Here is a 56,729-nt window from a genome sequence, read left to right on the forward strand (position 1 = left end):
ATCCTGCCCCGACCTCTTTGACGTAGAGGCCGGTGGGCCTGACCGGGTCGATCTCGACGGCGGAGACGTCGACGCCGTGCTCGGCGGCTTCGGCCACGAGGTGGCGCCCGAACCCGTCGTCGCCGACGCGCGTGAGCAGCGCGGCCGGAACGCCCCGCGAGGCCAGCCCGACCGCGACGTTGAGCTCTGCGCCGCCGACGCTGCGGACGAAGGTCTCGGAGGACTCGAGGGCGCCTGGCACCCGGGGGACGAGCACGGTCAGGGCTTCGCCGACACTGGCGACCTTTGCGGAGTTCACGATCAGGAGGGTAACCTGCTCGAACACCTTATGCAATGCGCGTTGCTTCCTGCGCAACCTGATCGGAAGAACGAGAACGAGACGATGACGCCTACTCCCCGAGCCCCGCCGAGACGCCCGCAGGCCCTCTCGATGCCATCGGTCAGGATCGCGCCGTCGTGGTCGTCCGCGCCGACAGCATCCCCGACACGGAGGCGCTCGTGCGCGCGCTCGTCGACGGCGGCATCCGCGGCATCGAGTTCACGTTCACCACGCCCGACGTCGAGCGTCACGTGCGTGCCGCCGTGGCTTCGTCTCCCGACGCCGAGATCGGGGTCGGCACCGTGCTGACCGCGGCGCAGGCCGACTCCGCGATCGCCGCCGGCGCCCGCTTCCTCGTGACCCCGGGCATCGTGCCCGCCGTCGGAGCAGCCGCCCGCGACGCCGGCATCCCGCTGGCCATGGGCGCCTTCACGCCGTCAGAAGTGCTCTCCGCCCTCGAGCACGGCGCCGCCGCCGTCAAGATCTTCCCCGCCGAGACCTGCGGGCCCAGGTACTTCTCACACCTGCGCGGCCCTCTTCCCGGCGTCCGGCTGATCGCGTCCGGCGGCATCGACGAGGGCAACGCGCGCGCCTTCCTCGAGGCGGGCGCCTACGCGGTGACGGCAGGATCGAGCGTGGTCACCCCCGCGCTCATCGCCGCGCGCGACTGGGCCGGAATCACCCGTCGGGCTCGTTCGTTCATCGCCTCCTCGGCTGAGCCGCCACCGACGATCGACACGGTCGACGTCGATCCGCGGACGCCAGGCGATCGTCTGTGAGCGGGCGGAGCGGGCGCCTACCGGGCGAGCCGAGCGAGTTCGGAGGGCGTGGGCGGGTTGGCGCCCGCTCGCGACACGGTGACGCGAGCGCTCGCCAGAGCGGTGGCAGCGACCGCCTCGAGGTCGGGGCGCGACAGGGCGCCGGATTGTACGACGCCGGCCAGCCCGCGCGACAGCAGCGCGAAGAGGAGCCCCGACATGAAGGCGTCTCCGGCGCCGATCGTGTCGACGACCTCGACCGGAAGCGACGCCAGCGACAGGCGGTCGTCGCTCGTGGCGACGAGCGCGCCGTCGGCACCGCGCGTGATGGCCACGAGCGCGGCGCCCGCGGCGAGGTAACGATCGACGACCGCGCCGAGCGACAGGTCGGGGTGCAGCCACGCGGCGTCCTCGTCGCTCATCTTCACGACGTGCGCGACGGCCGCGAGTGCGTCGACCGCCGCGAGCACCTCGTCGCGCGCGGGCGTCACCCCGGGCCGCACGTTCGGGTCGAAGCTCAACAACACGCTCTCCTGCGAGGCGATGAACAAGCGCAGGACGTCGTCGCTTCCCGGTCGCAGCACCGATGCGATCGATCCCGTGTGCACGAGCGCGACGCCGGCCGGCGGAACGATCGGACCGGGCGCCCACGACAGGTCGAACTCGTACTCGGCGTGCCGGTCGGGCTGGATCGTGGCGACGGCGGTCGAGGTGCGATCGGCGCTGCGAGACGCGGGATCGAGGACGACCCCGCCGGCGGCCAGGTGCTCTTCGAGGGCTCGACCCCGCGGATCCTGCCCGATCTCGGCACGGAGCGTCGTCGAGACGCCGAGCCGCGACAGGCCGTAGGCGACGTTGAGAGGGCTGCCGCCGGGGTGCTCGACCGTGCTGTCACCGTCGACGACGATGTCGATGAGCGCTTCGCCGACGACGAAGGCCGATCCGAACGCAGGATCGACGGGGGTCGCGGGGGTCGGCATCGGTAGCGCTCCTCGGGTGGTTCGGGTGGTGATGCGAGCCTAGGGCGTGTCTTCACCCTGCCCGAAATCGCCGTTCGGCCGAGCGTGGCCACACGGGGACCGGTGGAACTGCGATCGCAACCGCGGTCTCGGCGGAGGTGCCTACGCGGCGACCTCGCGCGCAGCGGCACGGGCGGCGACACGGAATCGACCCGGCGACTGCCCGCGAGCGCGGCTGAACGCCCGGCTGAAGGCGTAGACCGACGTGTAGCCGACCGTGGCGGCCACGGATTCGAGCGTCTCGTCGCTGTCGCGCAACCGCAGGGCCGCCAGATCCATCCGCCAGCGGGTGAGGTAGGCACCGGGGCCCTCCCCCACCACCGAGACGAAGCGGCGGGAGAGCGTGGCCCGAGAGACGTTGAGCTCGCCGGCGAGCATCGACGTGGTCCAGGCGCGCGCGGGATCCTGATGGATCAGCGTGAGGGCGTCGGTCATCAGCGGGTCGCCCAGCACGCCGAGCCACGATGGCTCTGTCGGCGCGGGTCGCGTGACCAGCCACACGCGAAGCAGCTGGACGAGCAGGATGTTCACCAGGCTGTTCATGACGACGGCAGCGGCGACCTGGGGATGGGCGAGCTCTCTGGCGAGCAGACGAACGGTGTCGTCGAGGCAGCCGCCGCCGTTGTCGGCGCGGAGGTGGACGACGTCGGGCAGCAGAGCGAGCACCTGCGTCGACACGGCGGGGTCGTGCTCGTAGGCGGCGCCGAGGATGTGCGTCTGCACCTCGCCGTCTCCGAAGCGCAGCACTGTTCCGGTGCGTCGTGCCTCGGCGGCCAGCGTGGCGTCGCAGGAGTGCGCGACGGCGTCCGGCGCGCTGGTCAGGCTGTGCCCCGCGCCCCGAGGCAGCAGCACCACGTCGCCGGGCATCAACTGTCGCGGCTCGTCGCCCGGGATGCCGAGCCAGGCGGTCCCGGCCGTGACCGCGTAGAACGCGGCGCCGGGGATGTCGGTCCACCAGACGCCCCAGGACTCGGTCGCCTCGATGCGGGCCCCGAGGGTGCCGCGGACACCGGACACGCTGAGAACGTCGGCCAAGAGATCCATGCCTCGACAATAGCCCGCAGGATCGTGCCCGACCCCTCTCTGCAACAAACGGCTATGGAAGTGATCCGGGAGAGCATCGACTGTTCCTCGAAAGGATTCGTACGCTGAACGTCGTCAACCCCAGAAGGAGAACACCATGAAGCTCGAAGGCCAGACCGCCCTCGTCACCGGATCCAACCGCGGCATCGGCCGCCACTTCGTCGAGGTGCTGCTCGAACGCGGCGCCGCGAAGGTCTACGCGACGGCCCGCCGCCCCGAGCTCGTCGACCTGCCCGGCGTCAGCGTCCTGCCGCTCGACATCACCGACCAGGCGTCGATCGACGCGGCCGCCGCCGCCGCGCAGGACGTCACCCTGCTGATCAACAACGCGGGCATCGCGACCGGCAGCGACCTGCTCACCGGCGACCTGGCCGCGATCAAGCTCGAAATGGACACGCACTACTTCGGCACGCTCTCCATGGTCCGCGCGTTCGCGCCGATCCTGGAGCGGAACGGCGGCGGCGCGATCCTGAACGTGCTCTCGGCCCTGTCCTGGTTCTCGACCCCGGGAGCCAACGCCTACAGCGCGGCGAAGGCCGCCGAGTGGAGCCTCACGAACGGCATCCGCCTCGAGCTCGCCGCGCGCGGAACGCTCGTGACCGGTGTGCACCTGGGAGCCGCCGACACGGACATCATGGCCGGTTACGACGGCCCGATGGTCGACCCGCGCGATGTCGCCGGGATCGCTCTCGACGGTCTCGAGAACGGGCTGTCCGAGGTGCTCGTCGACCAGTGGAGCACCGACGTGAAAGCCGCGCTCGCCGTGGCACCGGCCGACAGTCCGATCTACGCGGGCGTGCTCGCCGGCTGACGGCGGAACCCCGCTAACGACACTTCGCTCTCGTCCGTGGACGAGAGCGAAGTGTCGTTAGCGGGGTTCAGCGCGAGGTCGACCCGGGGAGCGTCTCTCTAGGAGACGAGCACCGGGGCTTGCACGACCGCCGACATCCGACCGTCGACGACGTCGAGCAGGATCCCCTCACCCGAGGCGAGGGAACCCTCGACCATCAGGCTCGCGATGCGGTCATCCACCTCGCGCTGGATCAGACGACGCAGCGGGCGAGCGCCGTACTCGGGCTCGTAGCCGTTCTCCGCCAGCCAGTCGATGGCCTCGGACGTGGCCGTGAAGCCGATTCCGTGCAGGTCGAGCCTGGCGCTGGTCTCGTGCAGCATGAGCGACACGATCGAAGCGAGCTGAGACCGGTCGAGCTTGCGGAACAGCACGATCTCGTCGATGCGGTTGAGGAACTCGGGCCGCATCGCCTCGCGCAGCTTGCCCATGACGCGGTCGCGCAGCGCCTTCTCCGAGCCGAAGCCGTTGCCCGCGTCGCCGGAACCGTCCGAGCCCATCGGCGCGCCGCCGACGAACCCGAGAGCGCCGCTGCGAGAGGCGAGGAACTCCGACCCCAGGTTCGAGGTCATGATGACCACCGTGTTGCGGAAGTCGACCGTGCGGCCCTGTCCGTCGGTGAGACGCCCGTCGTCGAGCACCTGCAGCAGCAAGTTGAACACGTCGGGGTGGGCCTTCTCGATCTCGTCGAGCAGGATCACCGAGTACGGGTTCCGGCGGACGCGCTCGGTCAGCTGACCGGCCTCGTCGTAACCGACATATCCGGGAGGGGCGCCGACGAGGCGCGAGACGGTGTGACGCTCGCCGAACTCCGACATGTCGAAGCGCAGCATCGCCGACTCGTCTCCGAACAGCGACCCGGCGAGCGCCTTGGCCAGCTCGGTCTTGCCGACGCCGGTGGGGCCGAGGAACAGGAAGCTGCCGGTCGGACGACGCTGGTCGCCCAGGCCGGTCCGCGAGCGGCGCACCGCCTTGGCGATCGCCGTGACGGCATCGTCCTGCCCGATCACGCGCTCGTGCAGCTCACCCTCGAGAGCTGCGAGCCGCGAGCGGTCGCCCTCGGTGAGCCGCGCGGCCGGGATTCCGGTGGCGCGAGAGATCATCTCGGCGATGTCGTTCTCGGAGATGACGGCGTCGTCGCTCGTGGCGAGGGGCGCAGGATGCGACGTGGCCGCTTCCAGACGCTGCTCCACCTCGACCATGCGGTCGCGGAGTTCGGAGGCCTCCTCGTACCGTTCGCTTCCGACGGCCAGATTCTTCTGCGACTCGAGATCGGCCAGCTCGCTCTGGAGAGCGGCGAGGTCGATCGTCGAGCCGAGGCGGAGCCGGCGACGTGCTCCGGCCTGGTCGATCAGGTCGATGGCCTTGTCGGGAAGGAACCGGTCGGTCAGGTAGCGGTGCGAGAGTTCGACCGCGGCGTGAAGCGCCTCGGGCGAGTACGTGACCGAGTGGTGCTCCTCGTAGCGGGGAGCGAGGCCGGTCAGGATCTGCACGGCGTCGGGGACGGAAGGCTCCGGCACCTGGACGGGCTGGAAGCGCCGTTCGAGGGCGGCGTCCTTCTCGACGCGACGGTACTCGGACAGGGTCGTCGCGCCGATGAGGTGCAGGTCGCCTCGGGCCAGGCGGGGCTTCAGGATGTTGCCGGCGTCCATGCCGCCGTCGCCGCCCGATCCGGCGCCCACCACCGAGTGGAGCTCGTCGACGAAGACGATCAGCTCGTCTTTGTGGGCCGAGATCTCGTCCATGGTCTTGGTGAGGCGCTCCTCGAAGTCGCCGCGGAAGCGGGTGCCGGCGACCATGCCGGGCAGGTCGAGCGAGACCACTCGCTTGCCGCGCAGCGACTCGGGCACGTCGCCCGAAGCGATGCGCTGGGCGAGGCCCTCGACGATGGCGGTCTTGCCGACACCGGGCTCGCCGATCAGCACCGGGTTGTTCTTGGTGCGGCGGAGCAGGATCTCGACGGCCTGCTCGATCTCGTCGGCGCGGCCGATCACGGGGTCGATGCCGCCGTCGCGGGCGAGGGCCGTGAGGTCGGTGCTGTAGCTGTCGAGGGTCGGGGTCTCGGACTGGGGCTCGCCCGCCTGGCCCGGGGCACCCGCAGCGCCGGCCGTCGCGGGGCGACCACCCTGCGCGAACGACTGCATCGCCTCGGGCGTGATGCCGTGGGCGGCGAGGAGCTGGCCGAGAAGGCTGTCCTGGTTGACGACGAGGGCGAACATGACGTGCTCGGGATCGACGTAGGTCGACCCGAACGCGCGGGCGGCCTGAGCCGCCTCGAGCAGAACGCGCTGTGCCGCCGGGGTCAGCCCGGGGCGCGCGGGAGCGTCTGCCGAGGCGCCGGGCAGACGTCCCTCGATGGCGGCCACGAGGGCGTCGCGATCGGCACCCGAGAAGGCGACCAGGTCGCTTGCGGGCGACCGGTCGATGAGCACGCGTAGCAGGTGCAGCGCGTCGACCTCGGAGTGGCCGTGGGAGACGGCGAACTCGGCCGCCGCAGCCACGAGTTCGTGGGTGCGACGGCTGAGCAGCCGCCCGATGTCGACGGGGCGACCGAACGATGCCGCCCCCTGGTTGTTCAGCAGACGCGCGAGGATCTCGTCGAAGGACGAGTCACCGGAATCTGCGGGGGTGAAGTTGTCAGGCAAAGGAACCTCCTGGGGAAACTTGAGTGCCTATGACTCAAGTTAACGCTGGCGGTTCCGATCCATTCCCGGCGTTCCGAAAAAGATGAGCGGAGTCGACTCAACCTTTATTTGTAGACGCTCTCGTTCAGCAGCTGGGTGGCCTTGGTGGCGAATTCTCCGCGGACGAGCACCTCGTAGCGCCCGGCCTCCATCGTCTTGACCGACGCGAAGTCTCGCTGGCCGCGAGTGGCCGCGTGGCCGAGGAAGCCGAACAGGGCGCCCCAGATGGCTCCGAAAACGATGCCGCCGATGACGACGCCGATCCAGTTCACTCCCGGCACGAAGAAACCGAGCAGGAGACCGATCGCCAGCCCGAACCAGATGCCGCTGATCAGCCCTCGACTGGCGGCGCGGCCGTTGGTGAGCCGCCCGGAGACGTTCTCGACGGTGCGGATGTCGTGCCCGACGATCGAGACGTTCTCGACGGGGAAGCCCTCGTCGCTCAGGTGGTCGACGGCCTTCTGGGCGTCTTCGTACTTGGTGAAGGTCGCGACGACCTGCGGATAGCTGCCGCCGACGAAGGCACCGACGCCGCCGAGCGACTCGGCTGCGGAGCCGGTGCTCTCGGCGGGTTGAGCGGCGGGCGCCGTGGGCTGCTGAGAGCCGGCGGGGGCGTATTCGCCGTAGGCGGGGCGGTCAGGGCGCTTGGTGGGCTCGGGCTCGCCGTTCGGCGTCTCGTTCGACATGCTGTCCTCTTTCCAGAAGGGGTACGTGCTGCCAGTATGTCCGCTCTAGCAGGGAAAACTCCTCACCGCGAGGGATTCCGAACCGATCAGATCGCGTGCGAGAATGCCCCCGATGAGCACGACGCACGACGAGAACACCACCCCTGATGGCAGCGAAGCCGGCCTCTCCGTCGACTTCCACAGCCAGGGGGTGACATGGACGAGGCGATCGAGCTCTACACCACCGGCTACAACGGAGCAGGGCTCCACCTCACCAAGACCGAGTCGTCGTTCTCCTATCGCTACACGGCGAAGGGCGACCAGGACGTCACCCTCCGCACGTCGCAGCTGAACGCCTCGATCCGAGGGACCGTGCAGCCCGAGGGCGAATACGTCGTGGCGTGGCTCACGTCCGGCCGAGGAGTCATGGACATCGGCCGCGACGAGCTGAGCGTCGGCGTCGGGCAGCCGTCGATGTTCCCGACCGGCCGCCGGTACGCGTTCCGATTCGACGACGCCACGCAGAACCTCGTGCAGTTCAGCGGCCCCTACCTCGAGCGTCTCGCGGCCGAGCGAATCGGTGCCGAGACGGCCAGGCTGCACTTCAACCACGCGGAGCTCCCCGATCCGACCGCCCTGCGACGCTGGCGCGACACGATCGCGGGCGTCGCAGGGTCGATCCTCGGCAACACGACCGGCAGTCTCCTGCGCGCCGAGGCGAACGCCCTCGCGGCCAACGCGCTCCTCGACACCTTCTCGTTCGACGGCCCGCGACGCGGTGTGCTCCTCCTCCCGCCGAGCAGTGGCCGGCTCGCCACGGCGATCGACTACATCCACGCGAACCCCGAGCAACCGCTGACGACGACCGGGATCGCCGAGGTGGCGGGGCTGAGCCTGCGCGGCCTGCAGCACGCGTTCAGTCGGCAGCTCGGGATGACGCCCACGGAGTACCTGCGCGGAGTGCGCCTCGACCAGGTGCGCGACGAGCTGCTGGAGGCGGCTCCGACCGAGACGACGGTCGCAGCCGTGGCTCGTCGCTGGGGCTTCTCCCACTCGGGCAGGTTCTCATCCGCCTACGTCGCCCGCTTCGCGGAGTACCCGGCCGAGACCCTGCGGCGCTGACGCTCGACCGCACCCTAGAGATCTCCGCGGATGCGATCCTTCGGCGAGCGATCCGGCACGCGGCGATAACCGTCGCGCAGCACGGCGGCGACGACGCCGATCCCGCAGACCACGACGATGCCGCCGACGAGGAGAATGGTCACGAGCCAGAGATCCAATGGGTGCATGTTCTGATCCAATCTCTCCCGAGCAGCCCGAAAAAGCTCCAATCTGCCTAAAGTGGTCGCATGACTGCCACCGTCCAGGCTCCGTTCGCTCTCGGGACGCACGCGCTCACGGCGCTGCTCGGCGAATGGCGCCACGGAGGCCGGGCCCACGCAGAACTGGCCGAGAAGCTTCGGCTGCTCCTGATCGACGGCCGCATCCGGTCGGGCACCCGCCTGCCGGCCGAACGTGAGATCGCAGCGGCCCTCGGGGTGAGCCGCACGACGATCGTCTCGGCCTACCGCCGATTGCGCGAGCGAGGAATCCTGTACAGCGTCCAGGGCTCCGGCAGCGTGCTGGCGCTGCCCCCGACGAGCGCGCACGACGACACGGCGCTTCCCCTCGAGATCGACTTCAGCAAGGGCACCCCGCCCGCCTGGACCGAGCTGCCGACGTTCGCGGCCCGCGCCCTTCAGCACCTCCCCGAGCGGATGGCGACCGGTGGCATCGACCTCTTCGGCCTGCCGGAACTCCGCGAGAGGATCGCGGCGCGCTTCACCGAGCGCGGCGCGCCGACCAGCCCGGAGAACATCCTGATCACGCTGGGGGCGCAGCACGCGATCGCGCTCGTCGCGAGAACCCTGCTCGGCCGAGCCGACCGCGTCGTCGTCGAGACCCCCGGCTACCCCCACGCCCTCGACGCCTTCCTCTCAGCGGGAGCGCGACTCGTCGCGAGCCCGCTCACCCCGCGGGGTACCGACGCCCGGCACCTCGAAGACACCATGCGCGACGCGCGGCCGTCGCTGGTCTATCTGATGCCCGACTTCCACAATCCGACCGGGTCGAGCCTCGCCGACGCCGACCGCGAGCGCCTCCTCCGGGCCTCGTCCCGAACCGGGACTCCCCTGCTGGTCGACGAGACGACGGCGGAGCTCGACATCGATCGACCGGGCACCACGACGCCGTTCGCGGCGTTTCCGAGTCACGGTGCCTCGCTGATCACGGTCGGATCGGTCAGCAAGACGGTCTGGAGCGGGCTGCGCATCGGCTGGATCCGGGCGGACCGTCACCTGATCGAGCGGTTCGCATTGGCCAGACCGGCCGCCGACATGGGCAACTCCGTCGTCGATCAGCTCATGGCGACCGAGATCCTGCCCGAGATGCCCCGCCTGCTGCGTCAGCGCGCCGCTCAGCTCGGCGTCGGGCGCGACCACGCGGTCTCGCTCCTGCGCGAGCTGCTGCCGGCCTGGGAGGTCCCCGACGTCCACGGGGGCCTGGCTCTCTGGGTCGGCCTGGGAGCACCGCTCAGCTCCGCCCTCGTGCTGTCGGCGCGAGGGCGCGGCGTGACGATCACGTCGGGTTCCCGGTTCGGCATCGACGGGGCCTTCGAGCGGAACATCAGGATTCCGTTCACCGCGCCGATCCCGACCCTCACCGAGGGCATCGGTCGCCTCGCCGCCGCCTGGGCGGCGGTGGGCACCGCAGACGCCGGTCCCGGGCGCCGCGGTGCCGCGGCGGAGGCGGCCTTCGTCGTCTGACCCGGTCCCGTCGAGCGAGACCTGCGATGATCGCAGGATGAACCGGGGGCAGGATCACGCCGACACGAGCCCTGAGCTCGGCGTCTGGCCCGCGACGAACCGGCGCTTCCGTCGCTCGGAGGTGTCGGCCGTCATCGGCTCCGGCGACGAGGCGTGGCGACGGGCGACCGACGGCGTGCTGCGCTGGGAGGTCAAGACGCGGAGCGGCTTCACCGTCGACGACGACGCCCGGGTCGAGGCCGGCCGCCGGCTGCGCATCACGGCCGCCGTCGCCGGCATCACCGTCGTCGAGCCCGTCGAGGTGGTCGGCGTCGTCGAGCGCCCGGACCGCGTGGGCTTCGCCTATCGCACCCTGCCGGGGCATCCCGTCGACGGCGAAGAGGCCTTCGTCGTCCACCGCACGGGCGCGGTCGTGCGGCTCACGGTCCGCTCCCTCACGCGTCCGGCCGAGCAGCAACCCTGGCGCACCCTGTACCCACTCCTGCGCATCGCCCAGCTCGTCGCTCGACGTCGGTACCTGCGGGCCCTCCGCCGCCCCTGACGGCTGCCGAAGCCGCTCCGCGACGAGCGGACCTCGGGGCTACTGCTTGCCCGGCGTGCCGTTCTTGGGGCCGCCCGAGATGCCGCCCGAATTGGTGCCGCTGGTCTTGCCCGATTTCGAGTCGGAGTCTTTGGAGCCCGACGAGTGGCCCTTGATGACCGGACGCTGCACGTAGCCGATCTCGGACTGCGGAGGTGCCGGGAACGCGTCGCCACCGTGATAGGCCGCGTTGAGGGCGGCGATGATGATCTTGTCCATGCCGAACTTCAGCTGGTAGCCGTTGACGCCGTTCACGTAGGCGTTGTAGAAGCCGACCTTGCCCGAGATGTTCCCGACCCAGGTCGCCTGGGCGATGCGAGTGGTCGACGTGACCAGCCAGTTCTGGACGGCCGCGTCGGTGGTGCCCGTCTTCGCGATGATCGGCACGCCGTCGTTGGGGTTGGCGTTGGCACCGGTGCCACCGGGCTTCAGGACGTTCTGCAGCGCGTAGTCGACACCGGCCGCGATGTCTTGCGGCATGCCCTGCGTGCACTTGGTCTTGCTGACCGGAAGCGACTTGCCGGTCGCGTCGGTGATGCTGTCGATCGCGATCGGCGTGCAGACCACGCCGTGGTTGGCCATTCCGGCATAGGCGGTGGCCATGGTCAGCGGGGCGATGTAGTTCGTGCCCAGGATCATCGGCGGCACGATGGTGAACCCGTTGGCCGCGGGGTCGGCCGGGTGGATGCCCATCCCGTAGGCGACGTCTTTGATGTTGCAGAGGTCGAGCTGCTTGCCCATCTGGGCGAAAGCCGTGTTGACCGAGTCGGCCGTCGCAGCGAGCACCGTCATCGACGCGGGCGCCGGGTCGGCGTTGGAGACCGGCCACGGGTCGTTGGCCATTCCCACGCAGGAGTTGGTGAACTCGGCGTCCATGAAGTGGTGCTCGGTGGTGCTCACCGTCTGGTTGAGCGTGTGCCCCGCCTCGAGCCAGGCGGCCAGCGTGAAGGCCTTGAACGACGACCCCGTCTGGAAGCCCTGAGACCCTCCGAGACTGTAGTCGGAGTTGTAGTTGACGCTGGTCGAACCCGGGTCGGAGGTCTTGACCTCGTTGAACGTCGTGTTCTGCACCATCGTGATGATCCGGCCGCTCCCGGGCTCGACGGCGGTACTGGAGGCGCCGACGTTCATCCCGGGGACCGACGTGGGCATGTACGCGCTGACGGCCTGCTGCGAGGTCTTCTGGAGGTCGAGGTTCAGCGTCGTGTGGATCGACAGACCGCCCTCGGTCAGGGTCGCGATGCGGTCGGCCGCGGTCTTGCCGAAGCTGGGATCGGAGGCGATCGACAGCTCGACGTACTTGCAGAAGTAGCCGGCGTCGTACTTCGCGGCCGACGCGCAGCCGTTGGACTGCTGCGTGATCCTGGGCTGGATCGGGGTGCGCTGACCTTCGTTCAGCTGGGCGGCGGTGATGTCACCGGCCTTGTGCATGCTGCGCAGGACGTAGTCGCGTCGGGCCTTGGTCAGCGCGTAGCCATTGGCCTTGCCGTTCTTCGCGTCGCTGGGGTGGTCGATCCTGAGGTTCGCCGGGTTGTTGATGATCGCCGTCAGCGTCGCCGCCTGGACGAGGCTGAGGCTCTTGGCGGGGACGCCGAAGTAGTACTCGGAGGCGGCCTGGATGCCGTAGATGGTGCCGCCGAAGCCGACCAGGTTGAGGTAGCTGCGCAGGATGTCGTCTTTGGAGTACTTCTTCTGCACGCCGATCGCGTAGCGCATCTCGCGCAGCTTGCGAGCGGGCGTCGTCGCCGTCACCTGGTCGTAGCACTTGTTCGCATCGACCTTGCCTGCGGGCGTGTTGAGGTCGTACTCCTGGGCGCAGCGCTGCACCAGCACGTTCTTGACGTACTGCTGCGTGATCGACGACCCGCCCTGCACGTCGTGGCCGAGAGTCGTCGCGAGGGCGCCACGGACGGTGCCCTGCACGTCGATCGCCCCCTCCTTGTAGAAACGCGGGTCTTCGGTGTCGACCGCGGCCTGCGTCATGACCTTCGAGATCTGGTCGAGAGCGACGTCGGTGCGGTTCTGCACGTAGAACGTGGCGATCTTGACGTCTTGCTTGCCCTGCTTGGCGTAGATCGCCGACGCCTGGGCGGGCTGGGTGATCTTGAGGTAGCTGGGCAGGGCGTTGAAGGTGTCGGCGGCCGTCACCAGACCTTCCCCGGCGACCGAGAGCGAGGGCACGACGAGCATCGCAGCGAGGAGACCGGCCACGACGGACAGTCCGACGAAACCGATCAGGGCGCCGATGATTCGGGGTGCGGTGCGACTGGTCACGTGCTTACGGTAGACGGGCTCGTCGCGATCCGGAAACGAGACGCGAGCTAATCGAGAGAAATCGTCCTGAAGGACGACACCCTTGCCGACAGCTACCGCTCGGGGTACATTCAGACAAGAACGGCCCGCCCGACTGAGCTCTATGCCAGTCCCGGGCCGTTCTCCCGTTCGGTCGGGTCGACGTCGAGGGCCCGCACCTGCTGTTCGAACAGCGCCGCTCCGCCCTGGGCGGGGTGACGGACCGCTTCGGCGGCCACGCCCGCGGCAGCGAGGGCTCCCTGCGCCTTCCGTCCGACGGCGACGACGCGCGGATCGCCGAGCGCGCGAATGAGTTCCAGGACCACGGGTGCGCCGGCGCGGACCTCGGCCGGCCGAGGCGTCCGGTTGGTGTGGCGATCACCGGCGACGAAGGGGTGGTGGGGGTACACCGGCCACGAGACAGGGACGGGGCCGCTCCATCCCGAGAGCGTCTTCCAGACCACCCGCGACGAGGCTTCCCAGAGAGCCGCAGGATCCGGCGGCACCTCGAACCCCTCGCCCTCGGGGGCGCCGGTGAGGAGCCCCGGCCGCGCCTCCAGCTCGCGAACGCTCATGAACGGGATGCCCGTGATCGTCGCACCGCGCCAGCCGGGGGCTTCCCCGACGAGCAGGAGGCGGGATCCTGCGCGCTGGAGGGTTTCGAAGCAGCTCAGGAGGTTGCGCCGCCGCAGGGCTCCGCCCGGCGTCGACTCGTCGTAGAGGAACTCGGCGTCGTCGGGGACGGGCACGGCGTCGAGCAGCTCGAGGAAGCGGTCGAACACGGCCTCAGCCGATGTACGACATCACGTGCTTGACGCGCGTGTAGTCCTCGAAACCGTACGACGAGAGGTCCTTGCCGTAGCCGGAGTGCTTGAAGCCGCCGTGCGGCATCTCGGCGACGATGGGGATGTGCGTGTTGATCCAGACGCAGCCGAAGTCGAGCCGTTTCGACAGGCGCATCGCGCGGCCGTGGTCCGTGGTCCAGACGCTGGAGGCCAGGCCGTACTGGACGCCGTTCGCCCAGCGCAGGGCCTCGGCCTCGTCGCGGAACTTCTGCACCGTGATGACCGGGCCGAAGATCTCGTTCTGCACGGCGTCGTCGTCCTGCTGGAGCCCGGAGACGATGGTCGCCTCGTGGAAGTAGCCGGACGTGCCCTGGCGGTGGCCGCCGAGATCGACGCGCGCGCGATCCGGGAGCCGGTCGAGGAAGCCCTGCACCTGGGCGAGCTGGTCGGCGTTGTTCACGGGACCGAAGAACGCGGCAGGATCGTTCGGCGCACCCGTGCGGGCGTTCTCGCGGGCGTACGCGGCGAGAGCCTGCACGAACTCGTCGTGGATCCCCTCCTGGACGAGCAGCCGGGTCGCGGCGGTGCAGTCCTGACCGGCGTTGAAGAATCCCGCGGCCACGATGCCGGCGACGGCCGACGGGATGTCGGCGTCGTCGAACACGATCACCGGCGCCTTGCCGCCCAGCTCGAGATGCACGCGCTTGAGGTCGTCCGCGGCCGCTTTCGCGACGGCCATGCCGGCGCGCACGGAGCCCGTGATCGACACGAGCTGCGGAATCGGGTGAGCGATCATCGCCGCGCCGGTCGTGCGGTCGCCGGTGACGACGTTGAGCACGCCGGCGGGAAGGAACTCGGCAGCGATCTCGGCGAGCAGGAGCGTCGACGAGGGCGTGGTGTCGCTGGGCTTCAGCACGGTCGTGTTGCCGGCGGCGAGCGCGGGGGCGAACTTCCAGACGGCCATGTTGAGCGGGTAGTTCCACGGGGTGACCTGACCGACGACACCGATCGGCTCGCGACGGATGAACGACGTGTGATCCTTCAGGTACTCACCGGCGCTCATCCCCTGCAGATGGCGGGCCTCTCCGGCGAAGAAGCGGATCTGGTCGACGCTCAGCAGGATCTCGTCCGCGACGAGCGATGCGCGCGGCTTGCCCGTGTCGAGCGACTCGAGGTCGGCGAACTCGTCGGCTCGCGCCTCCATCGCGTCGGCGATCCGGAACAGAGCCAGCTGCCGTTCGCCGGGCGTCGTCTCGCCCCAGGTCTCGAACGCTTTCGAAGCCGCCTGGAACGCGCGGTCGACCGTGGCCGCGTCGGACACCGGGGACGTGCCGTAGACCTCCTCGGTGGCCGGGTCGATGAGGTCGAAGGTGTCGTCGCCGGTCGCTTCGCGGTAGTCGCCGTCGATGAAGTTGCCGAGGGTGTCTGCGCCATGTGCCGACAGTAGCGCTCCGCCTCGCGCGGGACACAGGCGTTTTTCTGCGGAACGGGCGAACTCGTTCACCTGTTCCGCGTAAAAGCGCCTGTTCTGCGAGGGCCTACGCGAGCTGCGCGCAGAGGGTGCCGAAGGGCAGGCCGAGCGAGCTCTCCAGAGTGCTGGCGACGAGGCGCAGCCGAGCGGCGTCGTCGAGGTAGTCGACCAGGGCGTAGGCGGTCGTGCTGTCGATCATCGCGAAGAACTGCTGGGCTGCGAGCTCGGGGTCGAGAACCGTGTAGGCCCCCGAGCCGGAGCCGTTCGTGAGCCGGCTGACCAGAAAATCTTGCCAGAGGACCATGCTGTCGCGAGCGGCCTTGGCGACGAACTGGTTGTGCCGCCCGACGCTCCAGGCATCGGCCCAGATCGTCTTCGAGAGGCTGTGCTGCGTCGTCATCATGGCGTCGATGAGGAGCGACAGGAACCGGAGGTCGTCGTCGACGGCGCCGAGTTCGGCGGAGATCCGCTCGTACTCGGCCCGCGCCAGCTCGGCGAACGTGCGACCTGCCAGCGCCCCCATCGACGGCTCACGCGTGGCGATGTCGGCCGGGGCAAGGCCCGAGATCGACGCGACGCGACGGAGGGTGATGGCCGTGAGCCCGGTGGACGTCGCGATGGAGCGAGCCGCGGCGTCGATGGCGGACTTCGTGTCGGCCAGCACCGGCCCGGGTGCCGTATCCAAGGTCATCCCTCCAGGCTAAGCGACAGAAGCCCTTTCGCCCAGTTTCCCGATCGGGGCGCTTCTCACCACGCGATCCGCTCGAACTCGGCCCGCAGCCCCGCGCCGCGCTCGGGGTGGACCTGCTCGAACCAGGCGATCCGGCCGAGCAGGTGCAGACGGAACTCAGGATGATCCTCGCGGTTCTGCGAGGCCGGCCCCCGAGCGACGCAGTTGTGGAGGATCGCCTTGAGGCGGTCGTACTCGGCGCGGCCGGGGCTGGTCGTGCCGTTCACGACGATGCCGGTGACCGTCTGCCGGACCCCCTGCCGACGGACCCGGGTCTTGGCCGTGTTGAGACGGTGGCCCTCGTCGACCACGATGGCCTCGACGCCGCGCAGGACGGCCCGCACGCGCGAAGCCAACGGAGCGTCGCCACTGAAGGCGAGATCGTCGGCGTACCGGGTGTAGGTCGCGTCGACGCTCCCGGCGAGCCCGGCGAGACGCCGGTCGAGGCGGTTCAGGCTGAGGTTGGCGAGAGCGGGCGAGGTCGGGGCTCCCTGAGGCAGATGGGGGATGCTCAGGCTCGTGCGCAGCCGGAACCGCTCGTCGATCGTTCCGCCGTCGGGCATGCGCGCGAGCACCGCGGACGGGACCGCGTGCGTGCAGACTCCGGTGAGCAGATGCGCCACCGCCTCGGGAAGGCCGGCCGCGCGGAAGATCCCGTAGATCCGCCCTGCGGGGACGGCCGCGAAGAACGAGACGAGGTCGAGGGCCAGCACGACGTCGCGACCCGTGTGGAGTGCCGCACCGCTGACGGCAGTCCTGCCGCGCACGAAACCGTGGGCGGCGTCGTGCACGGGCAGCTGCACGAGCAGCTCGTCCAGCACGGTCCGCTGGATCGTCCGCAGCCGGTCGAGCGGCACCTCCAGGAGGCGCGGTGTCCGGCCCGGCCGCCGGCGCCACTCGTACCGGTAGTGCTGCAGCGGGCCCTCCGGTGCACGGCGATTCCAGCCCTTGGTGTCGGCGAACCACTCCAGGCGTCCGATCGTGACCCCGAGCAGCTGCGCCAGGTCGGCGACCGTGTCGACTCGGATGTCGCGCCCCACCGAGGCGGTCGGCACGACGCGACGACTGACGATCCTGATCGGCTCACGGGCTCCGCTGCGCTCCACGGCCCGAGCGAATCCGGGCAGGGCGGCGATCGAGGCGGCGAGGAGCCGCGGGGAGTCGACCGTCGGCCGAGGCAGGGCGAGCAGGATCCCGGACACCGCCAGCGTCACGAACCGGCGCCCCGGGCCCACGGCGTCGAACCCGGCGTCGGTCAGGCCGCGGACGTCCCACGCCGGTGCGGCGAGGAACGCGTCGGCCAGCGCAGCCGCGACGACCGGAGCCGGAGCGCTCCCGCGAGTGCCGACGAGAGCGTGGCGGCTTCCGGACGACTCGTCGGTCTGTGCGGGAGGGCGGGCGCGCGCAGCGCGCTGGGCCTCCTGCGGTGTCTGGTTCTGCTCGATCTTCGTCCCCCGGGGTACCCCCGGAGAGGACGGCACAGCTCGCGTGCCACCCACCTCGTCCGAAAGCCGCCTTCTCATGCCGCGCCACGGAGCGGCATCGCTTCTCGTTCCGCACCGAGACTAGGACGAGCCTCGCACGGCTGCAAGGGTGAGGGCGCGCCGACGCGGGCCGGGGCGGGCGGGCCGAACCGGCCCGCCCACACCCGCCTCAGACGGCGGAGAGGCTGAAGCGCAGGGTGCGCGCCTCCGGGCGCAACGCGAACTCCGGCCAGACGTCGACCCCGCAGGCCCGGGATCCGAGACCGTTCTGGGCCGCGTCGAGGTAGAGGTACGTCGCGTCGCTTGCGGGGAGCTCGTAGGGGTGCCCCGCGCCGGCGATCTGCTCGGCCGTGTGACGCGAGAGGGTGAAGCCGGGCAGTCGGCCCTGCTCGTCCGCAATGGCGTCGATCCGCAGCCAGGCTGCGCCCGCGTCGGACAGCGCCAGACTGCGGAGGTCGGACCGGTGCCCGGTCTCCTGCGGGCGGGCGTAGTCCGCCGAGAGGTCGTCGATCGCCGAGTCGAAGCGTCCGACGCGGGCGGCGCGACGGCTGTCGGGATACGACTCGAGCGGGCCCGTCCCGAACCACGATGCTCGGTCGACCGAACCGGGCAGGTCCAGCCGGACGCCGAGGCGCGGCCAGACGAGGTCCCAGCCGCGCGACGGCGTCAGAGTGATCGTGAGGAGCACGTCGTCACCCGACCGCTGCCAGGTCGTCTCGGAGGTCACGGTGTCGCGCGAGGCGGCAGCGCCGTGCCGGGTGAGCGTGACGAGTGCATCGTCGCCCGCACGGACGCTGATCACGCGCGCGGTCAGACGATCGAGCCCGGCGGCGCGCCACAGGTCGGCCAGCGGCGGGGCCTCGACGCCGTTGCCCCGATCGACAGCGGTGCCCTCGAGGTCGTACGAGCCGCGGGACGCGAGCGAGTCGTTGTCGGTCGGCGCACGGAAGAGGGCGAGCGACGGCCCCTCCACACTGCGGCCGGCGAGCGCCACGAGACGACCCGCCTGGAAGCGCGCCGGGCCGACGTCGAAAGTCGCCGGCACGTCGTCGGTCACCGGGCCGCGGCGCCGCGTCGTGCGCGTCGTCGCAGCACCCACGCGGGTCTGACCGAAGGCCAGCACGTGGCCGGCCTCTGCCCACGGTGCCGCCTCGCGGAGGCGGGCCTCGAGGGTCAGCCAGGTCTCGGATCCTGTGCCTCGCTCGTGTCCCTGCTCCGGTAGCGGCACGAGACGACTTGCTCCGGCGGCGACGGGAGCGACCTCGAGCACGCCCTCCGACACGACGACGCCGTCGCGCTCGCGCCGCCAGACGAACTCGACATCGGCCGAGTCGCTCGAGTGGCGGTGGTTCGACACGGTCACCGAACCGTCCGCGAAGGCGAAGCGGAACGGCGCCACGACGGCGGCGTACTCGTGCAGGCCGGGTGTCGGGGTGTCGTCGCTGAGGATCATGCCGTCCATGACGAAGTTGCCATCGTGCACGACCTCGTCGAAGTCGCCGCCGTACCCGAAGAACTCGTCGCCGGAGGGAGCATGGGTGCGGATGCCGTGGTCTCTCCACTCCCAGACGAATCCGCCGTGCAGCCGCGGGTAGCGGTCGACGAGGTCCTCGTACTGGTCGATGGCGCCTGGGCCGTTGCCCATGGCGTGCACGTACTCGCAGAGCAGGAACGGCTTGGTGCGCAGTCGCGCGGACTCCGCGGCGGTCGCGGCCATCAGGAGTGCTCCGGACTCCTGACCGATGGACTCGGTCTCGGGAACGCTCGAGTACATCCGCGAGTAGACGTCGGTGTAGCGTCCGGCGTAGTCGCCCTCGTAGTGCACGGGACGGGACGGGTCGCGGTCGTGGACCCACGCGGCCATCGCCGCCAGGTTCTCGCCGGTGCCCGACTCGTTGCCGAGCGACCACAGCACGATCGAAGCGTGGTTCTTGTCGCGTTCGACGGTGCGCTCGATCCGATCGAGGTAGACGTCGCGGAACCGCGGATCGTCGCTGGGGTTGCCCACCCAGTCGCCGACCTCGAAGCCGTGCGTCTCGAGGTCGCACTCGAGGACCACCCAGAGCCCGAGTTCGTCGGCGAGGTCGAGCAGGCGCGGGTGCGGCGGGTAGTGGCTCGTGCGGATCGCGTTCACGTTGAATCGCTTCATCCGCGCGAGGTCTTCACGGGCGTGCACCTCGTCGAAGACGCGACCGCGATCGGGGTGCGCCTCGTGGCGGTTCATGCCGTGGAACACGAGTCGGCGGTCGTTCGCCAGCAGGAGGTCGCCCTCGATCCGGACGGTCCTGAAGCCGATGCGCTGCGTGACCGCCTCGCCGCTGGACGTGACGACCGCCTCGTAGAGCCGCGGCGACTCCGCTGACCACGGCTCGGCACCCGGAACGACGAGGGGCAGGATCGCGGACGCGTCGTTCCAGGTGACGTCGATGCCGAGCTCGTCGATGCGCAGGCGCACCGGGAACGCCGCATCGCTCGCCGTGATCTCGGGGTCGAGGGTCGCCGCCCCGCTCGCCCAGCCCGTCCGCAGCCAGACGTCGTCGAGGCCGCCGGCCGGCCTGGCCTGCACGGTGACCTCGCGGAAGATCCCGGGCAGCCACCACTGGTCCTGATCTTCGAGATAGCTGGCAGCCGACCACTGGTGCACGCGCACGGCGACGGTGTTGGTGCCCTCGCGCAGGATCCCGGTCACGTCGAATTCCTGCGCCAGCCGGCTCGGCGCCCACGCCGACCTCGACGCCGTTGAGCCAGACGCGGTAGGTCGACTCGACGCCGTCGAACTGGAGCAGTTGACGCTCGGACTCGACGAACGACGCGGGCACCTCGAACTCGCGGCGGTGGTCACCGGTCGGGTTGGCGTCGGGGACGAACGGCGGGTCGACCGGGAACGGATACTGCACGTTGGTGTAGATCGGCGAGCCGTAGCGCCCGTCGTGGCCCAGCACCCAGTGCGACGGCACGGCGAGGGTGTCCCAGCCGTCGACGCCGGTGGCAGGGTCGACGAACTCGAGATCGCCCGCGGCGTGCGGCAGCAGGCGGAACGCCCAGTCGCCCGAGAGGTCGAGCCGCGCCGCATCGGAGTGCAGCCACGACCGCGCCGACGATCGTCGACCGGTGCCGGGGACGATGTCGGTGACGTAGGCGGGGGTGCTGCTCATACGGAGGATCTCCTTCGATCGGTGCTCTGCTCCGAGGGGCCGGGGCGTCGCCGACGCTACCACGAAAGGAGAGTGACTACACTGCTTTCATGTCCCCCGAGCGACCGGCGCGCGCGGCCCCTACGCGAAGACGGCCGAGCGGCGCGCAGCCATCATCGCCGCCGCCCGCGACGTCTTCGCGTCGCACGGGTACCGGTCGGGCAGCCTGCAGGAGGTCGCCGACCGCTGCGGCATCAGCCAGTCCGCGGTGCTCCACCACTTCCCAGCGAAGGAGGACCTGCTTCTCGCCGTGCTCGCCGACCGCGACCTGCGGGGCGACGACATCAAAGACGGGCTGGCGCTCGACGAGGGGCTGAGCGCCCAGGCGAGTCACAACGCCGGCACCCCGGGGATCATCGAGCTCTACACGACGCTGTGCGCCGAGTCGACGTCGCCCGAGCATCCTGCGCACGCGTATTTCTCCGGGCGGTTCCGGCGAACGCGCGCGTCGTTCGGCGAGCAGTTCCGTGCCCTGCAGCAAGCGGGCCGACTGCGGTCCGGCGTCGACCCCGACCTCGCCGGCGCCGGCCTCGTCGCCCTCTGGGACGGTGTGCAGCTGCAGTGGCTGATGGAGCCGGGCGAGGTCGATGTGGCTGCGGCGCTCCGTCACTACCTGAGCCTGGTGATCCTGCCGGATCGGCACTAGCAGAGCCACGCGGCTCCACTTCGTCATTTACCTCCTGGCGCATCGGGGGCAGCATTTGTTCATGACGACCACTGCGAACGTGACGACAGAGACTTCACCCGGGTTCTCCCCGCTGCAGGCCGCGAGTCGCGACCACCTGTGGATGCACTTCTCCCGGATGGCGCCACTGCAGGAGCGACCCGCACGAGTCATCGACCATGCCGAAGGCGTCTACCTCTACGACGACAAGGGGCAGAAGATCCTCGACGGGCTCTCCGGCCTGTTCGTCGTCCAGGCGGGCCACGGCCGCGAGGAACTCGCCGCGGCCGCGGCGGAGCAGGCCAAGAAGCTCGCCTTCTTCCCGAACTGGGGCATGACGACCGAGCCGGTCATCCGGCTCGCCGAGCGCCTCGCCCACGAAGCCCCGGGCACCCTCAACCGCGTGTTCTTCACCTCCGGCGGCGGAGAAGCCGTCGAGAGCGCCTGGAAGGTCGCCAAGCAGTACTTCAAGCTCACCGGCAAACCGATGAAGCACAAGGTCATCTCGCGCATGTCCGCGTACCACGGCACCACGCAGGGCGCCCTCGCCATCACCGGCCTCCCGGCGATGAAGCAGGCGTTCGAGCCCCTGACGCCCGGCGGGTTCCGCGCCGCCAACACCGACTTCTATCGCGCGCCGGAGCACGGCGACGACCCGGTGGCGTTCGGGCTCTGGGCCGCCAACCGCATCGAGGAGGCGATTCTCCAGGAGGGGCCGGACACCGTCGCGGCGGTGGTCCTCGAGCCCGTGCAGAACTCGGGTGGCTGCTTCACTCCCCCGCCCGGTTACTTTCAGCGGGTCCGAGAGATCTGCGACACGTATGACGTGCTGCTCGTCTCCGACGAGGTCATCTGCGCCTTCGGCCGGCACGGCACCACCTTCGCCTGCGAGAAGTTCGGGTACGAGCCCGACATCATCACCTGCGCCAAGGGCATGTCGAGCGGCTACGGCCCGATCGGCGCGATGATCGCGAACGAGCGCGTGATGGCGCCCTTCCTCGAGGGCAAGAACTTCTTCCCGCACGGCTACACGTTCGGTGGCCACCCCGTGTCGGCGGCCATCTCGCTGGTCAACCTCGACATCTTCGAGCGCGAGGGCCTCAACCAGCGCGTGCTCGACAACGAGGGTGCGCTCGGCTCCACGCTCGGCAAGCTGCTCGACCTGCCGATCGTGGGCGACGTGCGCGGCGACGGCTACTTCTGGGGCATCGAGCTCGTGAAGGACAAGGCGTCGAAGCAGACCTTCGACGCGGCCGAGCGGGAGTTCTTGATCAAGCAGTACCTGCCCGACGCCCTGATGGACAACGGCCTCTACTGCCGGCCCGACGACCGCGTGAACCCCGTCATCCAGGTGGCGCCCCCGCTCATCTCCGGTCAGGCCGAATTCGACGAGATGGAGCAGATCCTGCGCAAGACTCTCGAGGACGTCTCCGCATTGCTGTGAGTACCGGCTCCTGGCGTCAGGCGGGTTCGCCCAGGTGGATGGCACTCCCGAGGCGTCGGAGCAGCTCGATGAGCTGGGCGCGCTCCTGCTGCGTGAGGGGCGCGAGCTGTTCCTCTTCGTAGGCGACGAGCGCGAGCATGGCCCGGTCGACCAGTTCACGACCGACGTCGGTCATGCAGACGAGGACCCCGCGACCGTCGACCGGGTTCTTGCGGCGCTCGACGAGCACGCGCTCTTCGAGCAGGTCGAGCCGGTTCGTGAGCGTGCCGCTGGTCACCATCGTCACTCGCACGAGCTGTGCGGGACTCATCTGGAACGGCTCGCCCGCGCGGCGCAGTGCCGCGAGCACGTCGAACTCCCAGATCGCCAGGTCGGCGCTGCGGAAGGCGGTGGCGCGGATCGCATTGAGCTGCAGCGAGATCCGGCGCAGCCTCGACATCACGTCGAGCGGTGAGAAGTCGGTCTCGGGTAATTGCCCGGCCCACGCGTCGATGAGGAGATCGACCTCGTCACTGCGTGGATCCTGCATGCCTCCGAGATTACTGCTCGGGAGCCCTGGTCTGGCTGTGCGCGCCGCTCCCGGGTGTCCGGTGCCGGTGCGACGGCGCCCGGCTCGGACGAAACCACGCCGTAACAGCCATCGGCGATACTTCTGGGATGTCTCCAGAAGAGACGCGGAACGCCCCCGAGAGGCCACAAGCATCCGGAGCCCTTCCCGTCACCGTGTCCATCACCCGCATCGTGCAGCCCGAGCGCATCCCGGAGGTCACCCGCTGGGTGCAGGCCGGGGTCAACCTGGCCAACCGCTACCCCGGATTCCTCGGCTCGGGGTGGGTTCGCTCGCACGGCGCCAGCGAGGAGTGGCACATGCTCTACCGCTTCGCCGACCGCGAACTGCTCGACGAGTGGGAGCAGTCGAGCGAGCGACAGACCTGGCTCGCCGAGGGCCGAGACCTCGTGGTCGAGTCGCGCGTCGTGAAGCGCACAGGGATCGAGGGGTGGTTCGACTCGGCCGAGAACGGCGCAGGATCCGCCATCCAGGCGCCACCGCCGCGCTGGAAGCAGGCGACGAGCATCTGGGTCGGCTTCTTCCCCGTCAACCTCGCCTTCACCTACGCGACGACGCTGCTGATCCCCGGCTGGACCGGCCTCGCGATCCTGCCCCGCGTTCTCATCACGACGTTGACCCTGACGCCGATCATGGCCTACTGGGTGCTCCCCTTGGCCACGCGCGTGCTGCGCCCCTGGCTCAACGCGCCGCGGCGCTGACCTTCTCCTCCGTCGCGCGCTTCGGCGCCTGCTCGCCCGCTGTCACGCTCTCGGCGGCCCGTCGGCCCGGCCTCACGGGGACGCGACCGAACGCCATCCTGTCGTCGAGACGGGACACCCGCAGCGACACGAAGTCGCGGAGGTAGTTCTGCTTCATGCGCCAGGGATCCCGCGCGGCCCGGTGCGGAAGCAGGTGCGCCGAGCGCGTGACGTAGCCCGCTTTCAGATCGATCAGCGGCAGAGGCTCGACACCGTCCGGTGGAGCGGCGGGGACGCAGGTCGTGAAGCCGCTCCGATCGAGATGAGCGAGCAGGCGGCAGAGATAGCGCGTCGACAGATCGGAGCGAAGGTTCCAGCTGGCGTTGGTGTACCCGATGCAGAGCGCGAAGTTGGGCACGCCCGACACCAGCAGACCCTTGTAGAACCAGCGTTCGCCGAGATCGACCGACTCGCCGTCGACGTCGATCCGAATCCCTCCGGCGGTCAGGATCTGCAGGCCCGTCGCGGTCACGACGAGGTCGGCCTCGAGAGTGCGGCCCGAGCTGAGCCGGATCCCCTCCGGCACGAAACGCTCGATGGTGTCCGTCACGATCTCGGCGCGCTGGTCGGCGAGAACATGGAAGAGGTCGTTGTCCGGAACGATGCAGACCCGCTGGTCCCACGGCTGGTACGGCGGAGCGAAGTGCGTCGCGGGATCGACGCTCGCAGGGAGGTTCGCCTTCGCCCCGTGCCGGAACAGCAGCCTCGCCGCCCACGGCACTCGGCGGCAGAGCTGGAACAGGACGATCTGCAGGAGGGCGTTCTTCCAGCGCACCGCGGTGTGGGCGGCCTGCGCCGGCAGGTGGTCGCGCAGGGCGTCCGCGAGCCCGTCGAACTGCGGCTGCGAGAACACGTACGACGGAGTGCGCTGGAGGAGCGTCACGGCGCCCGCCCGGTCGGCGAGCGCAGGGATGAGGCTCATGGCCGTCGCTCCGCTGCCGACGACGACGACCTTCCGGCCCGAGAGATCGAGGTCGTCCGGCCAGTGCTGCGGGTGCACGACCGAGCCGGCGAAGTCGCCGACACCGGGCAGCTCGGGGTCGTAGGGCGCGTCGTAGTCGTAGTAGCCGCTGCACACGTAAAGGAAAGCCGACTCGAGCACGCGCTCACCGTCGGCTGTCGCGACCCGGACCCGCCACACGGAGTCGGTGCTCGACCAGGAGGCACCGAGCACCCGGTGCCCGAAGCGGATCCTGTCGTCGATGCCGAACTCCTCGGCGGTGTCGCGGATGTACGACAGGATCTCGTCCCCCTGCGCCATCGACGCCTCGGCCCGCCACGGCCGGAACGGATAGCTGAGCGTGAAGGCGTCCGAGTCGCTGCGGACACCGGGGTAGCGAAAGAGGTCCCAGGTGCCACCGCTGCGCTCGCGCGCCTCCAGGATGGCGTACGTCTTGTGGGGCAACTCGGTCTGGAGCCGGTAGCCGGCACCGATCCCCGAGATGCCCGCCCCCACGATCAGGACGTCGACGTAGTCGCTGTCGGTCGGATTCTGCACAGGGTCTCCTGCCTCGATGCGCCTCGTTGCGCTGAACCTGGCTCGCAGTATCCTCCGGGTGGGGGCATCCCGGAAGACCTGCCGCGAGGAGCACACGATGACCGACGTGACGAAGGTGGTCGCCGATCTCCGCGCGACCTACGACCGGGGCGCCACCAAGCCGCTCGCCTTTCGGCTCGGGCAGCTGAAGGCCCTGCGGCGGATGCTGATCGACAACTCGGCCGAGATCGAGCGCGCCCTGTTCGACGACCTCCGCAAGCACCCCGACGAGGCCCTGCTCACCGAGATCAACGTGGTGCTCTCGGAGATCGACGTCGCCCTCAGACACCTGCGCTCGTGGCTGAGGCCGAAGAAGCAGCCCGTGCCGCTCCTGATCGCTCCGGCGACGGCGAGGATCGTGCGGGAGCCGCTCGGAGTCGTCCTGATCATCGCCCCGTGGAACTATCCCGTCCAGCTCCTGCTCAACCCGCTCGTGGCGGCCCTCGCCGCCGGAAACGCCGTCGTTCTCAAACCGAGCGAGCTGGCCCCGGCCACGTCCGCGACGCTCGCCAGGCTGGTACGCGGTGCCCTCGATCCTGCGGCCGTGTCGGTCGTCGAGGGGGAGCGACCGAGACGACGTCGCTGCTCGAGGAGCACTTCGACCACATCTTCTTCACCGGCGGCGAGCGCGTCGGCCGGATCGTCGCCGCAGCGGCGGCCGCGCAGCTCACCCCGGCGACCCTCGAGCTCGGCGGCAAGTCGCCGGTCTGGGTCGACGACACCGTCGACCTCGAGATCGCGGCGCGCAGGATCGCGTGGGGCAAGTTCATGAACGCGGGCCAGACCTGCGTCGCCCCCGACTACCTGCTCACGACCCCTGCCGTCGCCCGGCGTCTGGAGCCGCTGCTGGCCACGGCCATCCGCGAGTTCTACGGCGCCGACCCCGCCGCGAGCGACTCGTACGGGCGCATCGTCAACGACGCGGCGTTCTTTCGCCTCGTCGGGTTGGTCCCCGCGGGCATCGGATCCGACGCCGCCACGAGGTACATCGCGCCGACCGTCCTCACCGGCGTCTCGCTCGACGATCCCGTCATGCAGGGCGAGATCTTCGGGCCGATCCTGCCGATCGTCGAGGTGTCGGGTCTCGACGAGGCCCTGCGGGTGATCAGGTCGGGGCCGGCGCCGCTCGCGCTCTACGCGTTCACCTCCTCCGCCCGGGCGAGGCGCAGGATCATCACCGGGACGACATCGGGAGCGGTCGCGTTCGGCGTCCCCTCCGCGCACCTCTCGGTCGCCGGTCTGCCGTTCGGAGGCGTCGGCCGCAGCGGCATGGGCGCGTATCACGGCGAACGCGGGCTCCTGACCTTCAGCCACGAGAAGGCGGTCCTCGCCAAGCCGCTGCGCCCGGACACCCTGCGGATCGCCTACCCGCCGTTCACGCCGCGGAAGGACGCCATCGTGCGGAAGGTGCTGGGGCGCCTGCGCTAGCCCTCTGCCCCCTGCCCTCCCTCCGCGTCCCCCTCCCCCTCCCCCTCCCGAAATCGAAGGGGATTCTCGCCGGCCAGACTGTTTCATCGCGATCGCAGGGCGTCCGTCGAGAGCCCCTTCGATTTCCGCCAGGTAACGCGAATAGGTCGGCGCGGTCTTCTCGTGGTAGCTATTGAGGGTGAACTCTCGCCTGCTCCGGAAGAAGCTGTCATGACCACGTTCGACGGGGCCCGGTGGGCGGAGGGCTCGACACGCAGCGACATCCGCGAGGCCGTCGACGCCGATCTCCGCGAAGACGTCAGCTATCTCGGCAACCTGCTCGGTCGCGTCCTCACCGAGTCCGGCGGCGAAGAGCTGTTCCGCGACGTCGAACGGGTGCGCCTCGCCGTGATCGGCGCCTACGAGGGCGAGGGCGACGCCTCCGTCGAGCAGGCGCAGGCCCAGGTCGACTCCCTCGACCAGGCGAGGGCCGAAGAGGTCGCGCGCGCGTTCACGTGCTACTTCCACCTGTCGAACCTCGCCGAGGAACACCACCGGGTTCGCGTGCTCAAGCGCCGCGGCTCCGACGCCTCGGACGCCTCCGACTCGCTGCCCGCCACCCTGGCCGTGCTCACCGACGAGGTCGGCGCCGACGCGGCGGCCGAGCGTCTGCAGAACCTCCGCTTCCACCCCGTCCTCACCGCCCACCCGACCGAGGCTCGACGCCGTGCCGTCGCCTCGGGCATCCGCAGGATCAGCGATCTCCTCGAAGAGCGCGACGCCGCCGTCAACGACGTGGCCCGGGACGACACCGAGCGCCGACTCCTCGAAGAGATCGACACGCTCTGGCGCACCTCCCCGATCCGCACCACCCGGCCGACCCCGCTCGACGAGGTCCGCACCGCGATGAACGTGTTCGACCAGACTCTGTTCGAGGTCGTCCCGCGCGTCTACCGCCTGCTCGACGACCGCCTCCAGGGCGGCCAGGCCGGTGTCAATCCGGCCGTCGCCCCGGCGTTCCTGCGCCTGTCGAGCTGGATCGGCGGTGACCGGGACGGCAACCCGCACGTGACCGCCGAGGTGACCAGGGCCGCGGCCGAAATCGCCGCCGAGCACGTCCTGCTGGGTCTCTCCCGCGCCACGTCGCGCGTCGGCGGAACGCTGACCCTCGACGAAGACGACACCCCGGCCAGCCCGGCTCTCGCGGCGCTCGCCGACACGCAGCGCGCTCTCGACGGCGATCTGGCCTCCCGGATCGGCATCCGGTCCCCTCAGGAGTCCCACCGCCGCGTCCTGCTCTTCGTCGCGGCCCGGATCGATGCGACCCGACGCGGCGATGCCCCCTCGCCTACTCCTCGCCCGACGAACTCCTGTTCGACCTGAACACGGTGCAGGACTCCTCCGCGCGGCCGGGGCGCATCGCGCGGCCAACGGCGAACTGCAGAACCTCGTCTGGCAGGTCGAGACGTTCGGGTTCCACCTGGCCGAGCTCGAGGTGCGCCAGCACTCGCAGGTGCACCGCACCGCCCTGGCCGAGGTGCGCGCCGGCGGCGAGCTCAGCCCGATGACCGTCGAGGTGCTCGACGTGTTCCGCACCGTCAAGAGCCTTCAAGACCGCTACGGGCGCCGTGCCGCGTCCCGCTACATCGTGTCGTTCACCCAGTCGTCCGAAGACATCGAGAACGTCTTCGCGCTGGCCGAGATCGCTCTCGGCTCGGCCGAGGAGGCTCCCGTCCTCGACGTGATCCCGCTCTTCGAGACCTTCGCCGACCTCACCGCCAGCACCAGGATCCTCGGCGAGGCCGTCGAGACGGCTCACGTCCGAAGTCGGCTGGCGGCGACCGGCCGGAAGCTCGAGGTCATGCTGGGCTACTCCGACTCCTCGAAAGACGTCGGGCCGGTCTCGGCGACGTTCGCCCTCTACGACGCGCAGGCGCGCATCGCCGACTGGGCGGCCGAGAACGACATCGAGCTGACCCTCTTCCACGGCCGCGGCGGCGCCATGGGCCGGGGCGGCGGGCCGGCCAACGAGGCCGTCATGGCCCAGCCTCCCGGGTCGGTCGACGGGCGCTTCAAGATCACCGAGCAGGGCGAGGTCATCTTCGCGCAGTACGGGAACAAGACCATCGCGGCGCGGCACATCGAGCAGATGGCCGCGGCGACGCTGATGGCGTCGAGCCCGTCGAACGAGACCCTCAACGCCTCGGCCGCCACGCGGTTCGCCTCCCTGGCACAGACGATGGACGAGGTGTCGCGCGAGCGCTTCTTCACCCTCGTCAAAGCGGACGGCTTCGCCCAGTGGTTCGCCGCCGTCACGCCGATGGAGGAGATCGGGCTGCTGGCCCTCGGCTCCCGCCCGGCCCGCCGCGGTCTCTCGGTCGAGTCGCTCGAAGACCTCCGCGCGATCCCCTGGGTGTTCGCGTGGTCGCAGGCGCGAATCAACCTGGCCGGCTGGTACGGACTCGGCTCGGCTCTCGCGGCCATCGGCGACGTCGAGATCCTGCGCGAGGCCTACGCCTCGTGGCCGCTGTTCGCCGCGATGATCAAGAACGTCGAGATGTCGCTCGCGAAGACCGACGACACCATCGCGAAGCAGTACCTCGCCCTGGCCGATCGCGCCGATCTCAGCGCGCTGGTGCTCGACGAGATGGCGTTGACACGCACGTGGGTCCTCGCGACGAGCGGGTCGACCGACGTGCTGGGAGGGCGGCCGGTGCTGAGCCGGGCCGTCCGCCTGCGGAGCCCGTACGTCGACGCCCTGTCGCTGCTGCAGCTGCGCGCCCTGCGGGGAATCCGGCGCGCCGTGGAGAGCGACCCGGCCGACGCCGACCACCGCCTGCTCCTGCTGAGCGTCAACGGGATCGCGGCCGGCCTCCAGAACACGGGCTGACCGGCCCTCCCACCCCCTTCGTCGTGCGCACATCGCCGCTCACCTCTTCGGTGGGCGGCGATGTGCGCACTCGGCGGGCTGGTGCGGGCTAGGGTGTGTCTCCCACGTGGCCGGAGGTCGTGTGAGAGACACGCCCTAGCGACGGCCGAGGCGACGCTCGCCACCCGAACCGGTCTGGTACGGCAGCTCGTAGTAGGTGAAGATGGCCGGCTCGTCGGCGGCCTCGAGCTCGCCGTCGGTCGCGATGAACGGGGCGTCCTTGATCTTCTTCTTGCCGGACGTCACCTTGAGGTGCTTCGGGGCGACGACGGCGCCCTCCAGCGGCACGAACACGAGCTTCTGACGGCCGAGGATCCCCATCTGCACGGTCGCGAACGCCGGCCTGTCGGTCGCGGTGTCGAAGTAGATGCTCTCGAGCGTGCCGACTTTGTCTTCGTCCTGGTCGACGACGGCCAGACCGATCCAATCGCGTAGGTTCTCCGCTTCGAACACGTGGCGCCTCCTCTCGGCCGGGAGTGTCCCGGCCCTGTGAGGTAGACGCTAGCGGTTCGGCCTGCGGGCCGCGCGGGTGCGTCGTACCGCGGGACGGCGGGGGTCGGCGGGTCGCCGAAGGTGTGGGCGGGTCGACGCAGACGCGCCCGCGCCTGCGCGGGCCCGCCAGCAGGACGAAGATGTCGGTGGCGCCACGTAGGGTCGGCGGCGTGAGCGAGCAGCAGACGAACATGCGGTGGGCCGGGCAGAAGGTCGACGCGCGCGAGCCCGGCGCGCTGCCGGGGCTCGACCGGGTGAGCAACCTGGTGCAGAGTGTGCGCACACCCGAGTTCCAGGGCATCACGTTCCACGAGGTGCTGGCGAAGTCGGCCCTCAACCACGTTCCCGACACGGCCAGGATGCTCCCCGGCGAGTGGACCATCAACCCCTACCGAGGCTGCACGCACGCCTGCGTCTACTGCTACGCGCGCCCGACGCACGAGCACCTCGGCATGGGGCTCGGCGGCGACTTCGAGACGCAGATCGTCGTCAAGACCAACGTGGCCGAGGTGCTCCGCCACGAGCTCGCCCACAAGCGCGCGCTCCCAGAGCGCGTCGCCCTCGGCACCAACACCGACCCCTACCAGCGGGCCGAGGGCGCTACGCGCTCATGCCCGAGATCATCGACGCACTGGCCGATGCAGGGGTGCCCTTCTCGATCCTGACCAAGGGCACGCTGATCCGGCGCGACCTCGAACGCCTCCAGCGGGCGTCCGAGCGCGTCACCGTGCAACTCGGCCTGTCGATCGCCGTGCTCGACGACGACCTGCAGCATTCGATCGAGCCCGGCACGCCGTCCGCCACGGCACGCCTCGAGACCGTGCGCGCCATCCGCGCGGCCGGCCTCGACTGCACGGTCTTCGCCGCACCGCTGCTGCCCGGGCTCACCGACTCGGCATCACAGATCGACGACCTCATGGCCGCACTGGCCGACGCCGGGGTGACGAACGTGCTGCCGACGCTCCTCTACCTGCAGCCGGGCGTCAAAGAGCTGTACCTCGCCTGGATCGAGCGCGAACGGCCCGATCTGCTCGCCGGCTACCGTCGCATCTACTCCGAAGGAACCCACGCGGCGAAGTGGTACCGGCAGAGCTTCTACCAGCGCGCCCACGCCTCCTTGCGCAAGCACGGGCTTCCGGTGCCCGACGCCGCCACAGGCGACCTGTTCGCGTTGCACGGCAAGCGCAAGGCGCCCGCCGAGACGGGTCCGCCCGAGCCCACGCTGTTCTGATGGGCGGGCGCTAGCGACCGTTGTCGGCCAGGATCTGATCGACGTCGACCCGTCCCAGCAGGTCGTCCCAGTCGATGGCCCTGGCCGTCTCCACTGCCTCGGGGGTTGCAAAGGCCTTGCCGTTGCGGTGAACGCTGACGCCCCACGGCACGAGCCGATTGAGTTCCTTCAGGATCGCGTCGTCGATCGCCTCACTGTCGAAGTCGGCTCCGACCGTGGCCAGGTAGTCGGCCGACAGCGTGTACGCCACGTAGCCCACCTCGATGTCGTCTGCCATGTGCGCTCCTGCCGCGTCGTGATCCTGCCCTGTCGTGATCCTGTCCATACCGTACGCCTGCCCGCTCCGCCCCCGGTGTCGGGCACCACTCCCGTCCGCGGACTAGAGAGACTCGGAGATCAAGGGGGCCTTGGGAGCATCGGCGTCACCTGAGCGTGGGCGGGAGGCATCGAGCAGGATCGTGAGCTCGTCGCGAACCCGTTCGAGCTGAGCGATCGGGAGACCGAGGCGTTCCACGATCTGGCCGGGCACCGCGAGGGCCTGCTGACGGAGTGCGACGCCGTCGTCGGTGAGGGCGACGTCGAGGGAGCGCTCGTCGTCGGGGTTGCGGAGGCGTGTCAGCAGGCCCGCGGCCTCCAGCCGCTTGAGGAGGGGGCTCAGGGTGGCCGAATCGAGCAGGAGGGCGTCGCCGAGGTCACGCACTCGCAGAGCCGGGGTCGTACCGGCCCCCGGGCCCTTCGGCGCGGAGAGCGCCCGCTGCGCCGCGTGGCCGGGGGTCGTGCTCCCACAGCGCCAGCATCACCAGGTACTGCGGATGCGTGAGGCCGAGCGGCTCGAGCACCGGCCGGTAGAGGCCGATGACACTGCGGCTGGCGGCGGCGAGCGCGAAACAGACCTGCCGGTCGAGAGCGAGGGGATCTTCCACCCCGTCAGCTTAACGCGTACACTATTACTTCGTGCACAAAGTAAATGACCGCAGCAGAGGTGCCACGAATCCGTACGAGAACGCGCGGGGGTTCTGGGGTCGCGTCAACCGCTTCCTGTACCCGATCGCGGGGCCGGCATCGCTCGGTGCGGGGCACCCCGAGGGTCCGTACGTGCCGCCCGCGGATCCTGCGTGCCCCGTCTGCGGTGAGCTGATGGCCGACCACACGATCGTTCGGCGGAGCGACAACCGGAGCAGCAGCCTGGAATGCCCTCGGCCGCGTTAGCGATGCGCACCTGACCGTCGAACGCGAAAGCGAGCGACGGCTTGCGCACGACGACGGGCAGCGGGTGTCTCAGCCTCGCGAGTCGGTGGTGGCGGGGATCTCCTCGACGCGGTCGCCGTTCTTGCGGACGGGCCGCACGTCGCCGACGATCGGCACGGCCTTCCGATAGGCGAACCAGGCGTAACGGGAGATGAAGTGCGCCATGGTCGTGACGCGGTTGCTGTTGCCGAGCAGGCTGTAGATGTGGATGACGATCCAGGTGTACCAGGCGGGGACCCCGGTGAGGGTGATGCCCCCGCGCAGCTGGGCCACCGCAGCGTGGCGCCCGATCGTCGCCATGGTGCCGCGGTCGTGGTACTTGAAGACGTGCGTGGGTTTGCCCTCGAGGATCCGCTGGATCTGCTGAGCTACGTGGACGCCGCCCTGCAGGGCGGGCTGGGCCAGCTGGTCGAGGGGCTTCGGGGTGAGCGCGATGTCGCCGACCGCGAAGACGTTGTCGGTGCCCTTGACCCGGAGATCGGACCCGACCAGGATCCGGCCGCCCTGCCCCTGCTCGAGGCCCCACTCGTTGACCTCGCCGTGCGCGGTGACTCCGGTCGCCCAGATCACCAGTTCGGCGGGGATCGTCTCGCCGCCCTTGACCTTGACGCCGTGCTCGAGAACCTCTTCGACGCCGGTGTTGAGCCGGAGAGTGACGCCTCGCTTGCGGAGGCTGGAGGCGGCGTATCGCCGCAGGCGCGGCGCGAACGGCTTGAGGAGTTCGCCGCTGCGGTGAACGAGGGTGATCGTGATGCTCTTGCGGTCGATCTCGGGGTACGCGGCGACGAGCGCCTGGTCGCGCAGCTCGGCGAGCGCGCCGGCCATCTCGACACCGGTGGAGCCGCCGCCGACGATGACGACGCGGACTTCGGAGGTGTCCTCGCGGAGGGCGGCCTTCTCGAGCTGCGTGAAGAGCTCGTCGCGGATGCGCAGGGCCTGCGAGCGCGAGTACATCGACTTCGAGAACTCTTTGGCGCCGGGCGTGCCGAAGTAGTTGGTGTTGACGCCGTTGGCCAGGACGAGGGCGTCGAAGGCGATGACCTCGCCGTCGGCCAGCATGATGGTCTTCGCCTCGACGTCGATCTTCTTCAGCAGGCCGTGCTGGAAGTTCGCGTTCGGCTGCGTGGTGCGCAGGCTCCGCAGGAAGTAGGTGACGTCGCCGGCATTCAGCCCGCCGGTGGCCACCTGGTACATGAGCGGCTGGAACATGTTGTAGATGTGGCGATCGATGAGCGTCACTCGAACCGGCGCGTCTTTCAGGGCCTTCAGGGTGGAGACGCCGGCGAAGCCGCCTCCGATGATGACGACGTGCGGGAGTGGCATCGGCGATCCTTTCGCTGCTGGTGAGGCGAAAGAGAACCCGGGAGCTGTCAAGGCGTGGGTTCGTCGTCTTCGCTCGAATTCACCGTCCACGGTAGTCCCTTCTGAGAGCCGGTCCGACCGCCCGAAAAGTCGGTGTTGTGCTTTATCGATTAAGCACGTAGAACTCTGTTCAGTCGCTTTAACGATGAAGCGCAGGACGAAGGAGACCAGGATGCCCCGGAACACGCGCACCTCGTCGGGCCGCCCCTCGGTCACGCTCAAGGACGTCGCCGAGCGCGTCGGAGTCACGTCGTCGGCCGCCTCGATGGCCCTCGGCGGTCACGGCAGGATCAGCGAGAAGACCCGTCAAGCCATCCGCGAGGCCGCCGCCGAACTCGGCTACGTCCCCAGCTCGGCGGGCCGCGCGCTCCGCAATCAGCGGTCCGGGGCCGTCGCGCTGATCGTGCCGGACACCTCGCAGCACGTCCTCGGCCACAGCTACTTCATGCACGTGCTCACCGGGATCTCCGCGGCCGCGAACGCCCGCGACGTCCAGGTGATCCTGTCGACCACGACCGAAGAGGCGGGCGACGTCGCCGCCTATCAGCGCGTCGTCCGCTCCCGGAGCGCCGACGGCGCGATCGTCACGAGCGCGGCCGTCACCGACCCCGGGCTCGAAGCGCTCGTCGCCAGCGGCCTGCCCGTGGTGCTGATCGGCAACTTCCCCTATCTGCCCGATGCCGTCTCCGTCGGAATCGACGACGTCGCGGCCAGCCGGCGAGCGACGGAGCACCTCCTCGACGTGCACGGCCGGACGGAGCTGGTGCACGTCACCGGTCCGCTCGACCACCAGACGGGAATCGATCGCAGGATCGGCTTCCTCGACGCCATCGAGGCGAGCGGCGGTCGGGCGCACGGCCGGCTGCTCGAAGGCGACTTCAGCGAAGCCGCCGGCCGGCAGGCGGTCGAGTCGCTCCTCGGCCGAGGAACCGGGGTCGACGGCATCGTCTTCGCGAACGACGACATGGCGTTCGGCGGCCTGCAGGCCCTCAAGGCCGCGGGCCGGAGCGTTCCCGGAGACGTCTCGATCGTCGGCTTCGACGACTTCGGCCTGTCGCGGGTGACCACGCCCGGCATCACCACGATGCGGGCGCCCGCCGAGGACATGGCACGCCGGGCCACCGAACGACTCTTCCGCGTGATCGACGGCTCGGGCGGCAGCCCGGACCGCCTCACCCTTCCCGTCGACCTCGTCGTGCGCGATTCCTGCGGCTGCCCGGCCGCCTGATCACCACCGATCGTCCTTCTCGAACGCGCCCACAGCACCACCCGCACCACCCACTCAAAGGAGAGTCACCCATGAAAGTCACATCCCCCTTCGTCGTGCTCGGCGTAGCGGCCTCGCTCGTCGCCCTGACGGCCTGTTCCGGCGGCAGCAGCGCCTCCGGCAGCGGAGGAAAAGTCGACCTCAGCGTCTGGACCGGCTTCACCGGAGGCGACCGCCCCGGCTACGCCACCATCGTCAAGGACTTCAACGCCTCCCACCCCGACATCCACGTCACGATGACCGTTCAGCCGTGGGACACCATCGGCCAGAAACTGCCCTCGGCCTGGCTCACCGGTCAGGGCCCCGACATCGCCGCCCCGAGCTCCGACCCGAACGCCATCGCCCAGTACGTCAAGACCAACTCGGTCCTCCCGCTGACGAACACCGGCAGCGGCGACTCGAAGATCAACACGTCGAAGCTCGCTCCCGGCACGGTCGAGGAGTTCACCTACAACGGCAAGCTCTACGCCATCCCGGCCAACTTCGCCACGCTGAGCCTCTACTACAACAAGAAGAAGTTCGCGGCGGCCGGGATCACCACGGCGCCGACCACGGTCGCGGAGTTCCAGGAGGACGCCCAGAAGCTCACCCTCGACAAGGGGCAGAAGCAGTACGGGCTCGCCCTCGCCGACAACCAGACCATCCAGATGTGGCCGATCCTGCAGTGGCTGTCCGGCGGTGACATCGTCGACGGCAAGAACTGCAGCGTTCTCCAGACGGCTGCCGGGCAGAAGAGCCTGTCGACCTGGAGCGACCTGGTGGTGAAGGACAAGATCGCCCCCGTCGGTCTCACCGGAGCCGAAGCCGACTCCTCTTCTCGGCCGGCAAGGCCGCGATGGAGATGAACGGCCCGTGGGCTGCGCCGGGCTACAAGGCGGCCGGAATCGACCTCGGCATCGCGACGATCCCCGTCGGCGTCGACGGTTCGAGCGTGACGCTCGGCTCGACGGCACCGCTCGCGATCTCGGCCAAGACGAAGTACCCGAAGCAGGCGCAGGAGTTCCTCGCCTACTGGACCAGCAAGTCGGTCCAGCAGAAGTTCTCCTTCAGACCGGATTCCCGCCGCTGCGCACGGACCTGAGCGACGACGCGAAGCTCAAGGCCGACCCGACCGTGTCCGTGTTCGCCTCCCAGGTGCCCGACTCCCGTCTCTACCTCCCGCACGTCCCGAACGCGACCCAGGTCGACTCCAACGGCTACGTCCCGCTGATCGGCGAGATCACGCGCGGCAAATCGGTGTCGTCCTCGACCGAGACGACCGGGAAGACCATCGACGCGCTGACGGGCTGCTCCTCCTGATGTCGACCGAGACCGCCGACCGCGCTCCGTCCCGCCTCGCGCGGGCGGGGCGCGGCCCGCCCCCACCAGAGTCGCGCCTCCGCGTCGGCGCCGGATCCGCTTCCAGCCCGCGTGGCTGTTCATGGCCCCGAGCATCCTCATCCTCGGCGTCTTCGTCCTGTTCCCGATCCTGCAGTCGCTCTACTACAGCTTCTTCGACTGGACCATCGGAGCGGTGTCTCAGCAGTTCGTCGGCTTCGGCAACTACGCCAAGCTCTTCCAGGATCCCCAGTTCTGGAACGCCCTCGGGATCACGATCGTCTTCACCGTGGTGTCCGTCGTCCTGCTCCTCGCCCTCGGTCTCGGCACGGGGCTCCTGCTCCTCCGCGACACGCTGATCACGCGGCTCGTGCGGTCGATCTTCTTCTTCCCGACGATCGTCTCGCTCGTCTCGATCGGGCTCGTCTGGAAGTTCCTGCTCGACCCCGACATCGGACTCGTCGGCGGCCTGTCGCAGGTGTTCGGAATCACGCCCGTCCACTGGCTCCAGTCGACGTCGCTGGCCCTCCCCTCGGTGATCTTCGTCGACATCTGGAAGAACGTCGGCTTCGCGATGATCCTGTTCGTCGCCGGCCTGAAGGGCGTTCCGCAGGAACGCTACGAGGCCGGCCGACTCGACGGCGCCGGCACCTGGCAGCTCACCCGCTTCATCACGATCCCGAGCATCCGTCCGACGATGCTGTTCACGACCATGATCCTGACGATCCAGTCGCTGCAGGTCTTCGACCTCGTCTACGTGATGACCGACGGCGGACCCGTCTTCCACACGGACACGCTCGTGAACCTGCTCTACCGGGACGGCTTCGTGAACTTCCAGACCGGCTACGCGTCGGCGATCTCGTGGGTGCTGTTCGCGATCATCATGCTGATCTCCGCCCTCCAACTGAAAGTGTTCAGGTACAACGATGTCGACTGACGTCTCCGTCGCCCGTCGCCGACCGGCCAAGCCGTCGGCCACGCTGGCCGCCGTGTTCAAGTGGATCCTGCTCGGCATCGGAGTCGTGGTCGCTCTCGTCCCCTTCGTCTGGATGGTGTCCGGCTCGTTCCGGAGCGAGTCCGACCTGTTCCACAACCCGGCGAGCCTGTTCCCGACCAGCTGGACCCTGCACGGCTACATCGGCGTCTGGCAGCAGCTGCCCTTCGTCCGCCTGCTGGTCAACTCGTTCGTCTTCGCGGGCGTGACCACGGCGGCCTGTCTGCTGTTCGACTCGATGTGCGCCTACGCCCTGGCGCGTCTGCGCTTCCGGGGCCGGAACGTCGCGTTCGTCCTCGTGATCGCGACCCTGATGGTGCCGTTCCAGGTGACGCTGATCCCCGTGTTCATCGAGCTGTTCCACTTCGGTTGGCTGAACACCTACCAGGGGCTGATCGTCCCGCGGGCGACGAGCGCCTTCGGCATCTTCCTGCTGCGCCAGTTCTTCATCAGCATCCCCGCGGAGCTCGACGAGGCGGCCAGGATCGACGGCGCCGGGCACGTCCGGATCTACTGGCAGGTCATCCTCCCGCTGGCCAAACCCGCTCTCGCCACCGTCGCGATCCTGAACTTCATGAATCTCTGGAACGATCTGCTCTGGCCGCTCGTCGTGACCAGTTCGCCGACCATGCTGACGCTGCCGGCCGGGCTCACTCTCTTCGGCGGTCAGCACGTCACCGATCACGCCGTCCTGCTCGCGGGTGCCACCATCTCACTGCTGCCCATCGCGCTCGGCTTCTTCTTCGCTCAGAAGTACTTCGTCGCCGGAGTCGCCACGACGGGTCTGAAGTGAGCGCGGCGTTCGAGCGCGGCACCCTGACCTGGGTGGCCGGCATCGAAGACACCTGCGTCTACCCGCCCGCGCGCTTCGCCATGGAGGCGCTCGACGAGTACGACCTGACGGAGCACTCGCTGCACTGGCGGAGCGACCTCGACACGGTGCAGGAACTCGGCGTCACGGCTCTGCGCTACGGCGTCAATTGGCCACGCGTCCACACGGCACCGCACGAGTTCGACTGGGCGGTCCTCGACGAACGCCTCGCGTACGCGACCGAAGACCTCGGGCTGACCGTGATAGCCGACCTGGTGCACTACGGCACCCCGACCTGGCTCGACGACTCGTTCGCCGACCCGCGCTATCCCGACGCCGTCGCGGAGTTCGCCGGAGCCTTCGCCGAGCGCTACCGCGGCCTGGTCGACCACATCACGCCCCTCAACGAGCCGGTGACCACGGCCTCGTTCTGCGGTCTCCGCGGAGTCTGGCCGCCTGCCCTCACGGGCTGGGACGGCTGGGCCACCGTCGTCCTGGGGATCGTCGAAGGAATGGCGCGCTCGATCGAAGCCATCCGCGCGGCGAACCCGGAGGCGGTCGTCGTGCACGTCGAGGCATCGGCCCTGTACGCCGCAGGGGCCCCGCACCTGGGCGACCTCGCCACCCACCTCGAGTCGATCGGCACTCTGCCGACCGACCTGCTGCTCGGACGGGTTACTCCCGAACACGAGCTCTACGACTGGCTGGTCAGCCAGGGAGCCACCGCCGAGCGCCTGGACCGACTGACCCGGGATCCTGCGCGAATCGATCTGATGGGCGTCAACTACTACCCGGACCTCTCGCCGCGCACTCTCGTCGACGCCGAGGGCCAGGTGTCGCAGGTCGCGACGAACCGCTGGGCGGAGGGGCTCGCGGCGACGCTGCGCACGTTCGCCGAGCGCTACCGGCTGCCGCTCGTCGTCACCGAGACGAGCATCGAAGGCGACGACGACGTGCGAGCGGCATGGGTCGACGCGTCGATCGACGCGGTCCGGGCGCTCGTGGCGGAGGGGGTCGACGTGCGCGGCTACACCTGGTGGCCGGTCTTCGACTTCGTCGACTGGTCCTTCGCCTCCGGAGGCCGCAACGTCGAGGAGTTCCAGGTCGACGACGGCCTGGTCGAGGCGCGCTCGTCGAGCACCGCGTCGAAGTCGCCCTACCTCCGGCGCATGGGGCTGATCCGGCTCGACGAGCAGGAGGACGGCACGCTGGCCCGCGTCCCCACGGCTGCCGCCGACGGCTTCGCGGCCCGCACGCGCGCCGCCGGAGCCGACGTGATCGACGACCTCAGCGCCTGAGGGCGGAGCCGCCTGCGCCGGACCGGTCGCTGTCGCTAGCCTGGGTCGGTCGGGCAGGCCTGCCGGAAGGGGTGGCACATGACAGAGCTGATGATCGAGGTGATCGCCGTCCTGGTGATCGCCGTCCTGGCCATCGCCGCCGCGACGGCGTTCGGTCCGAAGGTGGGCGTGGCGACACCACTCCTCCTCGTCGTGATCGGCATCGGGGTCGGTCTGATCCCGATGATCCCGAATTTCCAGTCGAATCCCGAACTCCTGCTCCTCGGCGTCCTGCCTCCCCTGCTCTACTCGTCGTCGGTGTCGATGCCGGCGATGAACTTCCGCCGCGAGTTCGCAGCCATCGGCGGGCTCTCGGTCGTCCTCGTGATCGCGAGCGCCGTGATCCTGGGGCTGTTCTTCTCCTGGGCGATTCCAGGGCTGCCGCTGCCCTGGGGAATCGCCCTCGGCGCCGTCATCAGCCCGACCGACGCGGTGGCGACGTCGATCATCAAGAAGATCGGCGTCTCACCGCGGGCCGTGTCGATCCTCGAGGGGGAATCGCTGCTCAACGACGCGACGGCCCTCGTGCTGCTCAAGGCCGCCATCTCGGCGGCCGCCCTGTCGTTCTCGTTCTGGGGTGCGGCGGGCAACTTCGTCTACTCGGTCCTCATCGCCGTCGGTATCGGCTTCCTGGTCGGCAAGGTCAACCTCTGGGTCCGGGCCCGGGTCAGCGACGCGACGGTCAACACCGTCATCGGCTTCGCCGTCCCCTTCGTGGCGTCCCTCCCGGCTGAGGCCCTGCAGGCCAGCGGTCTGGTCGCCGCCGTCGTCGCCGGCCTGGTCACCGGGCGCGGTGCGCCTCGCGTCCTGACCCCCGAGCACCGACTCTCCGACGCGCAGAACTGGCGCACGGTCGAGCTGGTCCTGGAGGGCGCCCTGTTCCTCATGATGGGGCTGCAGATGTCCGGGATCGTGCAGGATCTCCAGCACGACTCGATCGGCATCGTCGCCGCGGCCGTCATCGCCGCGGGCGCCTTCGTCGTGACGCTGCTGGTCCGCGCCGTCTACGTGGGGCTCCTCATGCGCGGTCTCACGGCACGGGCGCGCCGGTACACCGAAGCGAAGGACCGCTTCGCGACGATGAAGGATCGCCTCGACAAGGGCGAGCCGATGATCCAGGGCGACGAGAAAGGTCCGCCGGGCGGCCGCGACCGATTCGAGCGGGCCGAGCAGGATCCCGGGCGACTCAGCCAGTTCACGACGCGTCTCGTCCGCGGGCTGGCCGACATCGAGTACTACCTGAAGGCCCCCTCGGCTGGAAGGAAGGCACCGTGCTGATCTGGGCCGGCATGCGCGGTGCGGTCACGCTGGCCGCGGCGCAGACTCTCCCCGCGCAGGGCGTCCCTCACCGCAACCTGCTGATCTTCATCGCCTTCGCCGTGGCGGCAGGCTCCCTGTTGATCCAGGGCGGCACGATCGGCTGGTTCGTGAAGCTCCTCAAGCCGGCGGTCGCCGACCCGTCCGAGGAGTTCGAGGAACGCACGAAGATGATGGACGTGCTCCGGACCGCGAGCGAGAAGGTGATCAGCGAGCGGGGCGCCGAGGGCCACTTCGACAAGGCGACGCGGATGGCGGTGATCGACGCTCAGCGCAACGCCCTCCTCGACGCCCGCGACGACGGAACCTTCGACGCGGAGGTCCTCGGCAGCGCGCTCACCGTGCTCGACGCCGACCAGATCGCGATCACGCTGCGCGGCGGCCCGGACTCCTGACCTCGCCGAGCGGGTCCAGGCGATCGACGTCGATCCACTCGCGCGACTGGACCGACGCTGACCGGGTGGATCGGCCGAGCGGGTCAGGCGAGAACGACGCGCACTTCCCACGGGCGGAGCACGGCTGCGGCGCCCGCCTCCGCGTAGTTGCCGATCAGCAGTGATCCTGCGCCCCACGGGCCCTCGAGGAGCAGCGGCGCCTCGAGCTCCGACCCCGAGAAATTGCCCGCGACGAGCAGACGACCGTCGTCGTCGGAGCGGGTGAAGGCGTACAGGGTCGGGTGCTCCGGCTCGAGCAGAGCGAACTCGCCCAGCGCGACGAGCGGCGACTCGTGCCGGAGGGCGATCAGCCGACGGTAGTACTCGAAGACCGAGCTGTCGCCCCGGGAACGGTCGGTCTCGACGTTGATCGTGTCGTGATTCGGGTTCACCTCGAGCCACGGGGTGCCCTCGGTGAAACCGGCTTGCGCGCCGGGCGTCCACTGGACGGGCGTACGCGCGTTGTCGCGGGATCGGAACCGCAGGATCTCCAGCAGGTCGGCTTCGTCGCGACCCGAAGCCTTCTGCTCGGCGAACCAGTTGAGCGTCTCGATGTCCTGGTACTGGTCGATCCGCTGGAAGCCGGCGTTGGTCATCCCGATCTCGTCGCCCTGATAGACGTACGGCGTGCCCCGATGAAGATGCAGGATCGTCGCCAGGAGAGTCGCGGACTCGTAGCGGTAACGGTCGTCGTCGGCTTGCCCGTCGTCGGCTCGGTCGTCGTCGGCTTGCCCGTCGTCCCCGAAGCGCGAGAGCGAGCGCGGCTGGTCGTGATTGCCGAGGTAGAGGCTGTTCCAGCCCTGGTCGGCGAGGCCGGTCTGCCAGCGGGAGAGCGAACGCTTGAGGTCGCGGAGGTCCAGCTCGACGTTGTCGAACTTGGAGGCAGGGCCGTGGTCGAGGCCGACGTGCTCGAACTGGAACACCATGTCGAGCTCCAGGCGATCGACCCCGGTGAAGAGGCGCGCGTCGTCGACCGTGACGCCGGGCATCTCGCCGACGGTGATGAGGTCGGCATCGCGGCCGGCGAAGACGCGGCGGTTCATCTCCTGGAGGTAGTCGTGGATCTGCGGCCCCATCTGGAAGCCGGTGCTGTCGCCGCGGAGATCCTGCTGGATCTTGGCGATGTGGTTGATGACGTCCATCCGGAAGCCGTCGACGCCGCGGTCGAGCCACCAGTTCATCATGTCGAAGACGGCGTCGCGGACGTCCGGGTTCTCCCAGTTGAGGTCGGGCTGCTTGGCGGCGAAGAGGTGCAGGTAGTACTGGTCGTCACCCGCCGGCTTCGTCCAGGCCGGACCGGAGAAGGCGCTGCGCCAGAGATTGGGCTCCACCGGCGCGGGCGTGCCGTCGGCCAGCGCCGGGCGAGCGGTCCCGTCGCGCCAGACGTACCAGTCGCGCTTCGGGCTGTCCGGCCCCCGCTTCGCCTCCACGAACCAGGCGTGCTCGTCGCTCGTGTGGTTCACGACGAGGTCCATCACGAGCTTGATGCCGCGCTCGTGCATCTCGGCGAGCAGGAGGTCGAACTCGTCCAGGGTGCCGAACAGGGGGTCGATGTCTTGGTAGTCGCTGATGTCGTAGCCGTTGTCGGCCTGCGGCGACCGGTAGATCGGCGACAGCCAGACGACGTCGACGCCGAGCTGCTGCAGATGGTCGAGGTGGGCGCGGATGCCGCCGAGGTCGCCGATTCCGTCGCCGTTGGAGTCGGCGAAGCTGCGGGGGTAGATCTGGTAGACGACGGCCTTGGTCCACCAGGCGGGAGCGGGGATTAGGACTTCTTCGTTCTGACTCACCCGTCGAGCCTAGGACGTGGTTCTGCGGGTGGTGTGGTGCGCGCCGCCTGCGCCCGCTGAGGTGGGCGCCGCCTGCGCCCCGGGAGCCCCTCCCGAAATCGAAGGGGATTCTCGAGTTGCGGCAGCCCTCGAGCGGCTCGGAGCCCGAATCGCGAGAATCCCCTTCGATTTAAGGAGGGGCGGGAGGGGCGGGCGGGTCGGGCAGGGCGGGCGGGTCGGGCGGGCGGCGGGCCCGGTTCAGACCAGCGCGTGACGGCGCGCCGGGCGCAGGCTGACGCGGTAGCTGCGGGGCACGAGCGCCCCCGCGGCGATGAGCTCGCGGCCGTCGCGCGGGTCGACGAGAGGCAGCTCGCCCGAGAAGAAGGGCACCGTCGTGTAGCCCGCAGCCGTCTCGCGAGCCATGACGCGCGGCAGCGCCACCCGGCAGAGCGGAAGGCCGACCAGGCCGAGGAAGAGCACGACGACGGGCAGGATCGCAGCGTCGAGACCGGTCGTCGCACCCGAGGCCAGGGCGAGCAGGGTGCCGATGAGCGAGACGAAGCCGACAGCGGCGAGGACCGCCGCCAGCACGGTGGCCAGCGCCCAGGTATACGCCGGGACGCCGGAGACGAGGCGGGTGCTCTGCTGCATGGACGTGCCCTTCGGAGGTCGGGAGCGCAGGATCCTGCGCACGTCCTCAGGTTATGGAGCGTCGGCCGGCGGCCGCGCGTCCACTTTCAGGTGCCATCCGTTAGGGGGCCGCGGGTCACCCGGAGACGGGTTCGACAGCAGGTTTCGGCGCCCGCTTGAACGGCCGCCCGGCCAGCGCGAGGCTGGCGGGGGTGCGGCGCGCCACCGTCGAGATGACGTAGGCCAGCAGGACCACGACCACGTACGCCACGAGCGTGAGCCACGGTTTCGGGACGTGGGCGGGAACCCAGCCGCCGCCGACCCACAGGAGAAGCCAGAGGACCATGGGGTGGGCGAGGAAGATGCCGAACGAGCGGTCGGAGACGACCGTGACGGCGCGGGCGATCCTGCTCTCGGGGTTCCTCCGGTCGGACCACCAGGTGCCCAGGGCCAGGAAGCCCAGACCGACGAACACCGACCACACCATCAGGACGGGCTGGAGCGGAGTGCCGGAGCGGTACAGGCTGACGCCCGACGCCACGGAGACACCGAAGAACACGAGCAGCGCCACCCCGCACGCCGCGGTCAGGACGCCGATGAGCGGGCGGTGCGCTCGCACCCAGAGGAGGAAGTCTCGGGCGTGGTAGGCGCAGATCGCGCCGAGGAAGACGAAGAACAGGTAGGTGACGAAGAGGCTCTTCGGGTTCTCCGAGACCCAGCCGAGACTGTCGGGCGAGTAGCGGAGGAACCAGGTGAACACGAGCTGGTAGGCGCCGGTGACCGCCAGCAGCAGGACGTGTCGGCCCTTGGTCTTCTCGATGATCCAGAGGAAGACGGGGAACAGGACGTAGACCTGCATCGTCACCAGCAGGAAGTAGAGGTGGTACCAGGCGGTGCCCTCGACCAGGTGCTGCAGGAACGAGACGACCGCTTCGCCGAACGTGTAGTGCGGCGACCGGAGGTTGCTCGAGACGAAGTAGATGAGCGACCACGCGACGTACGGCACCGCCACGAGCAGCAGGCGTCGCGGAACGGTCCGCACGAACGGGCGGGGCCTGCTGAAGTAGCTGTAGGCGAGAACGAACGCCGTCAGGGCGAAGAAGACCTCGCGAGTGAAGTGCAGCAGTGCCAGCAGCCCGTACAGACCGACGTCGTCGGCAGCGGCCGTGTGACTCGTCGTGTGGACGCCGATGACGCAGGCGAAGGTCAGGATCCGGACCACGTCGATCTCGTACAGGCGCGGGGCGGAGGGCATCCTGCGAGTCTACCGAGCGAGCTTTGACGGGCCTGGGCGACGCGGACTGCCGGGTCGGCCGGTCGGGCGGCCTCCTCGGCCGCGAACCCCTCGCCCGCTCACTCGTCGCCCGCGCGCCGCTCGCCCGCTCAGAGCGGCGAGTGCGGCGAGTTGCGACGCCGGCTGTCGGGGGCGGCGGCGCGGCCCGCTTCGGCGTCGGCCGACACCTGCGCGTCGGCCTCGTCGCGCGCCAGGTCGTCGCGTGCCAGGTCGTCGGCGCGGAGCTCGTCGGCGTCGTCGTCGTCCGCCACGTCGGCCTCCTCGGCTTCCGTTTCGGCTTCGACCTCGGCCTCGTCTTCGCCCCCATCGACGCCGTCGACGCCGGCGGCGTCCGAGCGGGTGACCGCACCGGAGCGCCCGGGCACTCGCGCGAAGATCAGCGACGCGATGATGGTGACGATCACGGCACCGATGACGAAGAAGAGAGCAGCCATGGCGCGATCCTAGCGGTGCCGTCCACGAGCGTCCCGAGCCCGGTCAGGGCCCGCCGCGGAGCCCGACGACGGCGGTGTCAGTGCGAGTGGCCCTCGGCGCCGTGCTCGGACGCGCCGCCGAGCTTGAAGGCGAGTCGTCCATGTGCGTAGCCGCCGCCCGCCCGAATCGCAGTCGCCACCCAGGCCGCCTCGGAGAGCTCCGCTTCGGAGGCTCCGGCCTTGACGGCGTTCTGGCTGTGCGCGTCGATGCAGTAGACGCACTGGGTCGTGATCCCGACGGCGAGCGCGATGAGCTCGCGGTACTTCAGCGGGATCTCGCGACCCTGCTCCTGGAACACCGCGGCGTCGAAAGCGGCGAACTTCTCCAGGATGTCCGGCGTCGTCTTCTTGTAGACCTTCGTGTAGGTCTTGTCTTTCTCACGGTCGAAGTAGTCGCTCATAGCGTCGATCGTGTCACTCCCGGGCGGTCCGTTCGCGGGGCCGCGTCACAGGACGTCACGCACCTAGAGTGGGAAGAACGCCCACCCGACACGAAAAGGAACCCGTGCTCGCCACCGTCACCTCGACCGCGCCGCAGGCCTCCGACCTCAGCCACCTGCTGCGCAAACACCCCGACAGGGCCCAGTCGTTCGACCTCAGCGTCGGAACGGCGCACGTCTTCTACCCGGAGGTGAGCGACGAGCGCTGCACCGTCGCTCTTCTCCTCGAAGTCGACGCGATCGGTCTCGTGCGCGACAAGCGGTTCCGCGGCAGCGACGACGGCAGCCTCGCACGCTACGTCAACGATCGCCCGTACGCGTCGTCGTCGATGGTCGCCGTCGCCCTCGGGCAGGTGTTCCGCACGGCCATGGGCGGAAAGAGCGAGACGTTGCCGGAGCTCGCCGCCGCTCCGCTGCCCCTCGAGATCACCGTGGCGGCTCTGCCCGCGCGAGGCTCCGACCGGGCGGGGCTCGTGACACGCCTGTTCGCGCCGCTCGGCTGGCGAGTGACCGAGACGCCGATCCCGCTCGACCCGGCCTTCCCGCAGTGGGGCGACTCCCCCTATGTCGACCTGGTGCTCACCGGCGAGGTGCGCCTCAGCGAGGCCCTGCGGCACCTCTACGTGCTCCTCCCCGTGCTCGACGACTCGAAGCACTACTGGGTGTCCGACGACGAGGTCGGCAAGCTGCTGCGCGCGGGCGAGGGCTGGCTGCCCGACCATCCCGAGCGTGACCTGATCACGCGACGCTACCTCGCGCACCAGCGGTCACTCGTGAACGATGCCGCCGACCGGCTCGACGCGACGGCACGGCTCCTCGACACAGCGGACGAGGGCGCAGGATCCGGGGAGACTCCCCTCGACGAAACCGCCTCCCGCCCCCGGCCGCTGGCACCCCAGCGCGCCGAAGCGGTTCTCCAGGCGCTCTCGGACGTCGGCGCACACACCGTCGCCGACGTCGGCTGCGGCGAAGGAGCTCTGCTGACGAGACTCGCCGCGGATCCTGCGATCACGTCCCTCATCGGCACCGACGTGTCGGCGCGGGTCCTCGCGAAGGCCGAGCGCCGCCTGAACCTCCGCGAGGCGAGTGACCGCCAGCGCGACAGGATCCGTCTCGTACAGTCGTCGGTCACCTACACCGACGACCGGCTCGCCGGGCTCGACGCCATCGTGCTGATGGAGGTCATCGAACACGTCGACCCCGAGCGGCTGCCGGCCCTCGAGGCGTCGGTCTTCGCGACGGCCGCGCCGGGGTCCGTCGTCGTCACGACGCCGAACGGCGACTACAACGCCCTCTTCGAGTCGCTTCCCGCCGGGGCCTTCCGCCACCCCGACCACCGCTTCGAATGGTCGCGCGCCGAGTTCGCCGCCTGGGCTTCGGGCGTGGCGGAGCGCACGGGCTACGTCGTCGAGTACCGGACCGTGGGCGACGTGGATCCTGCCCTCGGCTCCCCCACCCAGCTCGCCCTCTTCCGAAAGATCGCCCGATGACTCGCCTCACCCTCCCCGACATGTCGCTCGTCGTGCTCGTCGGCGTCTCCGGCTCGGGCAAGTCGACCTTCGCGGCCGAGCACTTCGGGCCGTTCGAGACGCTGTCGAGCGATTTCTTCCGGGGTCTCGTGTCGAACGACGAGAACGATCAGGCGGCCACGGCCGCGGCCTTCGAATCGCTCCGCTTCGTGGCCGGCAAGCGGCTCGACGCCGGGCTGCTGACCGTCGTCGACGCCACGAACGTCCAGGCCGAGGCTCGACGCTCGTTCGTCGCGCTGGCTCGGGAGCACGACGTCCTGCCGGTCGCGGTGGTGCTCGACGTGCCCGAAAGCGTCTGCGTCGCTCGGAACGCCGCACGTCCCGACCGGAACTTCGGCGCGGCTGTCGTCAAGCGGCAGCACGACCAGCTGCGCCGGTCGCTCAAGTTCCTCGGCAAGGAGGGATTCCGGCGCGTGCACGTGCTGCGCGGGCTCGACGAGATCGCCTCGGCCTCGTTCGTCCGCGAACCGCTCCTCAACGACAGACGCGAAGAGCGCGGGCCGTTCGACGCCATCGGCGACGTGCACGGCTGCCGCTCCGAGCTCGAAGCACTGCTCGAGAAGCTCGGGTACTCGCTGACCCGCGACGAGCTGGGGCGACCGATCGACGCCGCGCACCCCGAGGGCCGCCGCGCGATCTTCCTCGGCGACCTCGTCGACCGCGGGCCGGACACCCCGGGGGTGCTGCGCCTGGTGATGGGCATGGTCGGCGCCGGGCACGCCTTCGCGGTGCCCGGCAACCACGAGTCGAAGCTCGTCCGCGCGCTGCAGGGCAAGAAGGTGCAGACCAGCCACGGTCTCGCCGAGACGCTCGCCCAACTCGCCGGCGAGACCGACGAGTTCCGCCGCGAGGTCGAGACGTTCGGCCACGACCTCGTGTCGCACCTCGTGCTCGACGACGGCAAGCTCGTCGTCGTGCACGCCGGGCTCATCGAGAAGTACCAGGGCCGGGCCTCCGGCCGCGTGCGGTCGTTCGCGCTCTACGGAGACACCACCGGCGAGACCGACGAGTACGGCCTGCCCGTGCGGCTGCCCTGGGCCGACGAGTACCGCGGCACCGCGACCGTCCTCTACGGCCACACGCCCACGCTCGACGCCGAGTGGATCAACAACACGATGTGCCTCGACACCGGCTGTGTGTTCGGCGGCAAGCTGTCGGCGCTGCGCTACCCCGAGCGCGAGGTCGTCGACGTGCCGGCCGAACAGGTCTGGTACGAGCCGGTGGCGCCGCTCGGGCGCGGGTTCCGTGGTTCGTCGGGGTCCGAGCGGGACGACTCGCTGCTCCGGATCGACGACGTCCTCGGAAAGCAGATCGTCGAAACGCGGGTCTTCGGCAAGGTCGGGATTCGAGAGGACAACGCGGCCGGCGCGCTCGAGGTCATGAGCCGTTTCGCCACCGATCCTCGGCGGCTCGTCTACCTGCCGCCGACGATGAGTCCGCCGCACACCGCAGCCTCCGGCGCCCTGCTCGAGCATCCCGCGGAGGCGTTCGCGTCGTACCGCAAAGACGGCCTGCCCGGCGTCATCTGCGAAGAGAAGCACATGGGGTCGCGTGCCGTCGTGCTGCTGACCCGGGATCCTGCGCCCTTCGGAGCCCCCGAGGGCTGGCGCGGAGCCGTCCACACGCGCACCGGCCGAGCCTTCTTCGACGAGGCGACGACCGACGCGTTCCTCGCGCGGCTCGACGCTGCCGCGTCGACCGCCGGCCTGTGGGACGAACTCGAGACGTCGTGGCTGCTGTTCGACGCCGAGCTGCTGCCGTGGTCGCTCAAGGCGGGCTCGATGATCCGCGACCAGTACGCCAGCGTCGGAGCCGCCGCCACGGCCGCCCTACCGGCGGCCGTGCGGGTGCTCGAGCGGGCCGCCGCTCGGGGCTCCGACGTCGGGGAGGTCCTCGATCGCACGCGCCGACGGTCCGCCGACGCCTTCGCCTACCGCGACGCCTACCGCCGCTACAGCGCACCTTCGTCCGGCCTCGACGGGGTGCAGCTCGCCCCGTTCCAACTGCTCGCCTCCGAGGGGAAGAGCCATCTGGGGCAGGATCACGCCTGGCACCTGTCGATCGCGGACCGCCTGGTCGCCGCCGATCCCGCGTTCGTCCGGGCGACGAGGCGTCTCGAGGTCGATCTGGCCTCCACCGACTCGGAAGCCGCCGCGGTGACCTGGTGGGAGCAACTGACCGCCGCCGGCGGCGAAGGCATGGTCGTGAAGCCCCTCGCCGGACTGACGCGGGGTACGAAATCGCTGGCTCAGCCCGGGATCAAGGTGCGCGGCGCGGAGTACCTGCGGATCATCTACGGACCCGACTACCTCGAACCCGAGAACCTGGCGAGACTCCGCGACCGCGACGTCGGACACAAACGCTCGATGGCACTGCGCGAGTACGCGCTCGGCGTCGAAGCCGTCGAGCGGTTCGTCGCCGGCGAGCCCCTGTGGCGCGTGCACCAGGCCGTGTTCGGAGTACTGGCACTGGAGTCGGAGCCGGTGGATCCGAGGCTGTGACATACCCGCTCCGCAGCCCACTCGGCGCAGAGAGCGCCTCCTGAGCCGCGAATCGGGGCGCCGTGCGCATCGCGGAGGCGTGCCGTTCGCCCGGCCCGAGCGCGGGCTCGGCGCGGAGAGCGGCGGCGACGTACCGCGCTTCGCGGCTCACTCGGCGCGGAGAGCGGCGGTGACATACCCGCTCCGCGGCCCACTCGGCGCGGAGAGCGCCCCCTGAGCCGCGAATCGGGGCGCCGTGCGCATCTCGGAACGGTGCGCGAGACCGCCGCTCCGCCCGGCGCTAGCACGGGGCGGGCGGCCCAACCGCGACCTCGACGCCGCGACCGAGCCGCGCGCCAGGGCGCGCGCCAGCCGGACGTCAGGCGGCGAGGAGCGCCCGGAGTGCGGCCAGCGTCTCACGCAGGAGCCCGGCCAGCGCGACGTCGTCGGGGCCGGCCAGCCAGCGCTCGAGGGAGACGCTGAAGACGGTGGTGGTGACCTCCGCGGTCAGAGCGGCGGTGAGGAGTCGACACCGCGCGCCTCGAATCCCTCGCGGATGGCAGTCGACAGGGTCGACATCTTGCGGAGCTCTCGTTCCCGGAGACCCTCGTCGGACTCGATGACCGTCCTGCGCAGCCGCACTGCGGCCGGCCCGATGGAGAACTGGGCAGAGGCGACGCCGTCGAGGGCGGCCGCGATGACGTCGAGCGGGTTCTCGAAGTCGGGCGCCTCGGCGATCATTCGCGCCGCAAGCTGCGGCACGTCGGCCTCGCCGCCGAACAGCACCTCGCGCTTGTCGGCGAAGTGCCGGAAGAACGTGCGCGTGGTCAGCCCGGCGCGGGCGGTGATCTGCGGGACCGTCGTCGCGGCGAAGCCCTGCTCGACGAAGAGCTCGAGGGCCGCGCGACGCAGCCGCTCGTGAGCCCCGGGTTCCCATCGCGCCATGGTTCGAGTCTAGATGATGACATTGCGTGCCATCAGGACTACTGTGATGACACGCAATGTCATCAAGCTGAAGAAGTGAGAACGCATGACCAACGACATCTGGATTCTCGGAGCAACCGGTCGCACCGGTCGCGACGTCGCCGCCCGCCTCGACCGGGAAGGCGTCGACCTGGTTCTCGCGGGGCGGTCCCGCTCGACCCTCGACGCCCTCGCGGGAGAGCTCGGCGGTCGGCCGCGCGTCAGCGTCGGTTCCCTCGACGAGAACCTCAGGCGCCTGGCGCAGGATCCCCCGCGGGTCGTGGTCAACACCGTCGGCCCCTTCGCGACCACGAGCCGACAGGTCTCCGAGGCGCTCCCCGACGGCACGCACTACGTCGACATCTCGAACGAGTTCTCGGGGTTCGAAGACGTCTTCGGCCTCGACGAGCGAGCCAAGCGGAAGGGGCAGACCCTCGTGAAGGGCGCGGGCTACGGAGTGATGGGGACGGAGGCCGCGATCCTGCGCCTCTGCGAAGGCCGCCCCCGGCCGGCGCGCGTGCGAGTCGATTCGCTGCCGACGCTCGCACTGGCGGCCGGGCCGCTGGGGGCAGCACTCGCCGGAAGCGTCGTCGAGGTGATTCGCTTCGGCGGACGAGAGGTGCGAGGCGGGTCGCTGGTCCGTTCCGCCACGGCGTCGCACCCGAGAACGATCGTCACTCCCGAGGGCGACTCGCTCTTCACGGGCGGCGGCGCCAGCGGCGACCTGTTCGCCGCCTGGCGCGCCAGCGGGGCAGAGGCCGTCGTGGCAGCGTCGATGGCCGCGCCCTCCAACCCCGTCGTGCGCCGCGTGATCCTGCCGATTCTCGGGGTGCTGATCCGCATCCCCGGCGCACCGGCTTTCCTGTCGGGCAGGATCGCGAAGATCAAGCTCAAAGAGGGATCGATGGCACGGACCGCGACCTGGGGTCACGCCGAAGCCGAGTGGCCAGATGGCACCACGAGCGAGGCCTGGCTCCGGACCGGTGACGCCGGGGTCTTCACGGCCGACGTCTTCGCGGAGGTCGCCCTCCGGCTTCTGCGGGGCGAGGGCAAGCCGGGCGCCTTCACGCCGGGCGCGCTGTTCGGTGCGGACCTCGCCGAGGCCGCCGGCGCCACCATCACCCTCGTCTGACCTCGCCGTCGGGGCGCGGCCGTCCCGGTCAGTCGCGGAAGAACTCGACCTCCGAGGCCGGCAAGCTCGTCGCGCCGACCCGGCCGGTCCGGGCGAAGTCGGCCCACGCCTTCCGCAGGGCTCGACCGCGCTGCTCGACCGCGGGCCAATCCGACGGCCCCACGAGCGCCGTCTTCGTCCAGGCCGCCTCGGTGCCGAACAGCAGGGGAGGTCGCCCACGTGCCCCGCGCCGATCCTGCTGCCCGCGGGTGACCACCGGATCTCGTACCGGGTCGCGCGCCCCCGGCTGCCCGGTGCCGCGCGGCGAAGCGCTTGGCGTCGGTGGTGTAGATCCTGTCGGTCGTCGGGCGAAGGATGAGCCACCGGAGCGCCCGCCCGACGATCGGGAGCTCGGTCGCGATGCGCAGCGGCGGCAGGACGGCGAGGTACATGCCCGTCTCCTCCCGCATGGTTCCGATGAGCACGTCGATCTCGGGCGCGACCTGCTGCCAGGCAGTCGCGGCCTCGTCCTCCGGCGGCAACGGCGCGTGCCCGTACTGCACGCCGAACGGCATCCCGCCCTTGAGCCCGAACCGCAGCGCCGCCTTCTCGGCCACCGGCTGCAACGCCAGCAGTTCGTCGACCGTCGCATCGCTTCGAGGCACTCCGGTCGCCGCGAGCATGGCGTCGACCATGGGGCCTCGACCTCTCATCAGCCCGAGCGGGTCGCTCTGCACGATGACCCTGCGGAACAGCCCGCGAGCGCCGTCACTGATCATCAGGTGCGAGATAGCGTCTCCGCCGGCCGACTGCCCGAAGAGCGTCACGAGGGCAGGATCCCCTCCGAAGGCTGCGATCGATCGCTGCACCCACTCGAGCGCTGCCACGATGTCGAGCAGCCCCAGGTTGGCGGGCACCGTCTTCCCGTCGCCGTAGAACCCGAGTACACCGAGACGGTGCGTGACGCTCACGACGATGACCCGCTGCTCTCGCACGAGCGACCCGGAGTCGTAGAGCGGCACGTCGCCGGCACCCGTGACGTACGACCCGCCGTGGATCCACACCATGACGGGCACCGTCTCGTCCGCACCGAGATCGGACGGGACCGTGATCGTGAGCGTCTGGCAGTCCTCCGACCCGAGGAGCCCGTCGGCCGCGCCCGGCAGCAGCTCGTCGAGCACCGCGGACGGCAGCTGCGGGCACGCCGGCGCCCGGACGAGAGCCTCGAAGGGCGCAGGATCCCCGGGAGCACCTGCGGGCCCGGCCAACGACTCCGGCGCTTCGAATCGACCGGCCCGCGCATACGGCACCCCGACCATCCGGACCACGTCGCCGTCGACTCGTCCCACGACGACGCCGCCCGGTGTGGCGAACTCCCGTGTCTCGACCTCGTCCAGTGCGGTGTTCCGTCCCGTTGCCGTCATTGCGCCCTCGTCTCTCGGATCGTCCTCCCGCAATCCTGCCCCTCCTCGCCTCCGGCTCAGCCGACGTCGTCTCGCCGGTGCCGATACGCGACACACAGCGCCGGGGATCGGAGATCTTCGACAGGGGTCTTGCGCCGCCGGAAACGGAGCGCTAACGTACAACCAAATGGTTGTAGAAACACTGACGAACGACGAGATCGATCGGATCTTCCACGCGCTGGCCGATGCCACGCGGCGCGACATCGTGCAGCGCGTGATCCACGAAGAGCAATCGGTCTCGACGCTCGCCCGCGCCTACGACGTGAGCTTCGCCGCGGTGCAGAAGCACGTCGCCGTGCTCGAGCGCGCGCACCTCATCACGAAGCAGCGACACGGGCGGGAGCAGATCGTGCACAGCGACATGGGCACCCTCGGCCGAGCCGAACGTCTGCTGCGGCAGTACCAAGATCTCTGGGCGGGCAGGGCCAGCAGGATGGACGCCCTCCTCGCCGAAGACGACGAGACCACCACTCAGAACGACCCCCCATCGAAAGGACCGACACCATGACCACCATCGATTCGACGATCGACACCGACGAACTCACCCTGACCTTCGTGGCCGAGTTCGACGCGAGCCCCACCCGCGTCTGGGAGCTCTGGGTCGACCCGCGGCAGCTCGAGCGCTGGTGGGGACCGCCGACCTGGCCGGCCACCTTCGTCGACCACGACCCCGTGCCCGGCGGGCGCTCGAACTACTACATGACCGGGCCGGAGGGCGAACGATCCGGTGGCTGGTGGCAGTTCACCTCGGTCACACCGAAAGACGGGCTCACGTTCGACGACGGCTTCTCGGGCCCCGACGGCGTCCCGAACGAGTCGATGCCGACGACGCACAGCTCGGTCGCGCTCGAGCCTCTGAACGGAGACCCGACCAAGACCCGGATGACCACCGTCACCCGGTTCGAGAGCCTCGATCAGCTCGAGAAACTGCTCGAGATGGGCATGCGCGAGGGCATGGCTCTCGCGATGGGGCAGATCGAGGCGATCCTGCTCGACTGAGAGAGTCGTGCGCGCCGCGCGCCGAGCTCGCGACTCGTGGGAACCTGGTGGGCCCCGTTCCTCTACGAAGGACCACCGACATGCAGCGCTTCGCCCTCCTCGGCGCCGGTTTCATCGGCACCGTCCACGCTGAGAACCTCGCAGCCGATCCTCGCGTCGACCTCGCCCTGATCTACGACGTCGACACGACCCGGGCCGCGGCTCTGGCCGGCCGCTTCGGGGCCGGGGTGGCGCGTTCCTCGACGAGGTCTTCGATCCTGAGCTCATCGACGCCGTGTTCATCGCGTCGTCGACCGACACCCACGCCGAGCACGTCCGGCGTGCCGCCGAAGAAGGCATCGCCGCCCTCTGCGAGAAGCCGATCGACCTCGACCTGTCCCGCGCGGCCGAGACCGTCGCCTACGCCGAGGAGCGCGGCGCGCGCGTGATGGTCGACTTCAATCGCCGGTACGACCGTGACTACGCCGAACTGCGCAGGATCGTCGCGGCGGGCGAGATCGGCGACGTCGAGCTCGTACAGATGTCGACCCGCGGTCCGTCCCTCCCCCGCTCGAGTACATCGCCGTCTCGGGCGGCCAGATGCGCGACCAGACGGTGCACTTCTTCGATCTGGCGCGGTGGATCGCCGACCTCGAGCCGGTGTCGGTGTTCGCCGCGGGTTCGGCCCTGTCGGACCCGCGGCTGCGCGAGCACGACGACGTCGACACGTCGGTCGTCACGCTGACGCTGTCGTCGGGCGCGCTGGTGCAGATCGACAGCATCCGCCGCACCGGGTACGGCTACGACGAGCGCATCGAGGTCGTCGGATCGACCGGCATGGCCGAGGCCCGACGCCGGCGCGACGGCCACGTCTCGCGCTACTCGCACGGCCGCGTCGTCGAGGACGGCCTCCATCCGGGCTGGTTCGAGCGGATCCGTCCGACCTACGCTTCCGCCCTGGGAGCCTTCGTCGAGTCGCTCGAGAAGGGTGGAGCCCTGCAGTCGGGCCTTCCGAGCCTGCGCGACGGCCTCACGGCGCAGGTCATCGCCGAAGCCGCGACCACGTCGCTCCACACCGGCGTCTCCGAGCCGATCACCTCGTGATTCGCCGGCGCCTCGGCGTCTCACCCCTCGGTCCGGTGGAGCGACTTCAGCCCTGATTCAGCACTTTTCGGGCAGGCTGACCCCATGCGGGTTCTGGTGGTCGACGACGAGAAGCGCCTGGCCGAGGGCGTCCGGCGCGGGCTCGAAGCCGAGGGATTCGCCGTCGACGTCGCGAACGACGGCGTCGACGGCCTGTGGAGGGCTCGCGAGAACGACTACGACGTGATCCTGCTCGACCTCATGATGCCGGGGATGAGCGGGTGGGCGGTCTGCCAGACGCTCCGCAGCGAGAAGAACTGGACCCCGGTGCTGATGCTCACCGCCAAAGACGGCGAATGGGACCAGGTCGAGGCGCTCGAGACGGGTGCCGACGATTACGTGACGAAGCCGTTCTCGTTCCCCGTCCTCGTCGCGCGGATCCGGGCGCTCGTCCGCCGCGGGTCACCCGAGCGCCCCGTCTCGCTCCTGGTCGGCGATCTGCGCGTCGATCCCGGCAGCAGGCGGGCCTGGCGCGGCGAGACCGAGATCAGCCTCACCAGCCGCGAGTTCTCGGTGCTCGAGTTCCTCGCTCGAAACGCCGGCCAGGTCGTCTCCAAGCGCGACGTGATCGCCAACGTCTGGAACGACGATTTCGACGGCGACGCGAACATCGTCGAGGTCTACCTCGTCCGCCTCCGT

General features: G+C 69.9%; 49 protein-coding genes and 6 pseudogenes (2 of these 55 running past the window's edge). 29 read left to right on the plus strand and 26 right to left on the minus strand.

Going from position 1 to position 56,729, the window contains the following annotated elements:
- A protein-coding gene (locus QUE79_RS21295; RefSeq protein WP_286344819.1) for a sugar kinase crosses the window boundary here: on the minus strand, positions 1-298 show its start. 656 nt of this gene lie to the left of the window's left edge; only the first 298 of its 954 coding nucleotides appear in the window; its start codon is at positions 296-298; its stop codon lies off the left edge, out of view.
- Positions 299-435: 137 nt separating this feature from the next.
- Here QUE79_RS21295 and QUE79_RS21300 point away from each other — a divergent pair, with 137 nt between their 5' ends.
- The gene (locus tag QUE79_RS21300) at positions 436-1,098 is read left to right on the plus strand and encodes a bifunctional 4-hydroxy-2-oxoglutarate aldolase/2-dehydro-3-deoxy-phosphogluconate aldolase (protein ID WP_286346799.1); all 663 of its coding nucleotides are present in this window, start codon (positions 436-438) and stop codon (positions 1,096-1,098) included.
- Between the two features lie 17 nt (positions 1,099-1,115).
- On the opposite strand, the gene QUE79_RS21305 is transcribed toward QUE79_RS21300, so the two are convergent.
- Together QUE79_RS21305 and QUE79_RS21310 are read right to left on the minus strand one after the other, a co-directional pair.
- On the minus strand, positions 1,116-2,057 hold the full coding sequence (locus QUE79_RS21305; protein ID WP_286344820.1) for a PfkB family carbohydrate kinase: 942 nt from the start codon (positions 2,055-2,057) through the stop codon (positions 1,116-1,118).
- Between the two features lie 141 nt (positions 2,058-2,198).
- The gene (locus QUE79_RS21310) at positions 2,199-3,140 is read right to left on the minus strand and encodes an AraC family transcriptional regulator (RefSeq protein ID WP_286344821.1); all 942 of its coding nucleotides are present in this window, start codon (positions 3,138-3,140) and stop codon (positions 2,199-2,201) included.
- 136 nt (positions 3,141-3,276) lie between these two features.
- On the opposite strand from QUE79_RS21310, the gene QUE79_RS21315 reads away from it, so the two are divergent.
- Complete coding sequence (locus QUE79_RS21315) at positions 3,277-3,990, plus strand: SDR family oxidoreductase (protein ID WP_286344822.1); 714 nt, start codon at positions 3,277-3,279, stop codon at positions 3,988-3,990.
- 98 nt (positions 3,991-4,088) lie between these two features.
- On the opposite strand, the gene QUE79_RS21320 is transcribed toward QUE79_RS21315, so the two are convergent.
- Together QUE79_RS21320 and QUE79_RS21325 are read right to left on the minus strand one after the other, a co-directional pair.
- Entirely contained in the window at positions 4,089-6,674 is a 2,586-nt protein-coding gene (locus QUE79_RS21320) for an ATP-dependent Clp protease ATP-binding subunit (protein WP_286344823.1), read from the minus strand.
- A gap of 104 nt (positions 6,675-6,778) precedes the next feature.
- Positions 6,779-7,399 carry a general stress protein gene (locus tag QUE79_RS21325; RefSeq protein WP_286344824.1) on the minus strand — a complete coding sequence of 207 codons (621 nt, stop codon included), beginning with the start codon at positions 7,397-7,399 and terminating at the stop codon, positions 6,779-6,781.
- A 195-nt stretch (positions 7,400-7,594) separates the two neighbouring features.
- On the opposite strand from QUE79_RS21325, the gene QUE79_RS21330 reads away from it, so the two are divergent.
- The gene (locus QUE79_RS21330; RefSeq protein ID WP_286344825.1) at positions 7,595-8,500 is read left to right on the plus strand and encodes a helix-turn-helix domain-containing protein; all 906 of its coding nucleotides are present in this window, start codon (positions 7,595-7,597) and stop codon (positions 8,498-8,500) included.
- Between the two features lie 14 nt (positions 8,501-8,514).
- On the opposite strand, the gene QUE79_RS21335 is transcribed toward QUE79_RS21330, so the two are convergent.
- Positions 8,515-8,667, minus strand: coding sequence for a hypothetical protein (locus QUE79_RS21335; RefSeq protein ID WP_286344826.1), 153 nt, complete (start codon positions 8,665-8,667; stop codon positions 8,515-8,517).
- Positions 8,668-8,727: 60 nt separating this feature from the next.
- Between QUE79_RS21335 and yczR the strand changes: the two genes are divergently transcribed.
- Together yczR and QUE79_RS21345 are read left to right on the plus strand one after the other, a co-directional pair.
- Positions 8,728-10,182: a MocR-like transcription factor YczR gene (yczR, locus tag QUE79_RS21340; protein WP_286344827.1), complete on the plus strand. Its 1,455-nt coding sequence runs from the start codon at positions 8,728-8,730 to the stop codon at positions 10,180-10,182.
- A 37-nt stretch (positions 10,183-10,219) separates the two neighbouring features.
- A complete protein-coding gene (locus tag QUE79_RS21345) occupies positions 10,220-10,723 on the plus strand; it encodes a DUF1990 family protein (protein WP_286344828.1) in 504 nt (167 codons plus the stop codon).
- Between the two features lie 39 nt (positions 10,724-10,762).
- Here the strand turns inward: QUE79_RS21345 and QUE79_RS21350 are convergent, their stop codons facing one another.
- The 7 genes and pseudogenes from QUE79_RS21350 to QUE79_RS26260 form a co-directional block, all read right to left on the minus strand.
- Positions 10,763-13,036, minus strand: coding sequence for a transglycosylase domain-containing protein (locus QUE79_RS21350; protein ID WP_286344829.1), 2,274 nt, complete (start codon positions 13,034-13,036; stop codon positions 10,763-10,765).
- A gap of 140 nt (positions 13,037-13,176) precedes the next feature.
- Positions 13,177-13,836 carry a uracil-DNA glycosylase gene (locus QUE79_RS21355; protein ID WP_286344830.1) on the minus strand — a complete coding sequence of 220 codons (660 nt, stop codon included), beginning with the start codon at positions 13,834-13,836 and terminating at the stop codon, positions 13,177-13,179.
- 4 nt (positions 13,837-13,840) lie between these two features.
- Positions 13,841-15,283, minus strand: a complete 1,443-nt coding sequence (locus QUE79_RS21360) for a gamma-aminobutyraldehyde dehydrogenase (RefSeq protein ID WP_286346800.1) — start codon at positions 15,281-15,283, stop codon at positions 13,841-13,843.
- Between the two features lie 94 nt (positions 15,284-15,377).
- Positions 15,378-16,001, minus strand: coding sequence for a TetR/AcrR family transcriptional regulator (locus QUE79_RS21365; RefSeq protein WP_286344831.1), 624 nt, complete (start codon positions 15,999-16,001; stop codon positions 15,378-15,380).
- 56 nt (positions 16,002-16,057) lie between these two features.
- Positions 16,058-17,521: a reverse transcriptase family protein gene (locus QUE79_RS21370; RefSeq protein WP_286344832.1), complete on the minus strand. Its 1,464-nt coding sequence runs from the start codon at positions 17,519-17,521 to the stop codon at positions 16,058-16,060.
- Positions 17,522-17,693: 172 nt separating this feature from the next.
- Positions 17,694-20,213, minus strand: a complete 2,520-nt coding sequence (locus tag QUE79_RS21375) for a glycoside hydrolase family 2 TIM barrel-domain containing protein (RefSeq protein ID WP_434011020.1) — start codon at positions 20,211-20,213, stop codon at positions 17,694-17,696.
- A gap of 88 nt (positions 20,214-20,301) precedes the next feature.
- Positions 20,302-20,679, minus strand: a pseudogene (locus QUE79_RS26260) (sugar-binding domain-containing protein); the annotation flags it as partial.
- Positions 20,680-20,833: 154 nt separating this feature from the next.
- Between QUE79_RS26260 and QUE79_RS21380 the strand changes: the two are divergent.
- Both QUE79_RS21380 and QUE79_RS21385 read left to right on the plus strand, forming a co-directional pair.
- Positions 20,834-21,364 (plus strand): TetR/AcrR family transcriptional regulator, encoded by a 531-nt coding sequence (locus QUE79_RS21380; RefSeq protein WP_286346801.1) that lies wholly within the window; start codon positions 20,834-20,836, stop codon positions 21,362-21,364.
- A gap of 61 nt (positions 21,365-21,425) precedes the next feature.
- On the plus strand, positions 21,426-22,826 hold the full coding sequence (locus QUE79_RS21385) for an aspartate aminotransferase family protein (RefSeq protein ID WP_286344833.1): 1,401 nt from the start codon (positions 21,426-21,428) through the stop codon (positions 22,824-22,826).
- A gap of 16 nt (positions 22,827-22,842) precedes the next feature.
- Here QUE79_RS21385 and QUE79_RS21390 read toward each other — a convergent pair whose 3' ends face one another.
- On the minus strand, positions 22,843-23,355 hold the full coding sequence (locus tag QUE79_RS21390; RefSeq protein WP_286344834.1) for a MarR family winged helix-turn-helix transcriptional regulator: 513 nt from the start codon (positions 23,353-23,355) through the stop codon (positions 22,843-22,845).
- 128 nt (positions 23,356-23,483) lie between these two features.
- Here QUE79_RS21390 and QUE79_RS21395 point away from each other — a divergent pair, with 128 nt between their 5' ends.
- Positions 23,484-24,095 carry an antibiotic biosynthesis monooxygenase gene (locus QUE79_RS21395; RefSeq protein ID WP_286344835.1) on the plus strand — a complete coding sequence of 204 codons (612 nt, stop codon included), beginning with the start codon at positions 23,484-23,486 and terminating at the stop codon, positions 24,093-24,095.
- Here the strand turns inward: QUE79_RS21395 and QUE79_RS21400 are convergent.
- Positions 24,076-25,632 (minus strand): flavin-containing monooxygenase, encoded by a 1,557-nt coding sequence (locus QUE79_RS21400; protein WP_286344836.1) that lies wholly within the window; start codon positions 25,630-25,632, stop codon positions 24,076-24,078. The two genes, QUE79_RS21395 and QUE79_RS21400, sit on opposite strands and share 20 nt — an antisense overlap.
- A gap of 97 nt (positions 25,633-25,729) precedes the next feature.
- Here QUE79_RS21400 and QUE79_RS21405 point away from each other — a divergent pair.
- The 3 genes and pseudogenes from QUE79_RS21405 to QUE79_RS21415 all read left to right on the plus strand — a co-directional run.
- Positions 25,730-26,176, plus strand: a pseudogene (locus tag QUE79_RS21405) (aldehyde dehydrogenase family protein); the annotation flags it as partial.
- The gene (locus QUE79_RS21410) at positions 26,068-27,099 is read left to right on the plus strand and encodes an aldehyde dehydrogenase family protein (RefSeq protein WP_286344837.1); all 1,032 of its coding nucleotides are present in this window, start codon (positions 26,068-26,070) and stop codon (positions 27,097-27,099) included. The pseudogene QUE79_RS21405 and the gene QUE79_RS21410, both read left to right, overlap by 109 nt.
- A gap of 210 nt (positions 27,100-27,309) precedes the next feature.
- Positions 27,310-29,968: pseudogene (locus QUE79_RS21415) on the plus strand (phosphoenolpyruvate carboxylase).
- A gap of 135 nt (positions 29,969-30,103) precedes the next feature.
- On the opposite strand, the gene QUE79_RS21420 reads toward QUE79_RS21415, so the two are convergent.
- Positions 30,104-30,460, minus strand: coding sequence for a PRC-barrel domain-containing protein (locus QUE79_RS21420; RefSeq protein WP_286344838.1), 357 nt, complete (start codon positions 30,458-30,460; stop codon positions 30,104-30,106).
- 230 nt (positions 30,461-30,690) lie between these two features.
- Here QUE79_RS21420 and QUE79_RS26265 point away from each other — a divergent pair.
- A pseudogene (locus tag QUE79_RS26265) lies at positions 30,691-31,730 on the plus strand (Rv2578c family radical SAM protein).
- A gap of 10 nt (positions 31,731-31,740) precedes the next feature.
- Here the strand turns inward: QUE79_RS26265 and QUE79_RS21430 are convergent.
- A complete protein-coding gene (locus QUE79_RS21430; RefSeq protein ID WP_286344839.1) occupies positions 31,741-32,007 on the minus strand; it encodes a hypothetical protein in 267 nt (88 codons plus the stop codon).
- Positions 32,008-32,109: 102 nt separating this feature from the next.
- Positions 32,110-32,653: pseudogene (locus QUE79_RS21435) on the minus strand (MarR family winged helix-turn-helix transcriptional regulator).
- 31 nt (positions 32,654-32,684) lie between these two features.
- Between QUE79_RS21435 and QUE79_RS21440 the strand changes: the two are divergent.
- Positions 32,685-32,939: a hypothetical protein gene (locus QUE79_RS21440; RefSeq protein ID WP_286344840.1), complete on the plus strand. Its 255-nt coding sequence runs from the start codon at positions 32,685-32,687 to the stop codon at positions 32,937-32,939.
- Between the two features lie 69 nt (positions 32,940-33,008).
- Here the strand turns inward: QUE79_RS21440 and QUE79_RS21445 are convergent, their stop codons facing one another.
- Positions 33,009-34,301: an NAD(P)/FAD-dependent oxidoreductase gene (locus QUE79_RS21445; RefSeq protein ID WP_286344841.1), complete on the minus strand. Its 1,293-nt coding sequence runs from the start codon at positions 34,299-34,301 to the stop codon at positions 33,009-33,011.
- A 211-nt stretch (positions 34,302-34,512) separates the two neighbouring features.
- On the opposite strand from QUE79_RS21445, the gene QUE79_RS21450 reads away from it, so the two are divergent.
- The 9 genes from QUE79_RS21450 (at position 34,513) to QUE79_RS21490 (ending at position 41,778) form a co-directional block, all read left to right on the plus strand.
- A complete protein-coding gene (locus QUE79_RS21450) occupies positions 34,513-35,568 on the plus strand; it encodes a LacI family DNA-binding transcriptional regulator (protein ID WP_286344842.1) in 1,056 nt (351 codons plus the stop codon).
- Between the two features lie 71 nt (positions 35,569-35,639).
- Positions 35,640-36,452, plus strand: a complete 813-nt coding sequence (locus tag QUE79_RS21455; RefSeq protein WP_286344843.1) for an extracellular solute-binding protein — start codon at positions 35,640-35,642, stop codon at positions 36,450-36,452.
- Complete coding sequence (locus QUE79_RS21460) at positions 36,443-36,688, plus strand: extracellular solute-binding protein (protein ID WP_286344844.1); 246 nt, start codon at positions 36,443-36,445, stop codon at positions 36,686-36,688. The genes QUE79_RS21455 and QUE79_RS21460 overlap by 10 nt, the downstream gene beginning before the upstream one ends.
- A 32-nt stretch (positions 36,689-36,720) precedes the next feature.
- Positions 36,721-36,906, plus strand: coding sequence for a hypothetical protein (locus QUE79_RS21465; protein ID WP_286344845.1), 186 nt, complete (start codon positions 36,721-36,723; stop codon positions 36,904-36,906).
- Between the two features lie 121 nt (positions 36,907-37,027).
- Positions 37,028-37,861, plus strand: a complete 834-nt coding sequence (locus QUE79_RS21470; protein WP_286344846.1) for a carbohydrate ABC transporter permease — start codon at positions 37,028-37,030, stop codon at positions 37,859-37,861.
- A complete protein-coding gene (locus QUE79_RS21475) occupies positions 37,851-38,711 on the plus strand; it encodes a carbohydrate ABC transporter permease (RefSeq protein WP_286344847.1) in 861 nt (286 codons plus the stop codon). The genes QUE79_RS21470 and QUE79_RS21475 overlap by 11 nt, the downstream gene beginning before the upstream one ends.
- Entirely contained in the window at positions 38,708-40,027 is a 1,320-nt protein-coding gene (locus QUE79_RS21480) for a family 1 glycosylhydrolase (protein ID WP_286344848.1), read from the plus strand. The genes QUE79_RS21475 and QUE79_RS21480 overlap by 4 nt, the downstream gene beginning before the upstream one ends.
- Positions 40,028-40,105: 78 nt before the next feature.
- The gene (locus tag QUE79_RS21485) at positions 40,106-41,344 is read left to right on the plus strand and encodes a cation:proton antiporter (protein WP_286344849.1); all 1,239 of its coding nucleotides are present in this window, start codon (positions 40,106-40,108) and stop codon (positions 41,342-41,344) included.
- Positions 41,338-41,778: a cation:proton antiporter domain-containing protein gene (locus QUE79_RS21490; protein WP_286344850.1), complete on the plus strand. Its 441-nt coding sequence runs from the start codon at positions 41,338-41,340 to the stop codon at positions 41,776-41,778. The genes QUE79_RS21485 and QUE79_RS21490 overlap by 7 nt, the downstream gene beginning before the upstream one ends.
- 83 nt (positions 41,779-41,861) lie before the next feature.
- Here QUE79_RS21490 and QUE79_RS21495 read toward each other — a convergent pair whose 3' ends face one another.
- The 5 genes from QUE79_RS21495 to QUE79_RS21515 all read right to left on the minus strand — a co-directional run bounded on the left by QUE79_RS21495 (position 41,862) and on the right by QUE79_RS21515 (position 46,384).
- On the minus strand, positions 41,862-43,607 hold the full coding sequence (locus QUE79_RS21495) for a glycoside hydrolase family 13 protein (protein ID WP_286344851.1): 1,746 nt from the start codon (positions 43,605-43,607) through the stop codon (positions 41,862-41,864).
- A 237-nt stretch (positions 43,608-43,844) separates the two neighbouring features.
- A complete protein-coding gene (locus QUE79_RS21500) occupies positions 43,845-44,237 on the minus strand; it encodes a hypothetical protein (RefSeq protein WP_286344852.1) in 393 nt (130 codons plus the stop codon).
- 115 nt (positions 44,238-44,352) lie between these two features.
- Positions 44,353-45,471 carry an acyltransferase gene (locus tag QUE79_RS21505; protein ID WP_286344853.1) on the minus strand — a complete coding sequence of 373 codons (1,119 nt, stop codon included), beginning with the start codon at positions 45,469-45,471 and terminating at the stop codon, positions 44,353-44,355.
- A gap of 128 nt (positions 45,472-45,599) precedes the next feature.
- A complete protein-coding gene (locus tag QUE79_RS21510; RefSeq protein ID WP_286344854.1) occupies positions 45,600-45,944 on the minus strand; it encodes a hypothetical protein in 345 nt (114 codons plus the stop codon).
- Between the two features lie 77 nt (positions 45,945-46,021).
- Positions 46,022-46,384, minus strand: a complete 363-nt coding sequence (locus tag QUE79_RS21515) for a carboxymuconolactone decarboxylase family protein (protein WP_286344855.1) — start codon at positions 46,382-46,384, stop codon at positions 46,022-46,024.
- Between the two features lie 104 nt (positions 46,385-46,488).
- Between QUE79_RS21515 and QUE79_RS21520 the strand changes: the two genes are divergently transcribed.
- Complete coding sequence (locus tag QUE79_RS21520; RefSeq protein ID WP_286344856.1) at positions 46,489-47,913, plus strand: 3' terminal RNA ribose 2'-O-methyltransferase Hen1; 1,425 nt, start codon at positions 46,489-46,491, stop codon at positions 47,911-47,913.
- Positions 47,910-50,453, plus strand: a complete 2,544-nt coding sequence (locus tag QUE79_RS21525; protein WP_286344857.1) for a polynucleotide kinase-phosphatase — start codon at positions 47,910-47,912, stop codon at positions 50,451-50,453. Before QUE79_RS21520 ends, QUE79_RS21525 begins: the two co-directional genes overlap by 4 nt.
- 486 nt (positions 50,454-50,939) lie before the next feature.
- Here QUE79_RS21525 and QUE79_RS21530 read toward each other — a convergent pair whose 3' ends face one another.
- Positions 50,940-51,377, minus strand: coding sequence for a TetR/AcrR family transcriptional regulator (locus tag QUE79_RS21530; protein WP_286344858.1), 438 nt, complete (start codon positions 51,375-51,377; stop codon positions 50,940-50,942).
- A 945-nt stretch (positions 51,378-52,322) separates the two neighbouring features.
- A complete protein-coding gene (locus QUE79_RS21535; protein WP_286344859.1) occupies positions 52,323-53,930 on the minus strand; it encodes a carboxylesterase family protein in 1,608 nt (535 codons plus the stop codon).
- A gap of 166 nt (positions 53,931-54,096) precedes the next feature.
- Here QUE79_RS21535 and QUE79_RS21540 point away from each other — a divergent pair, with 166 nt between their 5' ends.
- The 5 genes and pseudogenes from QUE79_RS21540 to QUE79_RS21560 form a co-directional block, all read left to right on the plus strand.
- Positions 54,097-54,477: an ArsR/SmtB family transcription factor gene (locus tag QUE79_RS21540; RefSeq protein ID WP_286344860.1), complete on the plus strand. Its 381-nt coding sequence runs from the start codon at positions 54,097-54,099 to the stop codon at positions 54,475-54,477.
- A complete protein-coding gene (locus QUE79_RS21545; protein ID WP_286344861.1) occupies positions 54,474-54,968 on the plus strand; it encodes an SRPBCC family protein in 495 nt (164 codons plus the stop codon). The genes QUE79_RS21540 and QUE79_RS21545 overlap by 4 nt, the downstream gene beginning before the upstream one ends.
- A 274-nt stretch (positions 54,969-55,242) precedes the next feature.
- A pseudogene (locus QUE79_RS21550) lies at positions 55,243-55,347 on the plus strand (Gfo/Idh/MocA family oxidoreductase); the annotation flags it as partial.
- Between the two features lie 200 nt (positions 55,348-55,547).
- Positions 55,548-56,051 carry a Gfo/Idh/MocA family protein gene (locus tag QUE79_RS21555; RefSeq protein WP_286344862.1) on the plus strand — a complete coding sequence of 168 codons (504 nt, stop codon included), beginning with the start codon at positions 55,548-55,550 and terminating at the stop codon, positions 56,049-56,051.
- An 84-nt stretch (positions 56,052-56,135) separates the two neighbouring features.
- A protein-coding gene (locus QUE79_RS21560) for a response regulator transcription factor (protein ID WP_286344863.1) crosses the window boundary here: on the plus strand, positions 56,136-56,729 show its 5' portion. 84 nt of this gene lie beyond the right edge of the window; 594 of the gene's 678 nt are visible here — the first part of the coding sequence; it begins with the start codon at positions 56,136-56,138; its stop codon lies off the right edge, out of view.

This window comes from Frondihabitans sucicola (genome assembly GCF_030296615.1).
Lineage (GTDB): Bacteria > Actinomycetota > Actinomycetes > Actinomycetales > Microbacteriaceae > Frondihabitans > Frondihabitans sucicola.

Bases quoted from the DNA above. Each gene is read 5' to 3' on its own strand.
- QUE79_RS21305 (WP_286344820.1), bottom strand. From the start codon at position 2,057: ATGCCGACCCCCGCGACCCCCGTCGATCCTGCGTTCGGATCGGCCTTC.
- QUE79_RS21310 (WP_286344821.1), bottom strand. From the start codon at position 3,140: ATGGATCTCTTGGCCGACGTTCTCAGCGTGTCCGGTGTCCGCGGCACC.
- QUE79_RS21315 (WP_286344822.1), top strand. From the start codon at position 3,277: ATGAAGCTCGAAGGCCAGACCGCCCTCGTCACCGGATCCAACCGCGGC.
- QUE79_RS21325 (WP_286344824.1), bottom strand. From the start codon at position 7,399: ATGTCGAACGAGACGCCGAACGGCGAGCCCGAGCCCACCAAGCGCCCT.
- QUE79_RS21330 (WP_286344825.1), top strand. From the start codon at position 7,595: ATGGACGAGGCGATCGAGCTCTACACCACCGGCTACAACGGAGCAGGG.
- QUE79_RS21335 (WP_286344826.1), bottom strand. From the start codon at position 8,667: ATGCACCCATTGGATCTCTGGCTCGTGACCATTCTCCTCGTCGGCGGC.
- yczR (WP_286344827.1), top strand. From the start codon at position 8,728: ATGACTGCCACCGTCCAGGCTCCGTTCGCTCTCGGGACGCACGCGCTC.
- QUE79_RS21345 (WP_286344828.1), top strand. From the start codon at position 10,220: ATGAACCGGGGGCAGGATCACGCCGACACGAGCCCTGAGCTCGGCGTC.
- QUE79_RS21365 (WP_286344831.1), bottom strand. From the start codon at position 16,001: ATGACCTTGGATACGGCACCCGGGCCGGTGCTGGCCGACACGAAGTCC.
- QUE79_RS21385 (WP_286344833.1), top strand. From the start codon at position 21,426: ATGACGACCACTGCGAACGTGACGACAGAGACTTCACCCGGGTTCTCC.
- QUE79_RS21390 (WP_286344834.1), bottom strand. From the start codon at position 23,355: ATGCAGGATCCACGCAGTGACGAGGTCGATCTCCTCATCGACGCGTGG.
- QUE79_RS21395 (WP_286344835.1), top strand. From the start codon at position 23,484: ATGTCTCCAGAAGAGACGCGGAACGCCCCCGAGAGGCCACAAGCATCC.
- QUE79_RS21430 (WP_286344839.1), bottom strand. From the start codon at position 32,007: ATGGCAGACGACATCGAGGTGGGCTACGTGGCGTACACGCTGTCGGCC.
- QUE79_RS21445 (WP_286344841.1), bottom strand. From the start codon at position 34,301: ATGCCACTCCCGCACGTCGTCATCATCGGAGGCGGCTTCGCCGGCGTC.
- QUE79_RS21450 (WP_286344842.1), top strand. From the start codon at position 34,513: ATGCCCCGGAACACGCGCACCTCGTCGGGCCGCCCCTCGGTCACGCTC.
- QUE79_RS21455 (WP_286344843.1), top strand. From the start codon at position 35,640: ATGAAAGTCACATCCCCCTTCGTCGTGCTCGGCGTAGCGGCCTCGCTC.
- QUE79_RS21460 (WP_286344844.1), top strand. From the start codon at position 36,443: ATGGAGATGAACGGCCCGTGGGCTGCGCCGGGCTACAAGGCGGCCGGA.
- QUE79_RS21470 (WP_286344846.1), top strand. From the start codon at position 37,028: ATGGCCCCGAGCATCCTCATCCTCGGCGTCTTCGTCCTGTTCCCGATC.
- QUE79_RS21475 (WP_286344847.1), top strand. From the start codon at position 37,851: ATGTCGACTGACGTCTCCGTCGCCCGTCGCCGACCGGCCAAGCCGTCG.
- QUE79_RS21485 (WP_286344849.1), top strand. From the start codon at position 40,106: ATGACAGAGCTGATGATCGAGGTGATCGCCGTCCTGGTGATCGCCGTC.
- QUE79_RS21500 (WP_286344852.1), bottom strand. From the start codon at position 44,237: ATGCAGCAGAGCACCCGCCTCGTCTCCGGCGTCCCGGCGTATACCTGG.
- QUE79_RS21505 (WP_286344853.1), bottom strand. From the start codon at position 45,471: ATGCCCTCCGCCCCGCGCCTGTACGAGATCGACGTGGTCCGGATCCTG.
- QUE79_RS21510 (WP_286344854.1), bottom strand. From the start codon at position 45,944: ATGGCTGCTCTCTTCTTCGTCATCGGTGCCGTGATCGTCACCATCATC.
- QUE79_RS21515 (WP_286344855.1), bottom strand. From the start codon at position 46,384: ATGAGCGACTACTTCGACCGTGAGAAAGACAAGACCTACACGAAGGTC.
- QUE79_RS21525 (WP_286344857.1), top strand. From the start codon at position 47,910: ATGACTCGCCTCACCCTCCCCGACATGTCGCTCGTCGTGCTCGTCGGC.
- QUE79_RS21530 (WP_286344858.1), bottom strand. From the start codon at position 51,377: ATGGCGCGATGGGAACCCGGGGCTCACGAGCGGCTGCGTCGCGCGGCC.
- QUE79_RS21535 (WP_286344859.1), bottom strand. From the start codon at position 53,930: ATGACGGCAACGGGACGGAACACCGCACTGGACGAGGTCGAGACACGG.
- QUE79_RS21540 (WP_286344860.1), top strand. From the start codon at position 54,097: ATGGTTGTAGAAACACTGACGAACGACGAGATCGATCGGATCTTCCAC.
- QUE79_RS21545 (WP_286344861.1), top strand. From the start codon at position 54,474: ATGACCACCATCGATTCGACGATCGACACCGACGAACTCACCCTGACC.
- QUE79_RS21555 (WP_286344862.1), top strand. From the start codon at position 55,548: ATGCGCGACCAGACGGTGCACTTCTTCGATCTGGCGCGGTGGATCGCC.